Consider the following 57,671-nt stretch of genomic DNA (forward strand, 5'->3'; position numbering starts at 1 on the left):
ACATCATCAGGAAAAATTTACCATAAGTCTCGTCTTAAAACAACAGGTTAAAACCTGTTGAGTCCGTGTTACCCGTTAAACTAAACTTGCTTAAATCTGTTCAAAGACTTAAGACGTTAGCTTCCTGTTTCATTCTGGTAATGTCGGCATTATCCAGTCCACAGGCTTAAAATCGGGCGTAACTCACCCTATTTTGGAGTTTTTACATTGAGAGGCTTTGCTACTTTACTCCCTGATTTTCAGCCATTTAAAATTTCTGGATTTTCTCAATTACCTTGCTACAGGCTGGCTACTCTCAAAAGTTTTGTACAGGTTCTCAAGCCTAAAATTTTTTTAGCTTGGTTTTCGCTTATCCCTAATCATAGTGGATTTTGAGTAAGTTTGAGCAAGTTTTTCAGCACTGTTTAATTCCCTACGGGGAAACAAGCTACATCCCCTCTCTAAAGAGTAGGGGTTCTCACACTCCCACTATGTTTTGATAGTGCAACAACTCTGAACAAAAACTAATATTCAGGAATTTGTTTCTAACTGGGAGTTAGTAGAACATTCAAATTTATACCCAACTCCACGTACAGTCTGAATTAGTGCCGGTTGGGTGACATCAACTTCAATTTTCTTACGAATTTGACCAATATGCACGTCTACAACGCGCTGATCACCAACATATTCATAATCCCAGACTTCTTGAATCAGTTCTGCACGCCGCCACACTCTACCAGGATGGCTAGCTAAAAAATGCAGTAGGTCAAATTCTAAAGCTGTTAAGGGTACGGGTTCGTTGTTGAGTGTTACCTCGCGCCGCACCGGATCGATCATCAATTTTTCAAATACTAGGCGTTTTTGTTCGGCGGTGGTGACAACTCGCTGTCTTCTCAAAATCGCTGCTACTCTGACTTCTAGTTCTCCTAAGCCAAACGGTTTAGTGAGATAGTCATCAGCACCTTTAGAAAAGCCGCGAATCTTGTCAGCCTCATCTGCACGGCTAGTCAGCATGAGAACAAAAACACCATTACGACTTTGCATCTCTTGGCAGAGGTTAAACCCAATCACATCTGGTAAATTCACATCGAGAATTACCAAGTCGGGGTTAAATTGCTCAAATAAAGACAAGGCTGTCTTACCATCTTCAGCCGCCTCTACCTGATAGTTTTGCTTCAACAAAAAGCGTTGGATTAAATTCCGAACCGCCGAGTCGTCATCTACTACAAGAATCTTGGCAGGAGCCATGACCATCACTTTTCACAAAATTTATTAATATTAACAGTAGTTTTGCGTAAATACGCAGTTTCCACTTGGGATTATTTTAGAGACTACAAAGCTCAAAAATAAATTTTCTCAGTTATCCAGATCCTAGTGTAATCAAGATGCTGAACAACGACACTGGGAAAGCTATAGTAGCTATTTTGACGATTAAAATCAGGTATTATGTTCAACTTCATGTCCAGCTACCCAATGTCAGCTTAGGAGCCACAAATGCTGATTTAGCCGGGAGATTTTAGGAATCTCATGAGAATGGGCATGGAAAACTGTTTAATTTTATAACTTTATGTGGATTGATACCACTACTGAATTTGGGACTCAATCATGGTAATTTCCTCAAATTACGGTAAATTGCTCTCATCAGCAACAGAAAAGATTTTTGCGAAAATCAAGGATTTTTGCGGTATTTCCAGTTGCAATTCTAGGTTATAACCAGAACTGGTCAACGACATGAGGGTATGCACGGAGTTGTGACAATATGTTAAAGTGGCTGTAGTTAAAATTATCGGTCAATCTGGCTAACGCGTGCTACTATCCTGGTAGAGCATAAAATTCGGTCGATACTTTTGTTTTCGATCAAATTAAAATCTAAAATTGTTATTCTTCAACACAAAACTGCCGCAGACTAAGGCTGAAGTATAAACTCCCATGAGCGATCAAAATCCCTACGAAAAACTTGGGGTATCAGAAGATGCTAGCTTCGATGAGATTCAAGATGCTCGCAATCGTCTGATGGAGCAATATAGTGGCGATGCCAAGAGTTTAGAAATCGTTGAGGCGGCTTACGATGCGATTTTAATGGATCGCTTACGGATGCGCCAGGAAGGAAAAATCAAGGTACCTGAGCGTATCCGCTTCCCAGAACTGAGAGTACAATCGCCTCCTAAAGAAAGCCCAACCCCTCGTGAAAAGTCACCTGCGTGGCTGCAAAATCTCCTAGATCAGCCGACAACGGCAGATGTGCTGTTACCTGGTGCTTGGTATGTGGGTTTGAGTACGATTAGTATTTTTTACCCAGCTACAGGCGATCAGGTTTTACAGCTGGCGTTAGTGGTTGGGGTAGGAGTGAGTGTTTACTTTCTTAACCGCAAGGAAGGTAGATTTGGCCGAGCAGTTTTGTTTACTCTGATTGGGCTAATTATCGGCTTAATTGCAGGGGGACTAATTGCTGGCTGGCTCTTGCCACAAATAACGTTTCTCAATCTCACAGCTAATCAGTTTTCGACTGTGCTGACGTTTATATTGTTGTGGTTAGTTAGCAGTTTTTTGCGTTAAATCAATCGAACATTCTAACTCAGCCTTCAGAAAACCGATTCACCCAGCCATACCCCAACCAACCTAATTACTGTCAAGAAGAAATACAGCTACTACCCCCTCCCTATTCAGGAAGGGGTTATTAATTTAACTTTTTACGGCGACAGTGGCGACTGCGGATTTTAAAATCACGTCTACGGCAGTGCTTAAATTCGGCACAATCAAGTCAGGTTGATAAAGTTCTAATTGGGTGCGATCGCGAATCCCAGACTCGACGGCTATGACTTTGATATCATGCTTTTTGGCGGCGGCAATGTCGGCTTCTGTATCCCCCACCATCCACGTATCAGCTGCCGGTGGTAATTCTGCCAATGCCTTTGTCATTAATAAGGGTTTATCTTCAATATCACGGGTTTTTACATAGTCATTACTCAGGCAATAACAGCGATTTTCTGGAAAAAATTTGGTTAAATCGTGTTTTTGGCAGGCATAGTCTAATTCTCGGACTCGGCGCATTGTCATTACCGCTAAATCAATCCCCGCCTGTTGAATTTTTAATAATGCTTCGACAGCACCGGGGATGAGGCTGTCATACTCAAAATAAGGTTGTGTGTGTACTGTTTTGCGTCGTAATTGGGCGAATTCTTGGGCTTGCTGCTCATCTAAACCAGAGTTTAAGGCAATTTGCTTTTCAGGAACACGTTCACGCTTCATCTGCCAAAATTCCGCTTTCGACAGCTGTCGCACTGGTTGATCAGGAGAGCGAATTTCCTGTAAACAAAATTGATAAACACGGTAGTATCTCTGGGAAACATCCATAATCGGGCCGTCGAAGTCGGTAATTAGTCTCAGCATTGGCGCAAGTTAATGTTAATTTTTATGAAATTATCCCATTATTGGAGAGTGCCGCGTTTAATTTGTTCAGTTTCAATGGCTTCAAACAAGGCGCGGAAATTTCCTTCACCAAAGCCTTGCGCTTGACGACGACGTTCAATAAATTCAAAGAAAAAGGTTGGTTGTCCAAAGATGGGCTGAGTAAAAATTTGTAACAATACGCCGGGATGAACATCTGGTTGCCAATCGACTAAAATTTGCTGTTGGGCGATCGCTTCTAATTCCACAGGTGATAAAGGCAGTTTGGGGCGTTTTTGCAGTTGTGAGTAGTAGGTTTGGGGAACGGAAAGTAAGGATAAACCACGCTGACGAAATTGGGCGATCGCATCCACTAAATTCGGTGTTTGCAAAGCAATATGTTGAATTCCCGCACCACGATTTACATCTAAAAATTCCTGTATTTGGGAATTTCTGGAAGCTGGCTGATTAATCGGTAATTGTACGCTACCATTGCGGGAAACCATCACTTGACTATACAAGGCAGAGCGAGCAGTTTGAATTTTAAAACTTTGTCGCGGTTGAAAATCTAACACTTTGTGATACCAATTCACCGCCGCCTCTAAATCACCTGCTGCTACATTCAACACTACATGATCAATAGCGGTGACAAAGTGAGTTGATGCAGTTATTTGAGAATCTTCATCTGGTATCGGTAGTTTTTCGAGTAATGTATGCGTCAACCCACCCCAAGCGGTGATTTTGCTGCACTTGCGGGTAAGATTACCGATTTGGCGTTCCGCAATCGATTGTAAAACTGTAGCACCGTTAGCTTGAGCGTGGGCGATCGCCGCTTCCACATCTTCCACCACAAAAGCAATATCCGCCACACCAGGGGGATGTTGTCGCAAAAATTCCGCCACTGGGCTAGTTGGTAATAACGGCGCAGACAGCAAAAACTTAACAACACCACTTTTAACCGCCTCTGTGCGCGTGTGGAAGGAACGGATACCACTGGCTATGGGCGTAAAACCCAAATAATTGACAAACCAATCCCGCCAGACTTGAGCATCTTCTACATAAAAGTGAACATGATCAATTTTCATAAACTCTCAAAATCTAGCACTACAGCTTATATAACTCTAAATTCTCTCTTTATAGTTATATTTCCGAGTCTTTCCTAGGCAATAATTATTTAAACACACTTCGTTGAGGTAGTGCTTCCGTAGACAAAGCCTACACTATAGCACCGCCTACCACAAGATTTTTAAAATTACCAGTAATATTTACATTTATTTAATATATTTATATTATACCAAATGAAAGCATAAAATTTACTGACACCGAGTTATTTCGTATTCCTTGCCACTCAGTTTTAAACTAAATTTAGGGGATGACTGTAAAAACTTGGTAAAACTAGAACCTAGTTTTAATTCCTTGATAATTGCATTCGGAGATTTACCACAGGTTTTACGTAATTCTGAGCCTAGCTTGGACACAGTTAACTTAGTTGTAGGCGATGCAATATAGGTATTATTAATAATATCTATAAGCAGATTTTCTAATTCAGCTTGAGAATTAATTACTTTGACAGTAGAATTTAATTGTGTCAACTCATCCGGCAAAGAAGATGATAAATTTTTTTCTAATTTTACTGAATTTTTCTCATTAAATTCCAGATGACATCGCTCTTGAAAAAGAGTGGCTATCTCTACTAAATTATTCAGCTTTGCCTCAATAGATTCTTGTTCAGCTTTAATTAAACTCTCAATTTTCTGCACCACATCCTCTAAAGAAGGAACTGCCATTGCTAACGACAGATGATAAAAAATATCTTTTCCTGTCTGACGGTTTTCTATATGCAAAATTTGCCCTTGTCGCCGCACCCAATATACTGTCAACCCTTGATTTTGCAATTGATTACACAGGTGAGTTAAAATTCCATCGCCAGAACAGACTAAAACTTCTTTAACACTGGGATAAGAACGTAAAATACTAGCACCAATCGCAATCATTTTGGCATCAGCACCATCTTTACCATCAGGAACATGAATCAGTTGATAACCGCGTTCATATAATTCCACATCATGCTTACTCACACTAGGATTTTTCCAATTAGCAAACCCGATTTTAGTAGTCAGAGGATATTGACAGATACTAGCCAAAAATGCCTCTACTTCCAGAGAAATTTTTAAATTTTCTACATCTAAAAGCAATAGAGAACTGCCTAACTCTACCGAATTATTTTGAATCTCTAATTGTTGGTGAATTATCTTGATAACTTTACCCACAACAGGCGACTCTAACCAACCAGTAGCGAGGATGGTTTGCAGGATTTGTGTCAAGGATTCTAAACTATCAGTAGCGTTTGTCTGTACAGAGTTGCTTTCTAAAGTCAGTTTTGTAGCGGGAGTTACCGATATTTGCTTATGTCCGTTAATATCCGCAATCAATTCATCTTTTTGGGCATAGGGTAAAGCAGATTCTAGGAATTGTTTACCGCAATTTTTACAAAGGTAATTCTGCTTACCATTCCGATGACCATTTTTACGGTATGAAGTTGATGCACAGTGAGGACATTTCATTTTTGTGTTGAGCTTGTCTTGTGCTGATGATTACCTTTAAATATGCTATTTGAAAAGTATACTTTACATTTTTTAAGATAACTGTTAAATAATGTTTAATAAAAACCTCTAAAAACAAAATTTTATCCGTAAATATGACTACAACCAATCCGAAACAACCGCGCAAGTTACCGACTCAGGCGATAGGGGCGAAAATTTTTCATACTATCAACATCATTAGCTTATTCCTGATGATGACAAGTGGATTGCAAATTTACAACGCTAACCCAGTGTTTGGCGGGCGTTCAGGTTTACATATTCCGCCGATATTTACATTAGGAGGTTGGTTAGCAGGTGGTAGACATTGGCACTTTGCGGCGATGTGGTTATTTTCCTTAAATCTTTTCTGGTATGGAATTTATATTGTCATCACTCGACGTTGGCGGCATAGATTTGTCGGTGCGAATGACTTGAAAGCATTACAAAAAACTAAAAATTCCCAGCGTTTAGTATATGCTTGGCATCGCATTGTTTACACATCGATAATTCCAATTTTGCTGTTGGCATTACTCACAGGTATAGGTATGTATAAACCTGCTCAATTTCCTTGGATTGTCGATATGTTTGGTAGTTGGCAAGGATTGAGAATTGTGCATTTCGCTTCAGTGCCAATGGTGGTAATATTTACAATTATTCATGCAGCTTTAGGTCGTCAAGCTGGAGGTGAAAAACTTACAGAGTCAATGTTTTGGTGAAACTATAGGAATTCGATTTGATTATTGGAATTACTAGTGTAGTTAGGGAACAGGGAATAGGGAACAGGGAACAGGTAGGAACAGGGAATAGGGAATAGGGAATAGGGAATAGGGAATAGGGAATAGGGAATAGGTAGGAACAGGGAATAGGTAGGAACAGGGGTTTACTGAGTTTTTTTTCAGAAATCAAATATGGTTCCTATATCAAATACAAGCATACTGCATAATTAAATATGAATTTAATTCGCTTACGTCGTCCCCAATTAACACGCCGTGAATTCTTGAAAATTTCCGGTGTTTCTAGCATAGGTTTATTGCTTGGTGGTTGTGGTACTCCAATATTTGAAGATTTGGTTGGTACACTTTCTGCGCCACTGAATCAAAAAGTTGAGAAACTAATATTTAATCAACACAAGTTAGTACCAGAATTTTCGCCGAGTGAAATTCAACCAGAAGCTTTGATAGTGAATAGCTTTCGGTATACGCCAATTATTGACTTAGAAAAATATCGTTTAGTCATTGATGGCGAGGTAAATAATCCTTTGAGTCTCAGCATGGCAGAAATTCAGAGTTTACCGCTAACTTCCATGATTATACGCCATGTTTGTGTCGAAGGTTGGGCGGCGATTGTCCAATGGGGTGGTGTGCGTCTGCAAGAAATTATTGCGCTGGCGCAACCTAAAAACAATGTCCGCTATGCTTATTTTAAATCTGCTGATGGCTACTATGAAAGTTGGGATATTGCTTCAGCTTTACACCCACAAACCCTGTTAGCTTATCAAAAAAATGGCGCAGCTTTGCCAGTAGAAAATGGTGCGCCTTTACGTTTAGCTTCTCCGATTAAATTGGGTTATAAACAAAGTAAGTGGGTTACTCAAATTACCCTCACCAGTTATTTAACACCTTTTAAGGGTTATTGGGAAGATCAGGGTTATGAATGGTTTGCCGGCATCTAAATCAAGGAGGTTCAAGGGATACTTTTATCTTGCCCTTTAACTATTTGCTAGAGATAATTAAATGTGAAATCTATTTTTTTCGTAGTGATACCAATTCTCTATGAAGTTTCACAAAATAAATGATGTAGAGACGTTGCATACAACGTCTCTACAGTGCAGAATAAAGTCCATCTATGGCTACGCCACGCAAGCATATTAGTAGGGTGCGTCAGATGTTGAAAATCTGTGATTTTTACCCAACTATCGTTCCTGATGCACCCTAAACGAGATTTTAATGATGACACTTGCGTAAGTCCTATTTATTAAATTTTTGTACTTATTTCTGAAAAAAACATGAATTTTTTTGATAAATTACATGGCAGCATTTCCCAAAATAACAGTTTACTATTTGTGGGACTTGATCCAAATCCAGAGATGATGCCGTCTGAGTATGAATCTCAAAATATGATTTCTGGTTTGTGGGATTGGATGCAATTTATCATTGCGGAAACGGCTGATTTTGTCTGTGCTTATAAGCCCACATTAGGTTTTTATGAAGCTTTGGGTATTCCAGGTTTGGAACTATTACAAAAAACTTTAGCAGCTATCCCCAATCATATCCCGATTATTTTAGATGCTAAACATAGTGATTTAAATACTAGCACTATATTTGCTCGCACTGTGTTTACAGAATGGCTGGTGGATGCTATCACTCTCAGCCCCTACACAGGACAAGATCATGTAGTGCCGTTTTTGGTTTATCCTGATAAAACGGTGTTTATTTTATGTTGCACTTCTAACCCAGGTGCAGAAGCTTTACAACAATATCCCAGCAACGCATCACCGCTTTATTTACAGGTAGTAAAAGAGTCAAAAAATTGGGGTACTCCCGAACAATTAGCTTTAGAAGTCGGAACTAATAAGCCTGATGTTTTATCTCAAATTCGGACAATTGCACCGGAACGGATAATTATGGCGCGGAGTATTTGGGCTGAAGGCGGTAATTTGAAGCAAATTCTAGAAGCTGGTTTGGATGCTAATGGGGATGGTTTATTGATTCCTGTGCCTCAAGATATGTTGGCAAAACGAAATTTATCTGAAGAAATCCAGTTTTTAAATAGAGAAATTAATCAGGTAAGAAATCAGGTGATTGAGAATGGTGAAACCTGTGCGGTTTGGCTACCAGATGTAGTTTCTGCAAATCAGCATCCTTTACATGATTTGATTTTGCAGCTTTATGATATTGGTTGCATTATGTTTGGTAATTTTGTCCAAGCATCAGGGGCAATTTTTCCTTATTATATTGACTTACGCAAAATCATTTCTAATCCCCAAATTTTTAGTCAAGTTATCGCTGGCTATGAGGAGATTTTAAAAAATCTCTCTTTTGATAGGTTAGCAGGTATTCCTTATGGTTCTTTACCTACGGCTACAGGTTTGTCTTTACGGTTGCATTGCCCGATGGTTTTTCCGCGTAAGGAGGTAAAAGCACACGGAACTAGAAAATTAATTGAAGGTAATTTTCATCCTGGGGAAACGGTAGCGGTCGTTGATGATATTCTGATTAGTGGTAAAAGTGTAATGGAAGGTGCAGAAAAGTTAAAATCTGCGGGTTTAAATGTCCGTGATATTGTAGTGTTTATTGATCACGAACAAGGGGTAAAAGATAGACTACAACAAAATGGCTATCGCGCTCATGCAGTTTTAACTATTTCTGAAATTACAAAGGTGCTGCATCAATCAGGAAGAATTAACGATGAGCAATTTTTGGCGTTAAGTGAAAGTTAAAGCTTCAAATTTCTGTCATACTGAGAATTAAGAGCTATGCAAAGTAAATTGGCATAGCTCTTACTATTGGTAGATGTATGATGTAAGTTTTTCCAGACATATTCTTGACTCAATATTATGAATATATCTCTCGAAGAATTACTTAAATTGTTAATTGCTACTTTGTTATTTCCGCTAGTGTTTATCAATGGTTGGTTAGTTTTGCGTTTTTTTGAATATTTCCAGCCGCTAGTGGCAATTTTTATCTTAGCAACTTTGCTAGCTTTTATTTTAAATTATCCGGTTTCGCTGTTGCAAGAAAGAGGAATTAAGCGTAATTATGCGATAGCTTTAGTATTTTTCGTGGCTTTGTTAGTATTAATCATTGTGGCGATTATATTAGTGCCAGTAGCAATAGAACAATTTCATGAAATTGCCAAACTCCTACCCCAGTGGATTGATGCTAGTCAGGCGAGAATTCAAAATTATATTGATTTGGTATGGGGAGAAAGGTTTCAGGTGAATGTCAGTCAAATAATTACCAGGTTAATTGATAAGATACCAGATGAATTAGAGCAAATATCTGATAAATTGTTAAGTATAGCTATCGATACAATTGATAGTCTTTCGGAAGCATTGGTAACTATAGTTTTGACTTTTTATTTCTTATTAGATGGTCAGAGAATTTGGGAAGGTCTATTTAAGAAGTTACCTTGGTCTTTTGCTCAAAAGTTAAGCCAGTCTATTCAGGATAATTTTCAAAAATATTTGATTGGTCAAGTAAGTTTAGCTTTTTTGGTGGGAACTTCCCAAACTTTGATGTTTTTGGGGTTTCGAGTTGAGTTTGGGTTGCTGTTTGGTTTGGGAATTGGAATTTTTAGTTTAATTCCGTTTGGGGATGTGGTGAGTTTAATTGTGATCAGTTTAATCATCGCTTCCCATGATTTTTGGTTAGCGGTGAAAATTTTAGCTGTAGCTGTGATTATAGACCAGTTGATTGACCAAGCGATCGCACCCCGACTGTTTGGTACTCTCACAGGAGTTAGGCCCGTATGGGTGTTGATTTCTTTGCTACTAGGTACTTATATCGGTGGGTTGATAGGATTGATTATCGCCGTACCTGTGGCGGGTTTAATTAAAGATATAGTCGATGGCTGGGAGTCGGCAGCCACACCGGAACAGTTAACGCCAGAATCTACTTCCTCACCATGAGTTAATTTTTTGTCTGGGGAAAAAATTAGGCGATCGCTTCTTAACTGTTGTTTATCAGCATTTCTCTACTTACGCAATTCTACCATGTTGTAAAAATCGCATATCTTTTATGCAATTTTTGCATTTTCTCGGATGCGCTCAAGTCCAATAAATGGCATCCTCTATTGGTAGGAATAGAGTTGATGGCATACATAAATAAGTACCCCGGTGGTTATAGCTGGGGGCTTTTTATTAGGAGAAAAATCTGGATAATCTAGGGAAATTGTGCCATGAAGCGGCGATCAATCCAGTCTTTCCACTGCCAGAGGAGTGGGTGAGGTGGTAAAGTGAAACAGCCTTTATTAGCGATCGCCCGTTGTTCTCCTGTACCAATTAAACTTAAATACTGTGGCTGTGGTTTGTAGGGTAGGAGTGATTTACCCCATAACATTCGCCGCAGGTTAGTAAATAAAGGTTTTCCTTGACGCACAGCAAATACACCCGCTTTTGGTAGGGGATGGTTTTCCATTGTCGCAATGTCACCAGCCGCAAATACTTCTGGGTGGCTGAGAGATTGCAATGTATCTTTGACTAAAATAAAGCCTTGCTCATCTGTAGCTAATCCTGTAGTTTTTAACCATTGGGGTGCTGAGGCTTGCGTTACCCAAAAAACTCTATGGGAATCTATGGTTAACCCAGATTCACATTTTACCTGCAATAATTCTCTGCCGGCAGATGGTGCAATCTCAGTCACAGTTTCACCCAGATGTAACTTCACGCCACGCTGAATTAACACCTGTTGCACAAGATGCTGTACCGATGGATGATGATTAGCCATCAGTTGACTATGACGCTGAAATAAATGAATTTGCAAATTTTGTAATGGTTGTTGCGCTTGTTGTAAGATGCGGTGGAGATGAGATTGCATTGATAAAGCCAATTCCACACCACCAGCACCACCACCGACAATGCTGATTGTGATGGGATTTTGGGGATTTTGTGCTACAGTGGCTACGAGTTCATACCAATGCTCTAACAATTGGTCTACTGGTTTAGCTGCGATCGCATATTTTGCTGCACCTGATACAGATATTGTGGCGGGAGTGCTGCCAATATCAATAGATAGTAAGTCAAAATCCACAGCAGGACAGTTAGCACAAATCACTTGATGGTTTTTTAAATCCAGGCCAACTACCTTGTCAATATATAATTGCGCTTGAGCAAAATTAGCTAATTTTTGCAAATCGATATGGCATTCCTCACGACTGTAAACACCAGCAATATGTCCTGGTAGCATTCCCGAATAGGGTGTATCTATAGCCGGAGTAATTAAAGTTAAACGCACTCCAGGTAGAGGCTTCATGCCAAACATTCTCAGTACAATAGCATGACTGTGACCACCACCAACTAATACTAAATTTTGTCCGCTCAACTGTAAAGGCGGCTGCATCTGTAAACTTAGGCACATACTGAGGCTAGGTTTCCTCTTAATCAGTTGGAAGAAAGCAGAGTATACGTAAGTGTGACGCTAATATCAACTTATATGATTCCTCCGATCAAGTTGAAGTTAACATAAATTTTTCTTGAATCATCAGTAATTACTCATAGTAATCATGTAGTGTAGTAGTAATTGATTTAACGAGTATCAACTCTAAACATCCGCAAAAACGACGCAAAACCAATTTTAATAATCTATTTTTATATGTTGAGCCAAACTATTAATTATTCTAAATCATTGACAAAAAACCTTCAAAATAATCAAAAACCTTTTTTAGATATATTCCCGCAGAAATATTTTTCATATCTCCGGTTAAACAATTTTTCGCATCATCTAGTCAAGCAGCAAGTAACATTAGCCAAAAAATATTGGCACAATCAACAAATCGCACAATGGCGAGAAACAATTCATCAGTTAGGTAAATTAGCTGAAGATTATCCCCAATCTCAAGGAATCATCATTGAGTTTCTGAGTGAGTTTGTACGTCATAACGCACCCTACAATTCCTCAGCCAAAGCTGAAAATAGCTCAACCTTAGCACTTCGCCCAGAAATTCCAACTGTTTGCACGATAATTGCCAAAATATCCCGGCAAAAATCCTTAGAAAATCAACAACTAGATTTAAGTTACACAGACATCAGAGGCGCAAATCTCCCAGGCGCAAACCTAGAAAGAGCAAACCTCTATCATGTTAATCTGGCAGGAGCGAATCTGAGCCAAGCAAATTTATCAGGAGCCATCCTCACAGCCGCCAACCTTTCAGGTGCAAACCTTTCAGGTGCAAACCTTTCAGGTGCAATTCTCAGTGCAGCCAATTTGAGCCAAGCAAATCTGGCTGGTGCTGATTTAAGTAGAGCCAACCTTTATTTAGCTCATCTACATGGGGCAATTCTGGATAATACTAGACTTGATGGCGCAAATCTGCGAGATTCTGAGATAGCTGGGAAATAAAAGCTGCAAAATTCAGTAAATATCTTCTTTACCCTCAAAATCATTCAATATTTATAATTTCGCTGTGTTTTTTCTGGAAGCTGGAAAAGACACACCTAAATTTTTGTAGTAAGATATTCTATTTTACAAGTAAATGCTATATTATTGCTCACAAACCCCTAGGTAATAATGCGTTTATGTCTGCTAATAAAACAGACAGGTTGTGGTACTGGTTAATCGCCATAACAGTTATTTTCTCTTGTTTTATTACTCTGATTGTATTTACCTCACCACATCTTGATAAATTATCAATTCAGCAACAATTGCAGTACAAAAATCAAGCATTAACCACCACTGCCATTGTTTTTTTAGGTATGGGAGTGATAATTAACGCTTATTATGCAGCTAAAAGTGTAGATGCAACATATAAAAGTGCAGTGGTTGCGGAAAAAAACCTAGAAATTAATCTTCAAAATGCCAAACTCTCTCAAGATAGATTCGTATCAGAACGGTTGATGGCTGCAATTTCTCAACTGGGACATGATAAAATTGAAACTCGGACAAGTGCAATTTATATATTAGAAAGACTGGCACAGGATTGTCCTCAAGAACATTGGATAATTATGGAAATCCTCACAGCTTTTGTCCGAGAAAATGCGATTATCACTGAAGCAGCAGAAGCCAGAGAAGAAGACTTTTCACCTTACTTTAGTAAGTATAAAAATGGGGAGCGTCGAGGACAACATTTAGGCATAAATCTTCATGAAGAATCAATCAGAATTCGCCGGGATATTCAAGCGGCTTTAACTGTGATTGGTAGACGCAATTTTCAGCAAGATGAGGCAAGTAAAAAACTAGATTTAAGATATACCGATTTAAGACGAGTAGACTTGTTAGGAGCCAATTTACAACAAGCAGATTTGCGCGGTGCTGACTTGCGCTTGGCTAATTTACGTGACTGTAATCTGGGAGGTGCTAATCTTGAGAGTGCTAAACTGACAGGTTCGATTCTTTATGAAGCTAACTTGTTGAAAGCTAATCTACAAGGCGCAAATCTCAATGGTACAAACTTGAATCGTGCTGAGATGTCGGGTGCAAATCTCCGGGGTGCTACCTTGGTGGGTGCCAGCTTGCGCGCAGCTAATTTACAAGGAGCAAATTTATATAAAGCCAACTTACAACAAGCGAGTTTGAAATTAGCTAATCTTTCAGGTGCAAAGTTATTTTTGGCGAACTTGCAAGGGGCAAAGTTGGGCAAAGCTAACTTGTATCTTTGTGGTTTAATTGGAGCCGATTTACAACGAGCAAACCTGAATGGTGCTAATTTGTTTGGGGCTAACCTGAATGCAGCTAAACTGCAACAAACAGAAATATTATTTGCTGATTTGACTGGGGCAAGTTTAACAGAAGCAAACTTATATCAAGCCAACCTCATGGGTGCAAATTTACAACGAGTCACTCTCTATGAAGCTAATTTGACTCAGGCTAATTTAGTCGGGGCTAACTTGTCTGATACTAATTTCTGTGATGTGAAACTAGAAGGAGCAATTCTCACCGGAGCGAAAAATTTAGAAGCTCAACAAATTTGTCTGGCAGTAGGCGATCGCACCACTCGACTACCTGATAATATGGAAGTGCCAATACATTGGGAACAATCCAGTTGAGTTATTCTCAAAACCAAGGACTATGTTCCTCATCCCAACACTGGTTATTATTCCAATTTCTCCCAGTTTTTTCACATTCAAATTGATTCTGTATCCAGGGAATTGACGCAGGAAAGGGTGCTGTATCAAGAGAACTAAAGTAGACGAATAGAGCTTTCACTATCACCAAACTCACAGTAAATAAAACTGCGGTACTGCTACTATATATTACTAATTTGTTAACGACTTCTGGATTCATTTTAGCTTTGCGATTATGTAGGCGATCGCTCATAGATTTTTCAAATTTTTACAGTAGTAGTTCACAGTCATAAAACCAGTTAAAAAACAATTATATTTACTGAATCAAAACAATTAAACAGTATAAACTCTCAAACTTGCTTTCTCAATAGATAGAGTTTAGTATTTTCACTGTTGAGTATTTTTATTTTTTCTATCAAAAAAAAGCTAATTTTTCCGGAAAATTATGCTAAAACTTGATATTTTATCCGGTAAATTACCCACAATATAGGAATCCGGTGGAATTTTGGATTAAAGAAAGCAGCTATGCTGGAGGCAGGAGGCTTGTGATTTAATGCTTTGCTCAGAAAGAACTACCACCAATCACAAATTGTTATATGCCCTATCCGCTAGCACCTTGGACACTGACAGGCTATGCTATTCAAACTCTGCATATAATCAATATTGAGCGAGTACGTTCCTTGATTCCTCCAGAGTTAAACATTATCTCCCTATGGCCTAGCAAAACAATTGCTAGTGTATATTTCGCCTCCTACTGTTCTGGCTCAGTGCTGGAGTATAATGAGTTGATTGTGGTTCCGGCTGTAGTCGCTTATGGGGGTAAAATCGGTGCTTGGATTTCCCACATTTATGTAGATAATTCTGATTCTATGGCTGGTGGTCGAGAAATTTGGGGACTACCAAAGAAATTAGCCGAATTTCATCGGGAACAGGCTGGATATATCACCGTGCGTCAGGCAAACCAAACACTGTCTACTCTCCACTATAAACTACCCGGTTTTGCCTGGCGGCAGAAGTTAAGCATCTCTACTTTCAGCACCTTGGGGAAAGATTTAGTAATATTTCCGGCTGAATGTGAATCTTTGTTGGGTATGGTTGCTTCTCATCTAGAAGTCCCTGCTGACAGTGCATTTGCTCAGATAGGCTTAGGTCAACCTTTTTTAACTTTAAATTATCAGCAAATGAATTTACAAGTTGCAGCACCAAAGTTTGTCAGCAGTAATAAAACTACCTCTCCTTGAGGGATAGGAAGAAGCAGGGGGAGCAGGGGGAGCAGGGGGAGCAGGGGGAGCAGAGGAGAAAAATCTCATGCCCAATACCCATTGACTAATGACTAATGACTAATGACTAATAACTATTGACTTCTTGCTCAAACTCTGTTAGGAATCTAAACGCCTTGAGAATATAACTAGCGCATTCTCTAGGGGAAGTGTTGTAAAAATGTGGCCATGCTAAAGCTTTATCTTCATCATAGCGATCGCCTCGTTCTGGGTGTTGATCTAACCAAGTTAACCGCACCGCATGACCAATTAACACATCTAAAACAATATATTCTTCAATTTGTAGACTGGGGTTTTTAGATGCGATCGCCCCTAACTCCATCAGTGCTTCAATATTCACTTGGCGATACTCTGGAGCTTCAATTTTATTTAACAGATGCTCAACCAACAGAGCAAAATTCTTCTCCCCGGCTGTCATCTCCGATATCACACCACTATCTAAGCGATTGCGACGCTCTAACTTATCCCCAATCACTAACCCCTTGCAGTGTTGCATTAATAACCACACCTGCTGAAAGAAATTTTTCGGTACACGGTTTAAAGCTCCCTCCGCTTGGCGAAAACGTCGCCAACCACCAGGGGTAACTTCTGCCTCTACTTCTGCAATTGTCGGTGATACCACCCAATCAATGTCGCTTTCTTTTTGCTTAACGTGCAGAGATTCCTGTTGTCGCAGTAGTTGACTCATGCCTGTATAGGCAGTCAAGACTTTATTTAAACGGGTGTTAACTTCAAAAGGTGCAAGCTCCATTAAACGCTCGTAGGCTTCATCCTGAGTTACCTGTAACTCTCGTGCCAGTTCGCTAGTAATTAATAAGATGAGATAGCCGACTCTGAGAGTCAGTAACCCTTTAAATAAGTCCGGTTCTGATTTAATTAAGGTAGCCAGATAAATCAGAATTTCTTGGGTTAACACGCGATCGCGGATATCCTCACGACAGAAATTATTAATCTTCTCGTAAATTTCATTATGCGGCATCGGCACAGTAATCAAAGACGCTTCACTGTAAGCCCTACCTACAGCAATTTGTTTACCCCGTACCAAAATACTCGTCACCGCATCCGACAAACCAATATCCACCATCTGAAGCAAACCAGCCGCCCGTCGCACTACCGCCCAGTGACCAGAATCCCCCGCTTTCGTGTAGACTTCATGCAGTAAATCAGCTACCATCACCGGATGATCCGGCCCCCCAAACCCAGTATCAAATTCCCATCCTTGCAAACGAGTCAAAGTCTGCAATAACTCAATTTGCTCGTAGAGATTTTCAGAAGAACGCAGAGATGACAATAAAAAACTCAAGTTAGTTTCACATTCCATCTGGAATTCTTGAGTATTTCCTAAACGCCGACTTTTACCAGGATGATAAGCCAAATAATAACAATGCGGCGCAGCATTTTGCATTGCTGACTGAGCCAACTCCCCAGCCGGTATAAAATCAATTCTTTGAATTCCCGCCGTCAGCATCAATTGATTTAGCCGCCCTAATTTAACTTGCACCCCATTACATACACCCGCTTTTAACTCCTGCATCAGTTCTAGTAACGCCTGAGAACCAGTTTCCAGAATCGTGTGCGTCAACATTAAAGTTAGAGTAGGACGACCTAAATCACTCCAATATTTTTGAATATAAGCCAATTCACTTCTGAGTTGATCTACCAAAAAATGGTAATCCAGAGTTAAATAAAACTGTTGCGAATCTAAAAATGATGGTAAAAATACCACCGTCTCCCCCTGAATGCGGAAAATTCTTGATGTAGTCAAACTCCGCAAACGGCGCACAGGCCGCCCAGTCAAACCCAGTTTATCATTACGACCAATTTGGGTGTAAATATGAGAAAGTTCCTTCGCTTTTCTCACTTGAATTGGTTCTACTTGCTTGGGTGTTTGCGTTTCAATCCCATATACTTCTAGTTCCGCTTGTAAATCCTCATCTTCTGCTAACAACGCAATTTGGACTACAGCTTCCCGCTTTTTCCCCACACACAAATGTCTACCCAAAGGGTCAACATCACCCAACGCCAACAACCCCTCACTCAACATATTACCGAGAAAATATAAACTTTGCGCCCACACCAACGGGATATTTTCATTCGGTAAACGTGGCTGACTTTGAGGAGCTAACTTTTCCGCTTCCACATTTTCGGCGGCAACATAATATAACTCTGGCAATAAACGCAAACCATCACGTTCAACCAGTAAATCTTCTAAACGTTCTTGGTAATATTTAACTTGCTTGTTGTCTCCACGAAATAACCCATCTAAAGCTAAATAAGTAAAAAATAACGGCCATTCACACTCAATATGCTCAAATTGTTTAAGTTCCCAAGGTTCATAATGTAAACGGTTAGTGTCTTCTAAAACCGTTTGATGTCCATCACGCAAAAAGCGTTTACAGCCGTATTTACCTTGGAGTTTATTAATAATATCATTCAGAGTGCGTTCTCTGAGTTGCACATCTTCCACAGCAAAAGCCGGATAGCCGATAATACTCAACAAAGCTGCATCAATTTCTTTAGAAGCAGATTCCCTCGGTAATAAAGATTCTAAAGTAGTGCGAGCGCGAGCAATTTCATCTGGTAACACATGAATGACTGAAGCTTGGCTTCCCTTTACCCCAAACAAATCCAGTCCATTCATCGCTTCTAAAGCCGCTTTCGCCATTCCTACAGAACTGGCGTTTAACTCCGCATTCCCATGATTGATTTTATTTCCCCGTTCCCAAATGCCATAATCAGGAGTGCGGTAAGCTCGTCCAATGTAATAAACCAAGTTTTGGACAAAATTTACCTCATCAATTGTATAAATGATTTGCAACCCTGAAGTTGTCATTTCTGCCAACATCAATAAAAATATCGATGTCGCATCTAATTGTAAATGTCCCCATTCATCATCACCTACAACAATGTCCCCCGTAGCCGTGTTGTATTTAGCGTGTAACCCATCTAAAAGTGACTGAGTATGCTTAAATAGCTCTACTTTGGGAGATTGTCGCATCATCGCAAACAACAACCCACGCATCAGCTTAATCACACTATGTTCTAACTCATAGGTGTGTCCCTTGTCGTCATCCACCTTGCGATATGCCAGTGCTAAACCCCAAACTGCCAAAATGCTGTAAACATTGTCTCTCACCCAAGCATCGGTATAATCACCGTGAGCAGTTATCGCCGTACTTGCAGGTAGCAAGCCAGTAATAGGATTCTGACGCGTCAGAATCACAGTTTTGATTTGCTGATAGTAAAACTCTAGTCTAGCTTGTAGTTCGGTGGCTGTTTTCATCATCTCATTGAGTGCAGCTTGCTGAATTCGACCCGTCAGCCAAGCCAAAACAAGTTCTGTAATGGACGATGGGATTAAAGCTGAGGTCGATGGGGATTTTCTATTATCTCTTGTTCGTGAGCATTTGGTCACAAAATTGTGAAGGAATCCCAAAAAATTCAAAATTACGTAATGTTCAGGGATTGCCAAATTAAACAGTCTCCAATATGTAGGGTGCGTCAGTCAGAGAAAACGCAGGCAATCCCAAGAAAATATTCGTACTGACGCATCCTACCCAAGCTCACGCTTACCCAGTCCCCAAAATCACCGTTAGCTGTGTTAAGACAGGTGGAATACAAATATTTAACTGCCATGAAACAGCAAAAAAATCAATTCAGCCATCTTACGGCTATTGAAAGAAATTACCTGTCATTTCCTGCACAGTTTTTACTCAGTCAAAACCTGCTGCAAGGTAAAATACTAGATTTTGGTTGTGGCTTTGGTAATGATGTGAAATTATTACAGCAAAAAGGCTGGGATATTACAGGCTATGATCCTTATTATTTTCCCCAATATCCTGCTGAGAAATATGACACCATCATTTGCTTTTATGTTTTAAATGTTTTGTTCCCTGAAGAACAATCTCAGGTGTTGATGGCAATATCTCATCTATTAAAACCCGGTGGAAAAGCTTATTATGCGGTAAGAAGGGATATCAAAAGAGAAGGCTTTCGAGAACATTACGTCCACAAAAAGCCGACTTATCAATGTATTGTCAAACTGCCTTGTCAGTCAATTTATGTAGATGAAAGTCGAGAATTATATGAGTATATTCCTTATAATTCTCAGCGTCACTCATCTAATAATTGTATATTTTGCAATCCTCGGAGAAATCTGAGATTATTAACCGAATCGGCAACGGCTTATGCTATGTTTGACGGTTATCCTCTCAGCAAAGGACACGTTTTAGTAATTCCTAAACGTCATCTGAGTAATTATTTTGAGCTACCTTTCAAAGAGCAATCTGCTTGTTGGTTGATGGTAAATAAAGTCCAAGAAATGCTCACCGCCGAATTTGCTCCTGATGGCTTTAATGTGGGAATGAACGTTAATCGTGCCGCCGGGCAGAATGTGATGCACGCCAGTATTCACATCATCCCGCGTTATCAAGGTGACTCTATCGGGACTAAAAGTGGTATCAGAAACGTCATCCCTAAAAAGACATAGGTTTATTTATGAATGTTGTAATGCCAATAAGTAAGCACAAGCAAGAACTTATATCATGTCCGTTAGAATAGTTATCATATTTGTGAGGGCTAGGGAACAGGCAACAGGCAACAGGCAACAGGCAACAGAGTCAGAGAAATGTCTGCATCTTCAGTTAATTATCAGTAATTAAGTGGGCTTGATATTATACCAAGTTGCAATCACAGATAGTAGGGTTTGAGCATTGCAAAACCCTACAGCCACTAGAGTTGAGGAATATTTTTGATGAAAATCTTCTTTTTTTTAATCTAATTGAGTATCAGACTTGACAAAAACTTTATAAATACCCTTAACCTTTTATAACCAATTTTCATAGAATGGTGTTAAAACTAAAGAATGATTTAACAATCATCCCCAAGACTAAACAAGCACTACCAACTAATTAGGTAAATTTAGAGATGGCGGCCTTTTAGTCTACACAACAGATAAAAGGAGAGACATTATGTCTTTGCGTTACAACCAAAATCATGCTCCTTTAGTAAAAGTAGTTTATTCTCAAGTGAAAGTAAACGGCAAAATTGAGTTAGTACCTCTAGAACTATACGCCGATGGTTCACTCAAGCGGGCTGTGTGAACTTGAACGCATCGCAAGAGTCTGTTGATTAACCCCCTTCCCTAGTAGGGAAGGGGGAAAAATCAAGTTAAATCAAGACAAACTGGTTGGAGTTAGTCACATTCAAACCACTGGCTTGAATACCAGTCAGAACAGCGAGAGTTTGATTGTTGAAGCTAATTTGGGTATCAGCACCAACTTGATTTAACTGGAGTGTTGAGGTTGTAATTCCTAAGCTAGCAGCACCAAGAATACCAATCACATCAGTACCAATTTGGAAGTCAAGAATAGTATTGGCTGCTGTGGGTAGTTCTGTATTAACAATCCAGAATTGATCAGCACCAGCACCACCAGATAGCAAGTTATCACCACCAGATTGTACCCAGAATTGGTCATTACCATCACCACCTAAAGCGCGGTCATTGCTACCCAGGTAGAAGATATCATTACCAGCACCACCAGACATCCGGTTGCTACCTTTACCGTCGGTAGCTTCAAAGATGTCATCACCATCGCTACCAAAAACGCGATCGCCTTTGTTGACAGTGATAATATCATCACCGCTACCAGCATTCACCCGGTTGTTACCGCCAAAAGGTGAAATTACACCAAATACAGTATCAATTTCATCTTGACCTGCACCGGTGAAAATTGTATCGTTGATGCCATCAACCTTGACATTGCTAGTGGGGTCGTTAGCGATCGCTGTATCATTACCCGCAGTTCCCGATTTGACACTCGGTGCTTCAGCAATAGCAGCAGTCACACCCAAGCGGGAATCAAGGGCTAGGGGTTGTTCCAGTTCCAACACCACCATCTCATTGTTGTCTATCGCTGGGGGACGACCGATAGAGAAGGGATAGTTGTTATCGTTGGCGACTAGAATGGTTTTTTCATCGATTACCAATACATCTTCAATGGTCACGAAAGGCATATCATAAGTATTGTTGCCATCACCATTGAGATCATTGGGGTCTTGGATGTTGAGCAGGTTTGCTACTTCCTGTTTCGAGACAAACCCGTTAGCATCAATCTGACTGAAGTCTACCTTGAATATCTTCTTGAAGGCGGCAGCACTACCTTGTCCACCATCCCGTTCAATAACTAAGAACTCGTTGTTATTGATAGGAGTAAAATCACCGATCGCATGACTGGGATTTGCTAATTGATAGTATCCTAATAGACCTTGGTAGGTTTTGCTGGCGACATCGAATTTGTAAATTCTGACAGAACCAGCAGGATCACCGACAACAGTCCCTTCTAACATGGGATAGAGGGTTTGGCGATCAGGGCTAAATGCCATACCTTCAAAGCCCCGTGAACTGCTCAAGTTTGCTGTTACAAGTTCGCCATAGTAGGGGGTGTTGGGGTCATTGCTAGGGTTAGTGTAACCAGTACCAGCGAGGTAATCATTTACTAATACCTGCCGTCCTGTTTTGGGGAAGTCGGTAAAGAAACCATCTACACCCAAATCAATGAACTTACGGAACTCTGCACCAGGGTCGTTGTTGTAAGTATCAGGAAGGAAGAACTCGTCATTTCTTAAGGTGTAGAGATGGACGAGCAAACCTGCTGCATGGGCATCTTGGATTAAAGTTGTAGGTGTGCCTAAAACGCGATCGCCATCACTAATTACACCATCCCCATTCAAATCATCAGGCTGACCATCGTTGTTGTTATCCACCGTCAACTGGGGAACGATGCGCTGTTTGTTAGGCCCAATACCTTCAGCGTAGGTAGCAATTTCCGCCAACCCTGCGGGTGTGGTGAGGTCAGTATAGGTACGAGTGTCACCACTGACTACAAAATCATAAGGTCTACCTGAACCACCGAACAATTGCACCAGAGGAATATCAACCCCGGCGGCGGGCATGATGGTGTTATTGAGTTCTTTGAGGTTGCTGACTTCAAAGGACTGAATGAAGATGCGAGTAGGATCGGTAAAGTTCTCAGCTTTGAGAGTATCTATTAAGATTTGGCTGGTGTTGAAACCTTGCTGTTGGAAGTAGGTGGGGTGTTTGGTTTCGGGATAGATACCGATTTGACGACCGGTTTCTAATTCGACTTCTTTCACCAAATCAATGACTTCTTTCAGGGTAGGAACTTTTAACCCGTCATCATCAAAAGCAGTGCTACGTAAAGCCGGGAGACGTTCAATCGCATTCAGTTGTTTAACTTCTGCCAGGGTGAAGTCTTCCGCAAACCAACCAGCCACATTGCGACCATCTAAATTTTTGATTGTCAGGCGATCGGCAAATTCTGCACGGAGATAAACATCGGTGCTGGTGTTGGTGGTATTAATAACAGGGTTGCCGTTAGCATCACGTTGAATTGTGCCATCGGAATTGAGAACCGCGACTGCTAACATCGGCTCATGACGAGCAATTAATACACCATCTTGAGTGACGGCTAAATCAGGTTCAATGAAATCTGCACCTTGAATGATGGCTAACTTGTATGCTTCTAGGGTATGTTCTGGACGTTCACCACTTGAGCCACGATGTCCGATCACTATCGGAGCTTGACCATTGAGGGTATCAAATTCGGGTTGAGATAAAACAGTGGGATTTTGGGGTGAACGCACTTCATCAGCCGTAATTTGATCACGCACCAAATCACCTGTACCGGGGAAATCGGTAAAGTAACCATCTACACCCAAGCTAATGAATTGACGATACTCTAATTCAGGATTGTTATTGTAGTTTGAAGCTAAGAAGCGTCCTTCATTGCGGAAGGTGTAAGGATGAACCAGCAACCCTTCCTCATGAGCATCACTAACTAAGCTGCTAGGTGGTAGGGTAACTTTATCCGCATCGTTAATTACACCATCATTATTTAGGTCGTCAGGCTGACCATCATTATTATTGTCTACAGTCCTAACTGAGACAATCATCCGTTTCCAAGGGCCAATCCCGTCAGCATAGGTAGCAATTTCCTGTAAACCTTCAGGAGTTTGCAAATCTGCATAAGTGCGGGTATCACCTGCCACTGTGAAATCATAGGGTCGAGCATTCACACTTTCGTATAAAAGTGTGCCATCATTTGCCACATCGTAAGCATCCAACAACTGCACCAAGGGAATATCTACACCTTCGGCTGGCATGATGTTGTTATTCAAATCCTTGAGGTTGCTGACTTCAAAGGATTGAATAAATACACGGGTGGGGTCAGTAAATTCTTTGTCTTTGAGGGTGTCAATCAGTTTTTCTTCCAGAGACAAGCCCAAATTGTCGTGATAGGTGGGGTGTTTAGTTTCGGGATAAATACCGATTTTCTTACCCGTTTGTGCTTCCACCTCTTTGAGTAAATCAATGATTTCGCCCAGGGTGGGAATTTCCAGCACACCATTAAACACCTGATCGCGATAACCTTGGGGCATGACAGCACGCAGGGTTTTAATTTCTGCCAAGGTAAAATCAGAAGCAAAGAAACCTTCTTCTTCTACCCCATCTACCATCATCGTCTTTCTACGGTCGGCAAATTCGGGACGACTGGCGACATCAGTAGTATTAATCAGGTTGGGTTCGTGACGGGCAATTAATACCCCATCTTGAGTAGATACTAAATCGGGTTCGATGAAATCTGCACCGCGCAAAATTGCCAGTCGGTAGGCTTCTATGGTATGTTCTGGCAGTTCTCCACTAGCACCCCGATGTCCGATAACAATCGGTGCTTCACCGTTGAGAGTGTTGAGTTGAACCGGGTTAGGTGTGGGGATGGGTGCTTCTAATAAAACACCTTCACTATTGAAATGTAGTAAGTATGGCCCAAACTCATCACCTATCCAGATATCCCCATTGGCATCAATGACAAAGGACTCTATATCAAAGTCAGCCCCAGTCAGTTGCCGTGTTGCCGTGTCATGATTGACAATATCAAAGGGGATTAACTTGTTAGGGTCAGACAGTTGAATAAAGCTTTCAACCGCAACAGTACCATTACCATTTTCTGAACCCGCAAAATTCGGGTTAACTTGGTAAATCCGCAACAGAAAATCAGCACTATTGTTTTTAGCTCCAAAACCGTTATCTGCTAAAAACCAAAATACATCACCACCACCATTAGGCGCAAACTGTACACCGCTAAAACCTTGCACTGGTTGACCAGGGAAAGGCGTAGGACGGCCATTTGTTGGGTTATTTACAGCTGCACCGGATACAGGGCCAGCAGCGAAAGTGTCAGCAGGAAGAGATGCAAAACCTTTGAGTGTCACCATAGGAGAAGCTATATTTACAGTCGTTGAAGTTTGGTCGTCTTCTAGTGGATTGTTATTACCTGCCTGAGAATCCAAGTCAGGTTGATTTTGAGCAGTAATTTCTGCTCGATTAGTCAATGCGCCACTTTGGTTAACCTTGGCGGTTATTGTGAGGGTGCGGGTGTTATTACCTGCAATTTCTCCCACATCCCACACACCAGTTTGATTGTTGTAAGTTCCCTGTTCTGGTGTTGCAGAGATGAAAGTAAATTGCTGTGGTAATAAGTCTGTAACTTTAATACCGTTAGCAACAAGTGGGCTGTTATTAAAGAGGCTCAAAGTGAAGGTTACTTCTCCCCCGATCACTGGGTTAGTAACATCTACATTTTGACTCAACTCTAAATCAACACTTGCTATGCTGTTCGGTAGTTCTAAAATTCCCAATTTTTCAACAGGCGTATTACCAGTAACGTTAAAATCGTTATCATTAATTAACGCCAGAGTGTTGTCTGAAACTAATGCTAAACCTTCTAATTTTTCAACTCCTGTGTAACCTAATTGGGCAGCATTAGCAATCAAACTTTTGCTAACTGTTTGAATATTAACAGCCGCTAATTCTGCTGTGGTTAATTGTTCAATAGTTTTACCATTTGGCAAGGTAAAGTTAGCAGGATTATTAATATTAGTTGCCCCTGCTAAATTAATTTGGTAGATGAGTTTATTGGAAGTGTTATCACTTCTATCATCTCTTTCGACAACGGCAAATTTACCATTACCTAATGCAACAGCATCACCAATTTTGTCGGTTCTAGCATTACCACTACCAGAAATATCATCAAGTAGGTAGAGATATTCCCCAGTAACTTGTTTGGAAATAATGTCAAATTCCAAAATTCTCAAATTACGGGAATTTCGAGAAGTTGCATCATTAGCAACATCTGGGTTATCAATGGCACTCTGAATAAAAGCATAAAGCTTGTTACCTTCCAGTGCTACTGCTTCAAAACCTCTGTTATTGCGTCTTTGGGCGTAAACTGCTGGTAATACTTCTGTGCCGAAAGTACCTGCTGCTGCGTCTGGGTTGAGTGCTGTGGCTGTTCCTTGGGGAATATAACGATTAATTAATTTACCGTTACTGTCAAAGTGATAAATTGCTGGTCGATATTCGTCAACCATCCAATAATCACCGTTTGGTGCAATGACAATTCCCTCTAAATCAGCCCCTAATGTGTCATTAGTTAAAACATTACCATTCAAATCAACACCAACTTCATCAGTATAAGCTAAACCACCTGCTACAGCTTGCAAATTTGGTAGTCCTGTTAATGGTGTTGTGCCATCTTCACGGAATAATTTTGTGTGCTTGGTGATAGTAATCTCACCTGTTTGGCGGTTGAGTTCAAAACTGACTATTTCTGGTTGAAAGTTGGGTAATAAAAATGGTCGATTTTGACCTGTGGGTTCTCCATTTGGCCCCCGGTCTGTGTGGGTGACAAATTGTAAATTACCATTAGGTGCAGTACCTTGAAAATACAAGCCAGAGAAGCCACCTAAAAAGATATCTTGACCTGTGCTGGTTGTGCCTAATTTGGGTAAGTTGGTAAATTCGTAATTAGTTAATCTGGGTTGCATTACAGGGTTGCGGGGGTCGTAACTGCTAGTGTCAATGTTTAATGTTTTGGGAAAAGCATTAGCGATATTTTCCCAAGGTACAAACTTAAAGTTGCTATTGATGTTTTCTAGTTCGCCATCATCTTCGACTAATGTAGCTGGGTCGTTATTACCATCTTGGGTGACAAATAAACCGAATGGGAAATTAGCACCAAGGGGAACGTTAATGACATCTGCACCATCTGATTCTTGTACGCTGTCAATTGACCCATTGTTACCAACAGCAAAACGTCCTAAAAATTCGTTGTTACCTTCACGGGTGTAAACTGCAAAGGTGTTGTCTCCTTGACTAGATGCGAGTAGATAACCTGTACCGTTTGCACCGTAGTAAATGGTTAAACCTTCTACGTCATCGACAAGATTTTGACCACCCAAATCTTTGACTGAATCAATTAGTTTACCGATATTACTACCGTTGGGTTCTGCATCAAATTTCCAAATACCGACATTTTCTTGACCGATGTAGAGAAAACCGGTTTCTTGGTCTGCAACCATGCCCTCGGTTTGAGGGTCGATATCATTAATTGTAGGTACGGTAAATTGTCTGACTCGTTCTGCACCAATTCTACCGTTGCCCATGTCGATTAATTTAAACTGGGCGATGTCTCCTGTTTCTCTGCGTCCAGTGAAGACATAGTAATCGTTGGTGAAGGGACTGCGATATATTGTGAGTCCGTAAGCACTGCGGCTAGATGGAGAATAAGGTGGTAGGAAAGGGGTATTTTGGAAAATTGTGCCGATGTTGTTGTCGGTGATATTTTCTAAATAATTGCCGTTAGTGGCATTGGGGTTTATTTGGAAGATTGCTAGTTGATCATTATTGCGATCGCTCGCTACTGCAATGTCAATTTCTGCACCACCTAATGTAAACCCATATTGCAAATCAATGTTGTTGTAGCGAGTGTTATCAGGATTAATGGTTTGTAACAAATTACCAGACAAATCATAAACCCGTAAACCGCCATTTTTGACCGCAGTTAATACTAAACTTTGGTTAGTGTCGGTGGGATGAACATAAATGGCCGGGTCATCAGCATCCGCCCTCTGACTAAAAGGTAAATTAGGATCATCCAACAAGTCAGGACGAGTTTCTACTATGGGTGTCACTGTTGGTACTACATCTGCACTCAAAGCCAAAATTTGGGTAAATTGAGTTGCATTAAAGTTATTGTCACTCACTAAGACAATAGACTGTCTACCATCTGCCAATTTCGGCCCAAAAGCCAAACCTTCAATATTATCTACACCTGTAGGATGATTGCCGTCACTATTCGGCAAGTTGAGGGAGTCTAGATTTAATACGAGGCGTTTTTGAGCAGGTTGAATAGCTGCTAATTCTTCCGTGCTTAAACTATTGAGAGAGTCAATGGTGCTGATATCAGTAGCACCTTGTAAGCTGATTTCGTAGATTTTGATGGTGTTACCTTGTCCAACAGCAAAAGAGCGTTCTAAAGCTAATAAACTACCCCGGTTATCTATGGCTAATAAATCTACTAAACCATTATCAGAAAAACCATTACTAGGGTTAGGTGCTTTGGGAATAGGATCAACTATGTAAAGATATTCTTTTTCTGGTTGTCCTGTGACTAAGTTGTATTGGATAATCCGAGAATTACTCCCAGCATTTAAGGTAGTGCGATCGCCATCTTGAATTAAGGCGTTTTCTGTGGCTGTATATAAGGTGTTTTGATCAGGTGAAATTGTTAAACTTTCAAAAGCTAAATTGTTCCTTACTCCTGAAGTTTGGGTTTCACCACCACCTAAAACACCATCTTGGTTCAGGTCATTAGATAGTAGTTGAAATTTAGCAGGAACAGCAAATGATCTAATTTCTTCCCCTGTTGTCAGGTTAAATTCTTTAATGAAGGGTTCAACAATCCGATTAGCACTGATTTCTCCTTCTGAAGAAATCAATACTGTACCATTATTTGTGAAGGCAATCCCTTCTGGATCAAGGCTATTAGTTGCAAAAGGATTACCATTGCTATCCTTGAGTTGTATAACCTTGGTAAAGGTGACTGCATTGGTAACAGGGTCGAGAGTGAAAGTATAAAACCGGGCATTAGATGAGCGATCGTCAGCAATGGCATAATATTGATTATTAGCCGCATCATAAGTAACACCAGACAACCCACCTACAGCTAAATCAACACCATTGATTGATTGAGCATCCCCAGTAGGAATAAATCCTGTGTTAAATATAGTTTGCTCGTTAAATTCTGCACTAACAACTGTTTTTCCGGCTTCAGTTGCACCCACTTGCACATCTGCATACACCAAGCGATGATCTGAACTGGGAAAACCACCGGGGAGACTAGAGGTAAAAGTACCCACTAAGGGAAATGTGGGAACAGTATTGCTAGGCCAAAAGACTCCAGAATTACTAATTTGTAAGTCCGATGAAGGTAACACATAATCAGCCCGCAAATTTCCTGGGCTTGTATCAGCAAAGTCTGCGGTGTCAAAAGCTGGATTACTCTGATGGTTATTATTTACACCACCTTGCAAATTTGTCTGTTCAACAGCACCGGGACTGCTAGGAATTACGTTAGTATTAATGTTGGGATTTTGCAAAAGTTGCAGAATAGCTTGATTGTAACTATCACCATCATTGGGGTCTGCATTTTGATCCCCCATAATTACAAAGCTAGAGCCAGCCGCTAACCCGCCAGTTTGACCCCCATCATCATATATATAATCACCTTGACCGGGAGTCACATAATCAGCCCAAAAACGAATTTCGTCATGGTTGCGCTTACCATTGCGGTCTTCTGCACCATCAAATACAGGTGGTGTGGGATGACTAACTAAAACATGAACTGTCTCACCGTTGACGAGAATGGGGACATCCCAATGACTCTTAGAAGAAAGACGCAGAATATTAATTTCTTCAGGTGAATAAAAGCCATTGAGATTTTCATTCACCGCAGTATTAGGATCATCTACTGTTGGGTCATTAGTCAACAGGTTTCCTGGCATATCCTGCCACAAAAAGTTTTGGAAGGTGCGAACCTTAGCAGTATCAATGGGATATTTTGACAGTAGCAACATCCCAAATTGTCCGGGGAAATTACCGAAGCCAAAAGCATCATCACCGTATCCGGTTGTACCGGGTGTTGTCACCGTTGCACCGTTATTGTTTAAGTCAAACCCAGAAGCTATACCTGTGTTAGAGGGAGCTATATAAAAGTAGGGGTAAGTGACAGGTGTTGCACCATTCTGACTAACTTGTAGGAAATTTTCTCTCCAAAGATTGACAGCTTCGGGAGAATAGTCAAACTCATTAATCAGCAATACATCTGGATTATTGCGCTGTATAATTTCTGCAACTGTTTTAGCTTGGTTGACTCTAGCCTGTGTTGCTGCATCATTATTAGGATTATCAAAGTTAGTTAAATCAGATACTAATTGCCCGGCTGCGTTCCGGTTAAGGGAAGCATTGAATTGGGCAAAACGAATTGTGTTTGTTGCCATTTTTTCTTACCAGGGTAAATGCAGATTTTGCTTGGCTAAAGATAACCCGGTGATGGGAATTGGTAGATAATGGCCTCAAAATATCAGTCAAAAGTTAAGATTTTATTGTCTAATGTTGAACATTGATTAATCATTTTTTAACGGTTACTTTAAGAGGATGTCTAAAAAGTCAAAGAGTCTACGTAAGGTTATTTTGTTAGTATAAGAATACTTAAGTATGCCAGATGCGAGAGCATACCTGTTCGCGCAACGTCGCGTCAGACAAGTCAACGCTTCTCTTATCCTGACCTACGGGACGCTGACTTTCCTGCTAACGCGAATGAAAGGCTGTACATTTCATTGGCGTAGCGTCCCGCTTATGGATATTAATCAAGCCTTTAGAGATATTGCGCCTGCAACATCTCTAAAGAGCTATGAAATTAATCAAACTTACTACTTTTTACCCAGTCTAAAAATTAAGTTTTGCGGAACATAATTGCCATCTCTGTGTGCAAACTTAACCAATAGCCAAAAATAGCGTAGTAAATAAATTTACGGGAGGACAAAGCTTTTTTTAATTGGATTGGTTGAAACACTACATTGATAGTACCATCCAAGAGGCGTTGATACTCATTCCAAGCACGAGTATTTAACCCAAACCAAGGTGTATCATGAAAAGCTCGGTCAAAAAAATCTACAGGTTTCCATCCCTGATTCATTCCCAGAGATTCTAGTACACTGCGAGTATAAATATGCAGGTGATAAGGAACATGAACTGAGTTATAAAAATCAGATATGTGAGGCTGAGAAAGGTCTATATTAGCTGCATTTGGTGTGCCAATCAAAATATAACCACCAGGCGCGAGTAAGGAATCTAATTCAGATAATAAAGCACTTGGTTCTTCAACGTGTTCAATAACGTCTTGAAGCAATATGTAATCAAATGGGCCTTTTTCCAGAATTTTAGCATCGCCAAAATTTTCCTTTGGCGCATAAGGATCGTAACCATAACAATTGGTAAAATTCTGTTGTTGTAGATACCTGACAAACAAACCAGTACCACAGCCATAATCAAGAAATGAATGGTGTTGAGAAAACCCATGCTGAGATAGCTGTTGGCGTAGGTTTTTATATAAAATTTTTAAAGTCCATGTCATTACAGCTTGAGTAAAAGGATATTTTGCATAGTAATGACTAAGCTCGACTACATCTAAACAATGAATAGACTGACACTGCGGACACCGCCAAACTGGGAATTTTTCATGGTGAAAAGCTCTAACATTGCAGAAAAAAGTTGTAAATGCTGACTCATCTGTTTCATCTACACAATAATCACAAATTGAGCATTTAATTCGTTTCTGCTGATTGTTGTTTGTATCTAATGAAGAGTCATTACGTGGATTTAGCAGAGAAAGATTGGAATAATCACCAATCAGATTTTTAATCATTTAATTTGCAGAACTAAAATTTTCTCTAGTATAGGTTAAATGAAAAAATGCTAAATTAAGAAATATAAATTAAAATTCATATACAAATTATGATTTTTTGCCAATTGTAAGAACACATACATTTTTTTGGCTAATTTAATTTAAAATCTTCTCAGATATGAAAAATTAATTTTTTATTATTAAACGCAGAAAATATAATAAAAGTCAGGAAAAATTTTTGTTAGCTGGCATGTGTGCATAAGTAGAGACTAAGAGAATTACAGATAAAAAAACATCCAAAATGTAGGGTGTGTCAGTACGAGTAACCCTAGCTATACCAAGAAACTATTCATTCTGACGCACCTTACTAACAGTCAATTTGGATAGTTTATTGTTTGGTGTTGACAAATATTCTCTAAAACCTGTAGTTAGAGGGTTAACATCTAGTCAGTGTTTGACTAACAAAAGCTAACAGATGCTCACCAGCAACTCAGAGATTAGCCTGACATCGGTGCGCGAAAACCAACAAACGTGAGACAGCACCAAGTCACGTCGCTGCGCTCCGAATTCAAAATACCCTGCGGGTAGGCTTACGCCAGCGTAGCAAAGGCTGCGCCTACAAAATTCAAAATTCTTGCATTAAATACCTTTGTTCATTGAGGAGTCGGATGAATCGAAAGACTCACGTCTGATTGTGAAACAGAGGCTGGGGAAGGGATTCCCGACTCGACTCCTACCAAAAACTGAATCGTGAGTCAGACGGGCAGTGAGACAACCCGTCCAGCTATATGCTGAGGTAGTGGATCTGATTATATTTGCTGACTGTGGTAAACTATAGATAAATATCTATTTAATGTTTTTGCCATTGATCCAAAATAAATTTATAACCATAATCATTTACTATTTGTTAATTAATATACCAATTTACATCTCAGGGCAATGAGACCGCTTTTACTGTGACACCAGTTTACTGTTTATATATTTACCCATTGGGTTAGGCGATGTGAGACTGGCTCTGGCCTGCAATTGCTGTTTGACCCCAGAATCTCTGCTCTTCTAGGGGGGGGAGTATGTCAACTCAATTTCCCAGATTGTCAGATATGGGTTAACAAACTCTTTGGCAAAATTTTCTTAGTGTGTATAGGGGACTGAAATTATGATTGAGGTTGGTTCATTTGTGCAGTCCCAGAATAACAATTTGGGCATCGGAAAGGTCATTGAAATATCGGGTTTTGATGTGATTGTCGAGTATTTCTGCTCAGTAGGACAATCTTCTCAAAAAACAGTACCTTTAAATTCGCTATCTCCAGTCAGGCTTGAGCATCAGACTCGATGTTATATCAAATGGACAAGTCTGGATGAATGGATAATTGGCAGAATTGCGGCTTGGGACGAAGAAATAGAGCAGTATCAAATTGATCTACCCAATAAGAGAACGATGCTAGCTAGTGAGGAGGAAATTTACGTTAGATGTAATTTACCGATCACTGATCCAACGGAAACTCTAGCAATTAAGGGACACGAAACGCCCTACTTCCATGACAGAAGATTGGCTTTAGCTAAATGCTTGATTCAGCAACGGGCTGTGAGTCAAGGGATGACAGGGCTGATGTCGGCGAATATTGAACTTTATCCGCACCAAGTTGAAGTTGTTCGGCGTGTACTGGGAGATCCAATTCAACGCTACTTGCTAGCAGACGACGTAGGATTGGGGAAAACTGTAGAAGCTGGTGTAATTCTGCGTCAATTCCTGATTGATGAACCGCAAAAAACTGCGGTGGTGGTAGTTCCACGATATTTGGTTCAACAATGGCGGACTGAGTTAGAAAACAAGTTTTACATCTCCCATTTTCCTAACCGCGTAGCTGTGGTAACGCTGGAAGATATCCATCAAATTAGGCTGAAAGTGGATATCGGCTGTGTAATTTTAGATGAAGCCCAGCAGATTGCAGCAATGGCAGTCTCTAGGGATGCAACAGTGCGCCAGCGTTTTGATGCTTGCAAAAATCTGGCTTATAAGAGCGATCGCTTACTGTTATTATCCTCTACTCCAGTTCTCCACCACGAGCGAGATTTTTTGGTAATGCTGCACTTGCTCGATCCCACAAGCTATAAACTGGATGATGTACAAGGTTTTCGCGCTAGAGTGGCAACTCGTCAGGAAATTGGTAGAGTTCTCCTGGCTTTAAAAGCAGCGACAAAGCCTACTGTTCTGAAAACCAACCTCCAACAATTACGGCATTTGTTGGCTGAGGATGAGTATTTACTGAAGCTAGTAGACGATTGGGAAAATTGTTTACAAACAAATTCCCCTGAACAAGAACAGATTGTCCGCGCCATTTGTACTCACATTCAGGATACCTATCGCCTGTCGCGGCGAATGCTTCGTAACAGTCGTGCGGCGGTGGAAGATGTGATATTTGACCGCAATATCATACCTAAAGAAGAGTATGATTTAGATGAGCGATCGCTTGATATTCACGAACTCATCGATCAATGGCGTACTGTCGCCCCCCATCAGGAGCAGTATAAACGGATTTTTCTGCTGTTATTCCGGGCTTCCGGGACTTGGTTAGGTATTTTAGAACAGGTAATTACTGCCCGTTTGAGTGGTAAAGCCGATTCTCGACTCATCCAAGAGTTTGGGACAAATGATGTGCAAATCTTAACCTCAACCGCCCAATTCCCAGAAGAAGCAGAAATTCTACAATCCATACTCAAAATTCTGCGTCAACCTCTAGAAGACGGAGAACGTAGGGAAAATTTGAAAACAGTGCTGTTAAATCAGCTAGCTGAATTCTTCAAAATCCCGCCAACTGTGCGGAAAAACCAAAATCAATTATTACTCAGGATACAGCAGAGAATCCGTAGACCTACTGCCGACGATACTCTGCCTAAAATTGTCGTATTTACCAGTTTTGTGCAAAGTTGTACAGCAATTGTGCGGTATTTGTCTGATATCTTCGGTGAAGCAACAGTAGCAAGCTATCAATTCGGAGAATCACCAGAAAAAATTCAGCAAAGCATCAGTCGGTTTCAGGATAACCCAAACTGTTGGATTTTGGTCTGCGATCGCACTGGGGAAGCAGGACTAAACCTTCAGTTTGCTGACTGTTTAATTCACTTTGACCTGCCTTGGTCGCCTAATCAATTAGAGCAAAGAATCAGCAGAATTGACCGCATTGGCAGCAAAATAGCGGCAAAATCTTCAGTTTTGATAGGCCCTTATTTGGAAGATAGCCCCCATAATGCTTGGTATCAACTCTTAAAAGATGGGTTTGGTATCTTTCAACAATCAATTGCCAGTTTACAGTTTTACGTAGACGAGAAACTTGCCGCATTAGAAACAACTTTGTTTCAATCAAGTGCGGCTGGACTTTTGGCGATGGTTGAGCCGATTCAGGCAGAAATTACCGCAGAAATCGGCAAAATTAGCGAACAGAATGTTTTAGATGAGATTGACGCTAATGATGAAGTCTCCATCCAAACTTTTGCCGACCTAGACAATTATGATGCTTGCCATCTAGAAATTAAACAAGCAATTGAAGGCTGGCTTTGTGACGTACTGGCATTTAAGCCAATCAACAACCCCAATTCCTTGGAGATGCGGCGTTATCAACCCACAACTCGGACTCTTGTGCCTATAAATGAATTAAAATCTCGTTTTGCCAATAGTTATCTAGAGCAATTTGCTACTTATAAGCGCAGGGTTGCCAACCAAAATCCTGGCATTAAACTGTTGCGAATTGGGGAACCATTGGTGGAATCAGTCTCAAACTATATGGCTTGGGATGACCGAGGTCAAGCCTTTGCCATCTGGCGCACAGATCCATCTTGGGATGCTGGGGAAGGCATGGAGTGGTTTGGTTTCCGATGCAATTATCTCATTGAGGCTAATTTAACATTTGTTCAACAGGTGTTAATAGATTACAAATTGGATAGTTCCCTAGACACAATCTTGAAGCGGCGTGTAGATGCTTTATTGCCGCCAACTGTCAAAACAATTTTTATTGATGCACGCTATGAACCAATGAGTATTGTTGAGGATGAAATCCTGTTAAATATTTTAGAACGTCCCTATCAAAATAAAACCAGTAATCACCGCCGAGATTACAATTTAGCTAAGGAACGTTTAGCAATTCTGGATAATTTTGTAGATGCGAGTAAATGGCGGAATTTATGCGAGCAAACCCGTCAAACCTCTGGGGAATTACTCACTAATCACCCTGATTTTATCGACTGGTGTCAAAAATCTACTCAGGCTGCCGAGCAGGAATTAGGTAATAGATTAGAAAAATTACACCTGCGTCTCAATCGACAACCTTGGGAGCATAAATTAGCTGAAGAATTGAACATAGAAAGTGCTTTGAAGGCAGCAATTTTAGAAGGGATTCGCCAGCCACAAATGACGCTTGATTCTGTGGGTTTTATGATTGTTTCTGGGCGAAATCCTCTACAATTGGCAGAGGAAGGAGTGGATTGATGACTGTCAAAAGTTGATTTGTGGCTGAGTAAATTGTTTGGTTGGATGCGACTGGTTTGACAGTGAGATTACCATCGAGGTTGTCTGTCAACAATTGCGCCAAAATTAACCAGTTATTTGGGGAGATTCGCCTGTGTCTCCCCTTTGCAGCGACTTCAGGCGTAGGCTGGTGGGAATTCCTGTTGGTAGACAGGGGGGTGTCCCCTTGTCTCGGTAGCTGCGATGACGGCAACGCAACAATCATAGCTAATTATTGGAAATTCACACTATAATAGGTTGTTCCATGGGTTGACATTGTGCAACTAACAAACAAAATTAGGAAAATTTTGGGAACTATTTGATTTATACTTTTAATTCCGTCTAATTATGGAGAAGTGATACAGTTGTATGTCTAGCCTGAGTTCTGACATGGTTCGCGTTTATTTGCAAGAAATTGGTCAGTTTCCATTATTAACATCAGACCAAGAAATAACTTATGGCAGGCAAGTACAACAAATGATTGCCATTGAGCAAGAGAAAGACAAGCTCAGTCAAGAATTGCAACGGGAACCAACATTAGCAGAATTAGCTAATTTCGTCAATAAAAGTGAAACAGAAGTAACTCAAATACTTCGGTTTGGGCAACGAGCAAAGCAAAAGATGGTGACAGCAAACCTACGATTAGTGGTTTCGATCGCTAAAAAATATCAGCGTCATAATCTGGAGTTTTTGGATTTGGTTCAAGAGGGGGCAATCGGTTTACAACGAGGTATAGAAAAGTTTGACCCCAATCGGGGCTATAAGTTATCAACATACATATATTGGTGGATTAGTCAAGCAATCACCAGGGCGATCGCAGAAAAATCCCGCACGGTGAGGCTACCAATACATGTCAATGAGAAACTCAATCAAATTAAGAAGGTACAGCGAGAATTGTTTCAAACCCTCGGTCGCCGTGCTACTCTCACTGAGATTGCTCAAAAATTAGACTTAGAACCTAGCCAAATTCGAGAATATCTGAGTGCTGCTAGTGGGACAGTTTCTTTAGATTTAAAGGTGGGGGATAACCAAGATACAGAATTGAGTGAACTCCTCAGTGATGAAAGCACCTCACCTAATGACCAAATCACTCAAGAACTGCTGCGCCAAGACTTAGATAATTTGTTAGCATCACTCAAACCCATGCAGCGTGAAGTCTTAATTTTGCGCTTTGGATTGTTAGATGATCAAGAACGCAGTTTAGCCGAGATTGGGCAGAAGCTCAATGTCAGTCGGGAGCGAGTCCGCCAAATCCAGCAGCAAGCCTTGAATGTTCTGCGTCGTCAGCAGCCAGAAATTGGACAGTATCTATCTTCTTGAGAGCGTCCATTCAATGCTCTGCATCGTCACGCGATGCAGGGTTAACTCATTTTCAATATTGACACTCCTCAGCCGTCATGCTGAGGAAAAAAGATTTAAAAGCATCTGATAGGTGTTTCAATGCGTATTGGGGGGCGCATTTGGAAACTTCATAATACCAAGGATGGGTAGATTTAATTGATGCTACTAACCATTTATGTAAATCTATGGCTGTGGGGAATTTGATTTTGTCTTGGTAGGGGCGAACGGCCGTTCGCCCGTACTTGTTATGTTGGAGTAGTTGCTGACACAATGCTAAACCTTGATTCCAAGCGTGTCTGGCTACTCCGGCGTGTTGTGCTAGTAGTAGTCTTTGTTTTCGCTTGAGTTTTAGTTGTGTCTTAAATCCTAGTAGCATGATGCTATTTTACCAGCCAAAGCTCGATATCATCACCACAAACATCAGTTGTTTCACCCGGATTAAATGTGAGTATTTGTGAGGAATAGTTAGCAAATCACTAACTAGCTACTATCCCTACCGTAGTTGCACTGCTGAGGCAGTGCTTTCGGTCGCCAGACTTATAGCAACTGCCGTGCAATACTTGCGCTAAACGCTAAATTAGTTAGTCTGCTGTGTCTTCTTCCTCATCTAAATATTCTTCATCGCCTTCTTGGAATGCAGCCACTACTTCTTGGATGATTTCTTGGGCTTCGTCATCCGTGAGTTTTAAGGCTTCTTGGAGTTGTTTGAGGTAAGGTTGCTTGTCTGGGGGAATTGCTAGTTCTTCTGGATCTAAGAGTACCACTACACCAGCCGCGAAACCATCCCAAGTCATGTCTTCGGAGAGGGCTTGAGTGGCTGTATTTAACAAAGCCCCTACACCTTCATTTTGTGCAACGGCGATCAGATCATCAACCATGTCGATGATGTCATCTTCTGTATATTCGGCAAAAACTTCAAATTCCCAGAGAATACCGGCTAAACCTTCTGCATCGACTTCATCAATTCCAGAATCACTAATTGCACTCACAACCCCAATAGCCGCTACTGCTTCCTCGGAACTCAAGGGTTCTTCTAGGGTTTGTGTTGATGTAAAAACCTGCTCATAATTAGACATAATTGCTTCCTTTTGCGACAACATACACAAAGGCTCAATCAGCGATCGCACAAAAAACCTTTGGGTTATTTCACTATGGTATTTGTACGCTCTTAGCAAATCATTACTACCATACCCTTGAGGTTTTATTCTCTAGCAGGTGAATTATTTTCTGAAATATTTATTTATCTGCTAAAAGTCTGAAACTTGTGAGTTAAGTAAAAATTAAGTTAACCTTAAATTTTTTCGTACCTTCTCACCTGTTCATCTTACCTAAATCAGATGCGATCGCTTCCGCATTTGTCTATGGTAAGTCAAGTCCTGACTACCAGCTACAAATAATATACCCCTTGCCTCAGTTCTGTGGTTCTGCGATTTCATCTCAAAAACCTTAATCCCCAAATTATTTATCAGGAACGTATTATTTATTTACATTTATATCTATTTGTATACCTTTTGTTAATTGTCACTCAGTCATTATGAGCGGAAAAATACGGTTATATGTGAAAATCAACCACAAATATCACCGTATTTATATTGAAACAATTGACGGATTAGGGCTTGATTATCTGAAAAACAGCCTCAATCTGATACTGATTCAAGTGATTATGCTAGAGATAAAATATAGTAATGTAGCAAGCATAACATTTTTGATAAAATTATTAGTTTAGGATGATTGATTTTATTTAATTAGGTAAGATTGCTGACTAAAATTTCCCCAATATTTTTTAGCCAGTTTTGTTTATTTGGTTTAATATAGAATCACAGTAGTTCACAAAAACGACATCATAATAATTGGCTAAGAAATGCTAGCTACCTGGTTGATGCTGCTGACATCTACAGCAGTTGAGGGTTAGTAGCATAGATAAAGCTTTGGTGAAAAGCTAGTCAAAAACAAGACGTGTAATTCATCACTGCCATTTAGCCACTTACCTCAACAGAGTTGGGGGACGTTTACCAATAAAGAAGAATGGGCTACGCCCAGAGTTTGCTAACAGCAGCCAGAAGTCATATTGACATCTGTGTTACTGAGAGTTCGTTATAGGTATATGTTCCCATCAAATCTAAGATTTGATGATCTATCTAACGAGAATTACTGCCCAAATAGGGTTGTATAGGTTCTCTTTGCGACAAAACTTTTGAATTTTGTTCAAAAGTAGCATTTATATTTCAGGTCAATCGGTGATTTAGATTGTCTGAGGTGAGTTGTATCTAGACTAATCTCACACTAGCAGCTTTATCAGTGTAATGACCTAATTATCTTTAATTCATCCAATATTTTGGGTGACAAGTTGTTTTTGCGGCATTTCTTAACGGAAATGCACAGTTTCACCTTTCCCAATTTAACTGGTTCACTGCTCACACACTATCATTTGGCTCAAGATTATGAATGATTTTGAATTTATATCTACTATCTGTATCCTGGCTGTAGTCTACCTTTCCAGCGTTTATTTGTGGCTGTCGCTTTCTCAGCACTTAAATGAATGAACTGACTGGTGTACAATGCACTATGAATCATGATTAGGTCTCTAATTATTAGAGATCCTTTTTCATGTTATGGCAAATCATATAATATTTGCCAAATAGTAAGTTGTGCAATGAAACAAGATAAATGCTGACTTCTTTATCAGAGATTCTGACAAGTGGAGAAATACAAATTGGTTTACTCGGTCTAGTAGTAGGATTTTGTATATTCTTAGTTGGTCGTTCATTTATTGACCAAATCACAACAGTTTGGCAGAATTTATCTAATTTACAGCTTAGTGATCCATATCAAAAATTAATCAAACCAAATGAAGGCTTAATAACTGTTGTTAGTATAATTGGGATTATCGAGACTATTACAGTGGTATTTCCCAAAAATCAGTGGACAAATTCCTGTGAAATTATCACTAGCTTAATATTAGCGATCGCCAGCAGTTGGTTAGCATCACAAATATTTAAAAACTTCTTTGACTTCTACTTATTAAACGCCGCCTTCAAGAGTGGACAAAAAATCAGCAGCGAGTTACTAATTCTCTTCAAATGGTTAGCTAACCTGATTATTGTCTTTTTAGCCATTCTCATCTACGCCCAAACCCATCAAATTAATGTTTTAGGCTTACTAGCTAGTTTAGGAATAGGTGGTTTAGCAGTCGCATTCGCCGCCCAAAAAACATTAGAACAAGTCTTAGGGGGAATAGTTCTCTATCTTGATAGACCATTTGTGATTGATGACTATATCGGTTTACCTGATGGAACATTTGGCAGAGTAGAATCTATTGGCTTAAGGTCTACCCGCATTAGAACCTCTGGTAAAGGAACATTAGTCATAGTTCCCAACAGTTCCCTGACACAAGTGAATATTGAAAACTTCACAGGCGCGAAGAAAGTCATGTCTATTCTATACTTAAAATTCTTTCGCGTGATTAGCAGTGAAGAAAGAGCCTTAATTCGTCAGGTAATTCTCGACAGTACCAATGATATATTTGGCATAGACTCCCGCAATACAGAAGTTAGTTTTAAAAATATTAATCACTTAGTAGATGCAGAAATAACCCAAGCACAAGTAGCTTTCTTTATTTTAGGTTCGGGAGATGTCTCAATGGAATTGCGTCGTCAACTGCTAGACTTAGCGACTCAAAGCATTACACAATATTTAAAAGAATATGGTATTGCCTTTGAGATAGAAGAACCAACGATTTATGTTGACTCACCAATTACAATTTAGAAATGATGACAGCACTTTCCAACCTGATTCTGAAATTTCTGCAACGTGACACTACAATATATGCTCTAACTAAATTTGGCATATTTTTCTTTTTTATTTTCTTATCCTGGTTAGTAGGACGCTATACTCCCAGCTTCGTGCGAATTGTCATTCAGCGTTTTGCACCGCAGCAAGTTGCGAGTATTTACAACAACTTAATTGAACCAATTAGAAGCTTATTTAAAATAGCTGGGACATTAATCCTGATTTCCTTATCATTATCATGGATTGAAGAATATACATCATTTTACAAATTTTTTGCCCCCCTAGTAGATTTAGCTGTTATTATTAGTCTAGCGTGGCTAGCATCACGCTTATTCCGTCAATTTATTCGTGTGTATGGCATCGAATTAGTCAGGAAGTTTGGCAGAGAAGTAGATGAATTACTGTTAGTATTTGAGACATTAGCTAACGTCATCATTGGATTTATTGCGGTTTTAGCATTTGCTCAAAGCCAACAGTTTAATTTAATTGGGTTATTAACTGGTTTAGGAATTGGGGGTTTAGCTGTGGCTTTTGCAGCGCAGAAAACCCTTGAGCAATTACTAGGGACAATTGTATTATATTTAGATAGACCGTTTATTCCTGGTGAGTATATTCGGTTGCAGAAATCTGGACAAATTCCCGAAGGTTTGTTTGGCAGAGTCGAATCAATTGGTATTCGTTCTACTAAAATTCGTACAGCCGCCAAAAGTACCTTGTTTATTATTCCAAATTCTATCTTGGCGAATTTAGAGATAGAAAATATTACTCGCGGTAAGAAAGTCATGGTTTTACTTTACCTTGATTTCTTACATTTTTTAGCAGAGAAAGAACAAGCTTTAGTACAGCAAGTAATTGTTGAAAGTACCAATTCTTTGTTTGGTATTGATCCTGGAAGCACGAGTATTACTTTTTTAAATCACCGTTCACCCAAAGAGACAACCCGTACCAGAGTCACATTTTTTATTTTAGGTTCGAGTGATAACTCATTACAATTGCGTAAGCGTCTGTTAGAGTTAGCGAATGAAAAAATTTCTAAAAAGTTAAACAATCATGGTATTGAGTTTACCATGCAAGAACCAACTATTTATGTAGAGTCACCTGTGACTATTTGAGGGATGGGAATGGGGACTGGGGACTGGGGACTGGGGACTGGGTATTGGGGACTGGGGACTGGGGACTGGGGACTGGGGACTGGGGACTGGGTATTGGGGACTGGGTATTGGGGACTGGGTATTGGGGACTGGGTAAAAGTTTTTCTTCCTCCGCTTCCCTGCTTCCCTACTCCCCGAAACTTACTGCAAACGCACAGCCACACTACCAGCGTGGGCGGGTAAACCTTCGGCTTGGGCGAGGGTGACTGCTGCTTGACCTATTTCTTGTAATGCGGCTTGATTACATTCTAAATAGGTGATACGCTTGAGAAAATCGTAAACGCTTAAACCAGAGGCAAAGCGGGCAGAACGGGCTGTAGGTAGGACATGATTAGGGCCGCCTAAATAATCGCCGATGGCTTCTGGGGTGTAGCGTCCTAAAAACATACTGCCAGCGCATTTAATTTGACTAGCTAGTAATTGGGGATTGTCTACACACAATTCTACGTGTTCGGGAGCTAGTCGATTGAGCAGAGGTATGCTGTCTGCTAAGTCATCGACAATAATAATTGCCCCATGCTTTTCCCAACTGGTGCTGGCTGCTTCTTTTGTTGATAGCTGGGGTAGCACTTGTGCAATGGCTGTGATGACTTGTTGAGCAAAAGTTTCCGAGTCGGTGATTAAAATAGACTGTGCGCTAGGATCATGTTCGGCTTGGGAAAGTAAATCCCAGGCTATCCATTCAGGGTTATTTTGAGCATCAGCTACTACTAAAATTTCCGACGGCCCGGCGATGCTGTCAATACCCACAGTGCCGAATACTTGACGCTTGGCTTCAGCAACGTAAGCATTACCGGGGCCGACAATTTTATCTACTGGGGTGATGGTTTGTGTACCGTAGGCGAGGGCGGCTATTGCTTGCGCTCCGCCAATGCTATATATTTCTGTTACCCCTGCAACTTGTGCAGCTGCTAAGACGACGGGATTGATTTCACCGCGAGGCATGGGTACAGCCATGACAATGCGTTCCACTCCGGCGATTTTAGCAGGTAGGGCATTCATCAGTACAGAACTGGGATAACTGGCGCGTCCACCGGGGACGTAAATCCCGACTTGAGTTAGGGAAACCCAATTTAAACCGAGTTTAACGCCTACGGTGTCGGTGTAACCTATGTCTTGGGGTAGTTGCTTTTGGTGGAAAGAACTGATACGTGCAGCAGCTATTTCTAGGGCTGCTTTGACATCAGCCGGACATTTGGCTGCTTGTTCGGCAATAAAGCTAGCATCTAAACGTAAAGTTTCCGGGTGGAAATGGTCAAAGCGACTGGTGTATTCCTTGACTGCGACATCACCACGGGCTTTGACATCGGCGAGGATATCTCTTACTGTACCACTAACATCAACCGTTGCTTCTCGGCGATCGCTCACCAAGGTTTGGAATTTCACGGCAAAATCTTTGTCGGTTGTTTTCAGGAGTTGCATGGACAGTATCTCTAAGCGAATGCAGGTTTACAGTCAGGATATTATTTAGTGTAGAACGCTAGGCACTCAATTGTATCAGGACTTAAGCAACTAGCAGATTAATCTGATGAATCTCACAGTCTGATAGTATTTCATCTGCGTTCATCTGCGTTTATCTGCGTTTAATTAATTATTTTAAATTCTTTTTAGGGTGTAAGTTAAAATCATGATGACTTAGCTTTTCTTGAAAAAGCTGTTTCTCTTCAGGAGTTAACTTTACAACAATTTCCACAAGGGATTCAACAAGTTGGACATTCATAATTTCACGCCAATCACAGATATAATCGAGTTTTACAAAAAAATCTATGGTTGCTGCTAAACGAGTTTACTTATTGTTACTTTTGGGTTTAGCGATCGCTCCCCTATTATCCTTCATTATCTCTATCCCCGCTAGCATCGTTATCACTCTCATCTTTGATATCGCTGTCTTAGCTTTGATGGTTGTCGATGGTTGGCGTGTCAAGTCTCTACGGGTAGAAATCACCCGCCAATTACCAGCACGTTTTTCTATTGGGCGGGATAATCCAGTAATATTGACAATCACATCACCGAAATCTAACGCTGTAATTCAAATCCGCGATTATTACCCGGCTGATTTTACAGCATCAACATCTATATTAAATACCACAGTCGCCGCCAACACCAGCCAAGAATTAACTTACACCGTTCACCCCACCCAGCGCGGTGAATTTGCTTGGGGTAATATTCAAGTGCGACAATTAAGCCCCTGGGGTTTGGCTTGGGATGATTGGCAAATTCGCCACGGTACTACAGTGAAAGTTTATCCTGATTTAATCGGCTTGCGATCGCTCTCCATTCGCTTGACATTACAATCATCTGGTGCTATGCGCCAAACTAAACGATTAGGGATGGGTACGGAATTCGCCGAACTGCGGAACTATCGCACAGGTGATGATTTGCGCTTGATTGATTGGAAAGCTACAGCCCGGCGGGTGGGAACGCATGGAAATACACCGCCTTTGGTGCGGGTGCTAGAACCAGAACAAGAACAAACGCTGTTAATTTTACTCGACCGGGGGCGGTTGATGACAGCGAGAGTTGAGAATTTACAACGCTTTGATTGGGGTTTGAATGCAACCTTATCTCTCGCCTTAGCGGGATTACACCGAGGCGATCGCGTGGGTGTAGGTGTATTTGATAACCAAATGCACATTTGGCTACCACCAGAACGGGGACAAAATCATTTAAATCAAATCATCGACCGTTTAACCCCCATTCAACCAGTATTATTAGAATCAGATTACCTGGGGGCTGTGACTCATGTAGTACAGAAACAAACTCGGCGTTCTTTGGTGGTAATTATTACAGACTTAGTAGATGTCACCGCTTCTACTGAACTGCTGGCGGCGTTGACTCGGTTAGCACCACGTTATCTACCGTTTTGCGTCACCTTGAGAGACCCAAAAGTGGATGATTTAGCTCATACTTTTACTGATGATATCACTCAAGCTTACAGTCGCGCAGTAGCTTTAGATTTATTAGCACAGCGTCAGGTGGCGTTTGCTCAGTTAAAACAAAAGGGTGTTTTGGTGTTGGATGCGCCAGCTAATCAAATTAGTGATCAATTGGTGGAACGATATCTGCAACTTAAAGCCCGGAATCAACTATAAAACCCTACAAGTCTAAAATGTTGTTGGGAAAGCAAATGTAGAGACGTTGCATGCAACGTCTCTACAACTTCCAGCCACAAAATTTTTTCCTTTTCCCTCTCCTTGTAGGAGAGGGTGAGGGAGAGGTAGGAGGATAACAACATTTTTGTTCAAACAACCTCTAAAGCAGCAATGACGTTGTGATATCTTTGTTGTAAGTCTTGGCGGTCTTGTGGTTCTGGTAATCCTTCCTGTGCGCCCCGTGCTATCATGTCGGCGTGACGGCGGAGGACGGTTAAGTATTCGGGGTTGATGGTATAGTCGGCAATATGAGCGATCGCTTCTAATAAACGAATCGAGACTGAGGCATCAGAACGGGAGTATTGACGAATCGGATTGAAGGCTGCATCAACTATACTCTCAAAAGTGACAGGTTCGGCGATGATTCTTAATTGGCGATCGCGATCGTAACGGTAAGGTGAAGGAAATTTCCTCTGGACTAAATAACAAAATCCCGCGCCTAGTCTGTCAATGCACCTGATAGCAGTGAAGGGATCATTAATCCCAGGAGACAACGCACGTACAGCAATTTCCACTAATTGATTCACAGGAAACTCTACATCTTGGTGTTCAGTACGTTCCCGATTGAGAATAAAAGCCTTGTTAATTTCTTTGCTCAGTTTGTGATTGACTCGTTTACTAGGATAAGCCATCAGTAAAATACTATCTTCAATGACAAACTTTCCGGGTCGGGTTTTAATATATAGCAATAAATTGTGTTTACAGGCAATTTTCATTAATTTTTCGGCATCAATGGCTTGTAGATAACCGTTGCGGCTAGCAGCAATCGGAGAAGATTGGTTAGCAAAATTCTCTGGTAGTGATTCTCTGTGTTCTTCCTCTGGCGGTGGACTTATACCGATTCTTTCAGGAAACAAACGATCAATAGCTTGATGAAAATCCTGACTGACACTTTTAATCACATAAGACGCTTGAATAATTGTTGAGGCGTGATGGATAAAATAAATTAACACCCCAATACTCAGAACCGCCAGCACGATGCTAAACGTCACTGACAAATGCGGTACAAAGGGGTTGTAATCTTCTCCGTAAATAGTTCTCAGTACAAGTAAGCAGTAAATAAAAGTTGCAATAAATGTACCCAGAACTATTTGATTACCAGTGTCCTGCATAAAATTACGCAGTAATCGCGGGCCAAAATTAGCGGCTGCTAGTTGCAGTGCGACAATGGTAATGGAGAAAGCGGTAGCCGCCACACTCACCATTGAACCAGCAATGGCTGATAACACTTCACGCGCACCATCGGGGCCACCTGTATAAATTAAACTCCAATCTTCAAAGCCGACGGTGCGATCAAGGGTGAGCATAGTAAAAGCTAGGGCGATCGCCGCTACCACCATCAATCCCGGCAAAAACCAGTAACTAGAGTGGAGTGCATCCCAAAATTGGCGCAAACGAATGTTGTTCATGACTCTTAAGAGGTTGTTTGAGAGTCTGTCTTACCATTACCTGCCTCAGCCAGTCGTCGCAGAGAACCGCTAATACTGCGAGGTTTGGGGACTTCTTTATTACCAGCAGGCCAACCTTCACGTTGACGGGAGCGATCGCCATCTGTTTCTTCGGTTTGGTCGTGGAATAAAATTTGTCTGGTAGGATAAGGTAAATCAATCCCATGTTCTACATATAGTTTTTGCTTGATTGCAGAGATGACGCGATCGCGTGAATCTAGTGCATCGGCTCTAAAAGGTGGTTTAATCCACCATCTCACCCGAATATTTACCGTACTTTCCGCCAGTTCCATCACCAACACATCCGGCGCAGGCTCTTTGAGTACCACATCTAAACTATGTATAGCTTCTAGCATTAATTGTTTTGTCTGGTCTAAATCATCACCATAACCCACACCGACATCATATTCTAATCGCCGATTTTCAAAAGCAGTATTCACAGTCACCGAATTAGTAAATAACTCAGAATTAGGAATCACAATCCGGCGACCATCATAGGTTCTAATAGTAGTAGCCCTAGTTTCAATATTTTCTACAGTCCCCTCAAAACCTTTAAAAACAATTTGGTCATCAATTTGAAAAGGTTCTGTTAATAAAATTAAAATACCTGCTAAAAAGTTTTGCAAAATATCCCGAAAAGCAAAACCAATTGCTACCCCACTAATTCCTAACAACTGCACTAAATCCCCGGCTCTCAGCGTAGGAATCACAATTGATAGCGAGACAAATAACCCAACTAAAACTGTAGTACCTTGTGCCAATCTCCCCAGCACCATCCCCAGATTCCGCGCGTAACGGCGGTGACGAGTTAAGCGTTTAACGATGCGTTTGAGTTGTCTGCCGACAAAGACAAATACTGCAAACACAATCAACGCCAAAAAGATATTTGGTAACAAAGCAATAAAGCCATTAATCATATTCTGCACCTGATCTAACAGTGCAGAGATTTCTGTATTCATCTTGAGAAATTGCCCTCACTCATCAGACGTTGCTGATGATACTGAAAATTTCCCCAGCTAAAATCTGTCTATGGTTTGTATGCTGGTTTTCTACAAGACAGATTTTCGACTCGTAAAAGTTCTACTCCCCTGTTCCCTCATCTCCCTGTAGGGGTTTAGCAATGCTAAACCCCTACTCCCTGAAAAATCTATCTTTGCAGTTGACACAATAATAAACCAAACCACTGATTGGAATCAGTCCAGGTTTGGATAGTGACTAAACCCTGGGTGGCGAGTTGCTGTTGGATGATGTCAAGATCAAATTTGCGCGAGATTTCGGTGTGAATGGTTTCACCTGCGGCAAAGTTGACGCTGAGATTGAGAGATTTTAATTGTACAGTTTGCGATCGCTTACTTTTTAAGTGCATCTCAATCTGACGCTCACTCTCGTTATAAAACGCCCAATGTTCAAACTCTGTCTTGTCAAAATCCCCGTCAAAACGCCGATTCAAATGCTCTAACATATTCAGGTTAAAGGCTGCCGTCACTCCTTGACTATCATCATAAGCTGGCTCTAAAATCTGTTTAGGCTTGTGTAAATCTATGCCTAACAAGAAATACTCACCCACCTGCAAAGCATTGGTAATCTGAGAAAAGAAAATTTCACACTCTTGGCGGTTGAGATTTCCTAAAGAACTACCAATAAAACCAATCATCCGAGTCGGTGAGTGAGTGGGTGGCAGTTGTGCTAAGGCTAATTCATAAGTGCCGGCAAGGGCGTAAACTTGCAGTTGAGGATAATCTTGTAGTAACTGTCTCGCGCTACTTTCCAACATTCCGGCACTCACATCTATCGGGAGATAACGCAGAGGATAGCCTAACTCTTGATAAGCATCCAATAAAATGCGGGTTTTGGTAGAACTCCCACTACCCAGTTCGACTAATTCACAAGCCCCGGTAATTTTGGCAATTTCTCCAGCGCACTCTTGCAAAATTGCCGTTTCTGTGCGTGTGAGGTAATATTCTGGTAACTCACAAATTTGCTCAAATAGCTCAGAACCACGGTCATCATAAAAATAATAAGCTGGTAAAGATTTAGGGCTTTGAGTTAATCCCTTCACCACATCACTGCCAGGGGCAGATGCAACCATGCGTGTGGCTGCAAACAAACGCTGTATCTGCAAACGTTCATCAATACTTTTGAGAAACGTATCCTTGCTATTGACAGCTTCAGATATTGACATTTAACCTCCGCATCGGTTCGATCATCAATGTTGTTTGCGCGTAAAACCTTACTCTAGCCAGTGGAACACAAAGCCAAGTTTGATAAAAACAACCCTGAGCTAGATGAATCTCATCTCAAAGCTGTATTTAGCGATTTTCCCATGAAAACAGCACTCTTCTGATTACTCAGCACTAGCCGCACAACGGAAACCAGCGAAAATCTGCCGCACTCCCGGATGATACCAGTTGCGGAAACTAGCACGCAGTACCCACGGGCGACTAGCCCAACTACCACCTTTTAAAACTCGGTGTTGATTGTCAAAATAAGTTTGTGAGTAACCTGTGTATGGGAAACTTTCAAAACCTGCATAGCCAGCAAACCAAGAACCTGTCCATTCCCAAACATTGCCCAATGTATCATACAAACCATAGGCACTTTGTCCCATCGGGTATGCGTTGACTGGGGTTGTCTGGGCAATGTTGTCAGAGTAGAGGCGATCGCCTCCTAGCCCATCGCAATTACAATATTTAGATGATGGCATTTCTTCACCCCAAGGATAGGTACGGCGACAATTAGCTTGTGCATCCCAACTAGCGGCTTTTTCCCACTCCGCTTCTGTAGGTAGACGTTTTCCCACAAACCGTGAGTATGCTTCTGCCTCGTACCAACTCACACCATACACGGGATGATGATCTAAACTGGCTGCTGTCTGCCAATAAAGTGGTTGTTTCCCCTGCTCATTTTGTAGCCATTGCCACCCTGCCACTGACCACCACTGAGGATTTTCATAGCCTCCAGCCTCCATAAATAGGCGATACTGCCCACAAGTTACCGGATAACGGTCAATCCAGTAAGTATCTAAATAAACTTGGTGTGCAGGGCGTTCATTATCCAGTGCATCTATTGAGTTACTTCCTAACTCAAATTCCCCGGCGGCAATTTCAATCATCTCAGTCACACCCAACTGCTGACTAGAGACTGTAAACTGTTGGTTAAATAATTGAGACTGTTGAATCTTACCTAATTGCAACACCATGCGGATAATTTCACAGTGTTGACTTTCATGTTGAATCAAAAACCGCCACAGACGTTGTTGTGGTTCAATATCTGCATCTGCCAAAAATTGCCAAACTTGATTTCTGATTTTTTCTAGATAATCGAGAGTTTCCTCTAACTGAGGGAGGTAGACACGCTGCGATTTTGGTAAACCATCGGCTGCATATAGCTTATGGTATTGGGGAAATAAACATGGTAAACCGGCAATGTGTTCTAGCACCCATAAAGATTCTATATAGGCAATATGTCCCAAATGCCAACCTACAGGACTAAAATCAGGATGCGGTTGATTGCAGAATGTCGCTGCATCCATCCCCGCAAATATTGTTAAAGTTTGGCGGCGGCACTCCTCTAAAGCATCAGCAATCGATGCTTTCACACTAGATTTTGTCAATTTGGATATCACAGTTTTCTCCCACACTGATAATGCTATTTTCTGGGCAAGCAGTCCAATTACCTTTAAATAATGGTTCAGAAGCAATCATCACAGAGTTAGGATAATTTAAGTCATCTCTGAGCCAGTACAATGACGGTGCTGGTGTCGAAGTGGCAAACCGAGAAGCTATCAGGCGATTGCCGTCACTCCAGACTATATTGACTAAAGCTTTGACTTGATAGCGTTTTGCCATCTCCTCAAGTGTTAAAATAGTTCTACGTAAGGCATACTCTGGTGGTCGATGTTGGTTGAGTTGGATGTGTGAAAGCAACAATGCAAAGATGTGTTCTGAATCTGTGCTACCGTTGATGTGTTCGTAAACATCCGACGTGAGAGTGCTGCGAATTTTGCGGTATAAAGTTTTGCGAAAATTTTCTATGTAGCCATTGTGAATAAATAGGTGCTGTTGATGGCTAAATGGTTGACAATTGGCGAAATCTAAAGCTTGTCCTGGTGTTGCGCTGCGAACATAAGCTAGCACACACTTAGATTCAATATAACGGCTGAGATTTGGTAAATTGACATCATTCCAAATAGGTAACGTATTTCTGTAGGTAAAGGGTGCAGTATCTTTGTGAGTGTGATACCAACCCACACCAAAGCCATCTGCATTCACTACCCCAGAAATCATTTCCCGTGGTTGGTAACTTTGTATGATTAAAGAATGTTCGGGTTTATACAAAAGTTGTTCTAGAGCAATCGGTGAACCGAGGTAAGCAAGTAGACGGCACATAATGAAAAATTCTGCTCACAATTGCTCTATAGAATAAGCTTTATTACGGTTAATTGCCAAAAATTTCGAGTAATTTGTCTAAATTTCTCTGGATTGAGTCGAGATAAAGTTTGGTAAAAGGGAACAGGGAACAGGGAATAGGGAATGGGGAATGGGGAATAGGGAACTAACGGACGAACTGTTAAGAGTTGCCCGTTAAGAGTTCCCTCTCCCGTTGGCGCAGCCTCTCGTAGAGAAGGGAGTTAAATACTGTTAGCCACCGCTTCAGAGCTATGAGAAATTTTTAAATGTTTAATGGCTGCAACTAACTCTTGCGGATCTACGGGTTTAGCAATATGCTGATTAAAGCCAGCTTGCAGTGCTTGGTTATGGTCACTCATGCGACTGTAAGCGGTTAAGGCGATCGCCGGAATGTGACTTTCCTCGCTACTATCTAAGGTTCTAATCTTGCGGATGAGGGTGTAACCGTCCATTTGTGGCATGCCAATATCACTGACTAAAATATTGGGTTTAAAGCTGGGTATTTGTTCTACCGCTTCTTTGCCACTAGCAACGGCCAGAACTTCGGCTTGATACTGCGCTAAAATCACTTCTAATAATTCTCTTGTATCTGGGTCATCATCTACCACGAGAATCCGCGTATTTTCCAAAGATAAGTCATCCGTTGTGGATGATTGATTGCCATTAGGTGTTTCGTTGCTGGTGTTGAATTTCTCATCTGCCAGCATTGGTAGTTGGATAGTAAAGGTTGCTCCTTGCCCTTCACCCAAGCTGTGTGCGAAGATTTTACCATTGTGCATGTCTATGAGTTGGCGAGCGATCGCTAATCCTAATCCTAACCCGCCACTCTCCCGCGTAATCGAGCTATCCGCCTGACGAAAAATATCAAATATATGAGGTAAAAAGTCGGGCTTAATACCCTTACCTGTATCACTTACTTTAATTTGAGCATATTTATTTTCCCTCTCTAAAGTTACCGTGATTTGTCCACCCTCTGGGGTGAACTTGATAGCATTCGAGAGTAAATTGTTAATAACTTGTTCTAATCGTTCTGAGTCACCGATAACTAAGCCTAAATCACAGGCAATATTCCTATGGATTTGAATTTGTTTATCTGCGGCTGTTGGCTGAATTGCTGTGACTGCCTTTGTTACTATATATGCCAAATCCAGAGAACGCTTATTTAAGCGGATTTTACCACGCATCAGGCGCGAAACATTCAGCAGATCATCAATCAATTGAATCTGCACTTTCGCATTACGTTCAATTGTTTCTAACCCCATTGCTGTTTTGTTTGAGTCAAATCTGCGGCTTTTTAGCAGGTTTGCCCAACCGAGAATAGAAGTTAGTGGTGTACGTAGTTCATGGGAAATAATCGCCAAAAATTCATCTTTGAATTTGTTGGCTTGAAATAAATTTTGTTTTTGCTGTTTTAGCTCTTGTTCTGCTGCTTTGAGATCATTAATATCAGTAATCGTAGCAATCCATTCCACAACTTGCCCTTGCGAGTTCTTCACAGGTACTACATGGCTCAAATGCCAACGGTATAAATCATCAGCATGGCGTAAGCGAAACTCCCAAGTATAAGCTTGCTCAGATTGCAGCAGTTTTGCCCACTGAGCTTGATAATTTGCCAGATTATCAGGATGTACCACAGCACCCCATCCCATTGCTCTGAATGCTTCCAGAGTCATACCAGTGTAGTCTAACCAACGCTGATTAGTAAATTTTATCTCACCATTGGGACTGACAACTAAAATAATTTGGTGTATGGAATTGGCGAGTAGCCTATACTGTTGTTCTCTTTCGCGTAGGTTGATTTCTAACTGCTGACGATAGGTAACATCCTGATTCAATTGATAAATTACTGCCGCAAATAAAAGAGCTAGTAGCAGGTTGGAGGCGACTAACAAATTAGCTTGGTTAGCATTATCCCGTTCTACCTGTGAGCGTTGGTTAAGAAGGTATAATTGTTCCTGTTCCAATTCGGCAATAATATTCCGAATCTTCTGCATTAGTTGCTTACCCTCGTGAGTTTTCACCAGTTGCAACGCCGCAGCCGATTGATTCCTTTGGGATAAATCAATGGTTTGTTTGATTTGTGCTAGTTTGGCAGCAATTACAGGTTCTAATGCTAATAAATATTCTTCTTGTTTAGATTTACCTTTTGTAGCAAGTTTGAGTCTTTGTAAATTTGAGTCGATTTGAGCGATCGCACTGTGATAAGGTTGCAGATAAATGGCATCTCCAGTTAATAGATAACCCCTTTGTCCAGTTTCTGCATCTTTAAGTTGGGATGTTAATTTTTCAATATCCCGGATTACCTCGTAGGTATCTTGTACGTTATTAGTTGCAGAACGTAGGGTAATTAATTTTCCGTAGGAAAACAAACTTAAGCTAATTAAAGCCGATAATACAGCCCCTAATCCTACAGTTGTTTTTTTATCTATTGACCATTTCATAGAAAATACGTCAACTCAAATATTCCAACAGATGAAATCGGCATAGGATGTCTAAAAAATATTTTTCTTCCCTACATTCTATGCTAAACTATTAATTAAAATGCTAATATAAGAGGCTGTTTGTCAACTCTGCTCAAGTGAAAATTTGAGACGTTGCAATTCGGTTCAACATTCAGCAAAGCATCCCTAGATCAATAATCTATTCGCTGATTTCAGTTAAAACTTGATCATCCTGGCTTAAGCGAAGGTATGGGTTCCACTTAGCAAAAATGCCTCCAAAAATTCCCAGGATTGATAATACCTGAAAATCCGCTTGCTTGTGTGCGAGGAATAAAATCATCAGCAATTAAAGACTTATCATGAAAGCAGCAGGGGTTCCGATGGTCAGAGGATTAGGATATTTACAGTTTATTGGGATAAATTGGGGAATTATCACTAATTAGCTGCATTTTATATAACATCAACTTTGGCTGGCTAACTCTTAAATTACTCATACAAATTTATCCCCACTCTCACCTTGCTCAAGTCAGCTTACAACTAAAATTTAGCTGAGTCAACCACCAGATGATGTTCACGCCAATGGTAGTATAACAGTAAAGGTTGTGCCTACGCCTAACTCACTATTAACCCAAATATCACCACCGTGAGCATCAACACACCTTTTCACAATTGCTAATCCTAAGCCAGTACCAGAAATTCCCGCAACGTTTTCACCTCGATGGAAGGGTTGAAACAGTTGTTTCTGATCCTCTGGGGAAATACCAATTCCCCAATCTTGAATCTTAAAAATTACGCCGTTTTGTTGACCAATAACATCAAAATGAATTTTACCACCGGGTAAGGAATACTTAATAGCATTGCCGAGTAAATTGCCCAAAATGTGATACAGTAGAGTTTCATCTAGTAACGCGTCATGCAATCTTCCCGCACGGGTGAATTCTACTGTCAGTTGCTTTTCTCCGATGCTTAATTGGGCTTCTTGGACTAATTGGCTACAGAATAATTCTAAATCGATGGCGATGCGATCGCACTTCAGTTTACCAGATTCAGCTTTACCGATTAAGGAAACTTCATCTAATAGCTGTGCCATATTTTTCACGGCGGAACGAATCATTTCAAAATGATAGCGTTTTCTTTCCTGACTTAATTTTTCGCCACTATCTTGCAGTAACCCAGCAACTAACATGATAGTATTTAAAGGATTGCGAATATCATGGGAAAGCATAGAAACAAACTCAGATTTAAACTGATTAATTTCTTGAGCTTTTACCAGTTCCGCCGTACTTTCTTCGACGCGATTTTCTAGAGATTTATTCAGTGTACGTAATGTTTCTAAAGCTTGTTTGCGCTCAATCGCGTAAAATAGAGCGCGAACCAATACCTGAACATTTACCTGTCGTTTAACTAGATAATCTTGCGCCCCCTGACGCACTGCTTCAATAGCTAAATCTTCGTCATTAGTATTAGTAAGGACAACAATGGGTATACTAGGGTCTTGCGCGATTAATAAAGACAGAGAAGACAATCCCTGACTGTCAGGTAAAGTCAAGTCTAACAAAATCACATCATATCTGGCATGACTGAGTTCCTGAAGTGCTTCCCCTAATCGCTTTACATGAACTAGACTAAATTGTTTGGACTCAGCTTGGTGCAAATACTCTTGTAACAACCTAGCTTCTGCTAAGTTGTCTTCAATTAACAAAATTTTGACTGAGTGTCCAATCATGTTAGTCATTAGTTATTAGTCATTAGTCATTAGTTATTAGTTATTAGTCATTAGTCATTAGTCATTAGTTTTTCGCCGCCGCTTACCCCAATCCCCAGTCCCTACTCTGGTGGTAAAGTAACGGTAGATAGCCAAAACTCTTCTATTCCTTTGACGATGTGGAATAGTTGGCTGAGGTTGCGAGATTTGGTGATGTAGCAATTAACGTGTAATTCGTAGCTGTGAAAAATGTCATCCTCATTTCTAGAGGTTGTCAGCACGACTACGGGAATGCGTTTGAGTGCGGGATCGGTTTTGATTTCCGCTAAGACTTCTCTGCCATCTTTCCTAGGCAAATTCAAGTCTAACAGAATCAGGTCTGGTCGTGGCGCATCGGTATATTCGCCTTCTTGGCGCAGATAAGCCATTGCATCCATACCATCCCTGACTGAGACTACTTGGTGTGGTATTGAGCTATTTTTAAAAGCTTCTTGAATCAGGCGGATATCAGCTTTGTTATCCTCTACCAAAAAGATGATTTTGTGTTTTTCTTCCGTTTCTACGCTCACGCTCTCGACCTCCGACGGGAATGGTAAAATAGAAGGTTGCGCCCTCACCAAGTTGTGATTCTACCCAAATCCTCCCCCGATGACATTCGATAATTTTCTTACAGATGGCTAAACCCATACCCGTACCTTGATATTCGTCGCGTGTATGTAGGCGTTGGAAAATTACAAAAATGCGATCGCTAAATCTGGGATCAATGCCGATACCATTATCTTTAACTGAGAATAACCACTCGTCTTCTAACCTTTCTGCACCAACATGAATGCGTGGTGGTTCTTCGCTACGGAACTTAATCGCGTTAGCTATCAAATTCTGGAATAGCTGCATGAGTTGGGTACTACCAGCCATGACGCTTGGTAAAGGATCATGGGTAATTGTTGCCCCTGTTTCTATGATACGCTGTCTTAAATTACTCAGCGCACGTTCTAAAGCTTTCTCAACATCGGTAAGTTGAAAGGCGATCGCTTGCGTATCGACTTTGGAGTATGCTAATACATCATCGATCAAAGTCTGCATTAAGCTGACTCCTTCCACGGCAAAGTTAATAAATTCTTTCGCGTCTTCGTCTAACTCATCTTCATAGCGCATTTCCAACAACTGCACATAATTAGCCACTTGGTTAAGTGGTTCTTGCAAGTCATGGGAAGCGACATAAGCAAACTTTTTCAGTTCGGCGTTAGAACGTTCTAAATCTTGAGCAAGTTGAGCCAATTCATCAGCTTGACGCAGAACAATATTCACAATCGCCTTTCTTAATTCTAACGCCGCTTTGACTTCCACGGCTCGCCAAGGTAAGGAAGTCAGGCGTACTGTTTCTTTCCACAATTCAAAGGATTTTCTCGGACATAGGCGCACATTCCCCTCTGACTGACTAACTTCAAAAGCTTTATGTGGATCACCACCCCAATTTACAGTTTGAATTACTTCTGGTCTAAACCACAATACATAATTGCGGTGAGAAATGGGAATTGCTAACAACCCACTGGCGACATTTTTAAATCTCTCTCCATCGGGATAAACTTGTGCTAAAGAATCAGTGTAAAATACTTCTTCCTCAACATTATTTTTTAACCACTGCACCAAATAAACTAAATCTTCTTCTTTGGGAGTTTCGCCAATTAAAGTAAAATTGTCGCCAATACATACAGCCGCACCCTGCGCGCTGGTTAAATCTAAAAGATTTGGCTGATGTTTGATTAAACCATCTACAAAGTTGTCCTCTTGAGACATATATTCAACCAAAAGTGATTGAATATGAGTTAAATTGATGCGATAATCGTAATCTTCTGTTTCTTCTCTGGCGGAAATCTCCCCGAAGATAACTCTGCCTAAAAATTCGCAAGCTTTACGTAATTCGTAAGAAACATATTTTGGGGTTTGATGGTGACAAGCA

At 40.8% G+C, this 57,671-nt stretch carries 38 protein-coding genes and 1 pseudogene (1 of these 39 only partly in view); 17 read left to right on the top strand and 22 right to left on the bottom strand.

The window, feature by feature from the left end; all coding sequences use genetic code 11:
- Window positions 1–510: 510 nt before the first annotated feature.
- Window positions 511–1,227 (bottom strand): response regulator transcription factor, encoded by a 717-nt coding sequence (locus tag A3775_RS15430; protein ID WP_066374877.1) that lies wholly within the window; start codon window positions 1,225–1,227, stop codon window positions 511–513.
- A gap of 137 nt (window positions 1,228–1,364) precedes the next feature.
- On the opposite strand from A3775_RS15430, the gene A3775_RS25265 reads away from it, so the two are divergent.
- Entirely contained in the window at window positions 1,365–1,499 is a 135-nt protein-coding gene (locus A3775_RS25265; RefSeq protein WP_255362679.1) for a hypothetical protein, read from the top strand.
- A gap of 409 nt (window positions 1,500–1,908) precedes the next feature.
- The gene (locus A3775_RS15435) at window positions 1,909–2,535 is read left to right on the top strand and encodes a CPP1-like family protein (RefSeq protein ID WP_066374778.1); all 627 of its coding nucleotides are present in this window, start codon (window positions 1,909–1,911) and stop codon (window positions 2,533–2,535) included.
- Window positions 2,536–2,661: 126 nt separating this feature from the next.
- On the opposite strand, the gene A3775_RS15440 is transcribed toward A3775_RS15435, so the two are convergent.
- The 4 genes and pseudogenes from A3775_RS15440 to A3775_RS25080 form a co-directional block, all read right to left on the bottom strand.
- Window positions 2,662–3,369: an HAD family hydrolase gene (locus A3775_RS15440; RefSeq protein WP_066374781.1), complete on the bottom strand. Its 708-nt coding sequence runs from the start codon at window positions 3,367–3,369 to the stop codon at window positions 2,662–2,664.
- Window positions 3,370–3,407: 38 nt separating this feature from the next.
- Window positions 3,408–4,451 carry a 4-hydroxyphenylpyruvate dioxygenase gene (gene hppD / locus A3775_RS15445; RefSeq protein ID WP_066425734.1) on the bottom strand — a complete coding sequence of 348 codons (1,044 nt, stop codon included), beginning with the start codon at window positions 4,449–4,451 and terminating at the stop codon, window positions 3,408–3,410.
- 228 nt (window positions 4,452–4,679) lie between these two features.
- Entirely contained in the window at window positions 4,680–5,636 is a 957-nt protein-coding gene (locus A3775_RS15450; protein ID WP_231867024.1) for an NYN domain-containing protein, read from the bottom strand.
- 192 nt (window positions 5,637–5,828) lie between these two features.
- Window positions 5,829–5,930 (bottom strand): annotated as a pseudogene (locus A3775_RS25080) (IS1 family transposase); the annotation flags it as partial.
- Window positions 5,931–6,064: 134 nt separating this feature from the next.
- On the opposite strand from A3775_RS25080, the gene A3775_RS15455 reads away from it, so the two are divergent.
- From A3775_RS15455 to A3775_RS15470, 4 genes are all read left to right on the top strand, one after another.
- Window positions 6,065–6,664, top strand: a complete 600-nt coding sequence (locus tag A3775_RS15455) for a cytochrome b/b6 domain-containing protein (RefSeq protein ID WP_066374788.1) — start codon at window positions 6,065–6,067, stop codon at window positions 6,662–6,664.
- A gap of 233 nt (window positions 6,665–6,897) precedes the next feature.
- A complete protein-coding gene (locus A3775_RS15460; protein WP_066374799.1) occupies window positions 6,898–7,620 on the top strand; it encodes a molybdopterin-dependent oxidoreductase in 723 nt (240 codons plus the stop codon).
- Between the two features lie 333 nt (window positions 7,621–7,953).
- On the top strand, window positions 7,954–9,387 hold the full coding sequence (locus A3775_RS15465) for a bifunctional orotidine-5'-phosphate decarboxylase/orotate phosphoribosyltransferase (RefSeq protein ID WP_066374801.1): 1,434 nt from the start codon (window positions 7,954–7,956) through the stop codon (window positions 9,385–9,387).
- 117 nt (window positions 9,388–9,504) lie between these two features.
- On the top strand, window positions 9,505–10,578 hold the full coding sequence (locus A3775_RS15470) for an AI-2E family transporter (protein WP_066425738.1): 1,074 nt from the start codon (window positions 9,505–9,507) through the stop codon (window positions 10,576–10,578).
- Window positions 10,579–10,831: 253 nt separating this feature from the next.
- Here the strand turns inward: A3775_RS15470 and A3775_RS15475 are convergent, their stop codons facing one another.
- On the bottom strand, window positions 10,832–12,007 hold the full coding sequence (locus A3775_RS15475) for an FAD-dependent oxidoreductase (RefSeq protein WP_066425740.1): 1,176 nt from the start codon (window positions 12,005–12,007) through the stop codon (window positions 10,832–10,834).
- 285 nt (window positions 12,008–12,292) lie between these two features.
- Between A3775_RS15475 and A3775_RS15480 the strand changes: the two genes are divergently transcribed.
- Together A3775_RS15480 and A3775_RS15485 are read left to right on the top strand one after the other, a co-directional pair.
- Window positions 12,293–13,006, top strand: a complete 714-nt coding sequence (locus tag A3775_RS15480; RefSeq protein WP_231867021.1) for a pentapeptide repeat-containing protein — start codon at window positions 12,293–12,295, stop codon at window positions 13,004–13,006.
- Between the two features lie 176 nt (window positions 13,007–13,182).
- Window positions 13,183–14,649: a pentapeptide repeat-containing protein gene (locus A3775_RS15485; RefSeq protein ID WP_066425744.1), complete on the top strand. Its 1,467-nt coding sequence runs from the start codon at window positions 13,183–13,185 to the stop codon at window positions 14,647–14,649.
- A 7-nt stretch (window positions 14,650–14,656) separates the two neighbouring features.
- Here A3775_RS15485 and A3775_RS15490 read toward each other — a convergent pair whose 3' ends face one another.
- On the bottom strand, window positions 14,657–14,920 hold the full coding sequence (locus A3775_RS15490) for a hypothetical protein (protein ID WP_066425747.1): 264 nt from the start codon (window positions 14,918–14,920) through the stop codon (window positions 14,657–14,659).
- Between the two features lie 343 nt (window positions 14,921–15,263).
- Here A3775_RS15490 and A3775_RS15495 point away from each other — a divergent pair, with 343 nt between their 5' ends.
- Window positions 15,264–15,908, top strand: a complete 645-nt coding sequence (locus tag A3775_RS15495; protein WP_066374817.1) for an acetoacetate decarboxylase family protein — start codon at window positions 15,264–15,266, stop codon at window positions 15,906–15,908.
- A gap of 106 nt (window positions 15,909–16,014) precedes the next feature.
- On the opposite strand, the gene A3775_RS15500 is transcribed toward A3775_RS15495, so the two are convergent.
- Entirely contained in the window at window positions 16,015–19,230 is a 3,216-nt protein-coding gene (locus tag A3775_RS15500; RefSeq protein WP_066425914.1) for a glycoside hydrolase family 15 protein, read from the bottom strand.
- A 351-nt stretch (window positions 19,231–19,581) separates the two neighbouring features.
- Here A3775_RS15500 and A3775_RS15505 point away from each other — a divergent pair, with 351 nt between their 5' ends.
- Window positions 19,582–20,436: an HIT family protein gene (locus A3775_RS15505; RefSeq protein WP_066425748.1), complete on the top strand. Its 855-nt coding sequence runs from the start codon at window positions 19,582–19,584 to the stop codon at window positions 20,434–20,436.
- Between the two features lie 481 nt (window positions 20,437–20,917).
- On the top strand, window positions 20,918–21,049 hold the full coding sequence (locus A3775_RS25270) for a hypothetical protein (protein ID WP_255362680.1): 132 nt from the start codon (window positions 20,918–20,920) through the stop codon (window positions 21,047–21,049).
- 67 nt (window positions 21,050–21,116) lie between these two features.
- Here A3775_RS25270 and A3775_RS23690 read toward each other — a convergent pair whose 3' ends face one another.
- Window positions 21,117–30,368, bottom strand: coding sequence for a phytase (locus A3775_RS23690; RefSeq protein WP_082803768.1), 9,252 nt, complete (start codon window positions 30,366–30,368; stop codon window positions 21,117–21,119).
- Window positions 30,369–30,585: 217 nt separating this feature from the next.
- On the opposite strand from A3775_RS23690, the gene A3775_RS24330 reads away from it, so the two are divergent.
- Complete coding sequence (locus A3775_RS24330; RefSeq protein ID WP_156481653.1) at window positions 30,586–30,843, top strand: hypothetical protein; 258 nt, start codon at window positions 30,586–30,588, stop codon at window positions 30,841–30,843.
- On the opposite strand, the gene A3775_RS15520 is transcribed toward A3775_RS24330, so the two are convergent.
- Entirely contained in the window at window positions 30,824–31,795 is a 972-nt protein-coding gene (locus A3775_RS15520; protein WP_066374820.1) for a bifunctional 2-polyprenyl-6-hydroxyphenol methylase/3-demethylubiquinol 3-O-methyltransferase UbiG, read from the bottom strand. The two genes, A3775_RS24330 and A3775_RS15520, sit on opposite strands and share 20 nt — an antisense overlap.
- 1,135 nt (window positions 31,796–32,930) lie before the next feature.
- Here A3775_RS15520 and dpdE point away from each other — a divergent pair.
- Window positions 32,931–36,257: a protein DpdE gene (dpdE, locus tag A3775_RS15525; protein WP_066425750.1), complete on the top strand. Its 3,327-nt coding sequence runs from the start codon at window positions 32,931–32,933 to the stop codon at window positions 36,255–36,257.
- A 387-nt stretch (window positions 36,258–36,644) separates the two neighbouring features.
- On the top strand, window positions 36,645–37,595 hold the full coding sequence (locus A3775_RS15530; protein WP_066425751.1) for an RpoD/SigA family RNA polymerase sigma factor: 951 nt from the start codon (window positions 36,645–36,647) through the stop codon (window positions 37,593–37,595).
- Between the two features lie 52 nt (window positions 37,596–37,647).
- On the opposite strand, the gene A3775_RS15535 is transcribed toward A3775_RS15530, so the two are convergent.
- Window positions 37,648–37,992, bottom strand: coding sequence for a helix-turn-helix domain-containing protein (locus A3775_RS15535; RefSeq protein ID WP_066374827.1), 345 nt, complete (start codon window positions 37,990–37,992; stop codon window positions 37,648–37,650).
- Window positions 37,993–38,197: 205 nt separating this feature from the next.
- On the bottom strand, window positions 38,198–38,692 hold the full coding sequence (locus A3775_RS15540; RefSeq protein WP_066374833.1) for a tellurite resistance TerB family protein: 495 nt from the start codon (window positions 38,690–38,692) through the stop codon (window positions 38,198–38,200).
- Between the two features lie 1,591 nt (window positions 38,693–40,283).
- Between A3775_RS15540 and A3775_RS15545 the strand changes: the two genes are divergently transcribed.
- Together A3775_RS15545 and A3775_RS15550 are read left to right on the top strand one after the other, a co-directional pair.
- Window positions 40,284–41,381 (top strand): mechanosensitive ion channel family protein, encoded by a 1,098-nt coding sequence (locus tag A3775_RS15545; RefSeq protein WP_066374837.1) that lies wholly within the window; start codon window positions 40,284–40,286, stop codon window positions 41,379–41,381.
- 5 nt (window positions 41,382–41,386) lie between these two features.
- Window positions 41,387–42,517 (top strand): mechanosensitive ion channel family protein, encoded by a 1,131-nt coding sequence (locus A3775_RS15550; RefSeq protein ID WP_066425919.1) that lies wholly within the window; start codon window positions 41,387–41,389, stop codon window positions 42,515–42,517.
- 180 nt (window positions 42,518–42,697) lie between these two features.
- Here A3775_RS15550 and hisD read toward each other — a convergent pair whose 3' ends face one another.
- Window positions 42,698–43,978, bottom strand: coding sequence for a histidinol dehydrogenase (gene hisD / locus A3775_RS15555; protein WP_066425753.1), 1,281 nt, complete (start codon window positions 43,976–43,978; stop codon window positions 42,698–42,700).
- Between the two features lie 344 nt (window positions 43,979–44,322).
- On the opposite strand from hisD, the gene A3775_RS15560 reads away from it, so the two are divergent.
- Window positions 44,323–45,648, top strand: coding sequence for a DUF58 domain-containing protein (locus tag A3775_RS15560; protein WP_066425755.1), 1,326 nt, complete (start codon window positions 44,323–44,325; stop codon window positions 45,646–45,648).
- Window positions 45,649–45,797: 149 nt separating this feature from the next.
- On the opposite strand, the gene A3775_RS15565 is transcribed toward A3775_RS15560, so the two are convergent.
- The 9 genes from A3775_RS15565 to A3775_RS15605 form a co-directional block, all read right to left on the bottom strand.
- Complete coding sequence (locus A3775_RS15565) at window positions 45,798–47,117, bottom strand: DUF2254 domain-containing protein (protein ID WP_066425756.1); 1,320 nt, start codon at window positions 47,115–47,117, stop codon at window positions 45,798–45,800.
- A gap of 5 nt (window positions 47,118–47,122) precedes the next feature.
- Window positions 47,123–48,115 (bottom strand): mechanosensitive ion channel family protein, encoded by a 993-nt coding sequence (locus tag A3775_RS15570; protein WP_066374848.1) that lies wholly within the window; start codon window positions 48,113–48,115, stop codon window positions 47,123–47,125.
- A gap of 188 nt (window positions 48,116–48,303) precedes the next feature.
- Window positions 48,304–49,338, bottom strand: coding sequence for an L-histidine N(alpha)-methyltransferase (gene egtD / locus A3775_RS15575; protein ID WP_066374850.1), 1,035 nt, complete (start codon window positions 49,336–49,338; stop codon window positions 48,304–48,306).
- A gap of 162 nt (window positions 49,339–49,500) precedes the next feature.
- The gene (gene egtB / locus A3775_RS15580) at window positions 49,501–50,781 is read right to left on the bottom strand and encodes an ergothioneine biosynthesis protein EgtB (RefSeq protein ID WP_066425757.1); all 1,281 of its coding nucleotides are present in this window, start codon (window positions 50,779–50,781) and stop codon (window positions 49,501–49,503) included.
- A complete protein-coding gene (egtC, locus tag A3775_RS15585; protein WP_066374852.1) occupies window positions 50,756–51,544 on the bottom strand; it encodes an ergothioneine biosynthesis protein EgtC in 789 nt (262 codons plus the stop codon). Before egtC ends, egtB begins: the two co-directional genes overlap by 26 nt.
- A 242-nt stretch (window positions 51,545–51,786) precedes the next feature.
- On the bottom strand, window positions 51,787–54,006 hold the full coding sequence (locus A3775_RS15590; protein ID WP_066374854.1) for a CHASE3 domain-containing protein: 2,220 nt from the start codon (window positions 54,004–54,006) through the stop codon (window positions 51,787–51,789).
- Window positions 54,007–54,577: 571 nt separating this feature from the next.
- A complete protein-coding gene (locus A3775_RS15595; RefSeq protein WP_066374861.1) occupies window positions 54,578–55,732 on the bottom strand; it encodes a hybrid sensor histidine kinase/response regulator in 1,155 nt (384 codons plus the stop codon).
- A 101-nt stretch (window positions 55,733–55,833) separates the two neighbouring features.
- Window positions 55,834–56,280, bottom strand: coding sequence for a response regulator (locus tag A3775_RS15600; RefSeq protein ID WP_066374862.1), 447 nt, complete (start codon window positions 56,278–56,280; stop codon window positions 55,834–55,836).
- Window positions 56,228–57,671: the 3' portion of an ATP-binding protein gene (locus tag A3775_RS15605; RefSeq protein ID WP_066425758.1), read on the bottom strand. 860 nt of this gene lie beyond the right edge of the window; only the last 1,444 of its 2,304 coding nucleotides appear in the window; its start codon lies off the right edge, out of view — the gene reads right to left on this strand; its stop codon occupies window positions 56,228–56,230. Before A3775_RS15605 ends, A3775_RS15600 begins: the two co-directional genes overlap by 53 nt.

Origin of the sequence: Anabaena sp. 4-3 (assembly GCF_001597745.1) — a bacterium.
Classification (GTDB): Bacteria; Cyanobacteriota; Cyanobacteriia; order Cyanobacteriales; family Nostocaceae; genus Trichormus.

Coding starts and splice junctions, on each gene's coding strand:
- A3775_RS15440 (WP_066374781.1), bottom strand. CDS start 3,369: ATGCTGAGACTAATTACCGACTTCGACGGCCCGATTATGGATGTTTCC.
- A3775_RS15590 (WP_066374854.1), bottom strand. CDS start 54,006: ATGAAATGGTCAATAGATAAAAAAACAACTGTAGGATTAGGGGCTGTA.
- A3775_RS24330 (WP_156481653.1), top strand. CDS start 30,586: ATGCCAGATGCGAGAGCATACCTGTTCGCGCAACGTCGCGTCAGACAA.
- A3775_RS15500 (WP_066425914.1), bottom strand. CDS start 19,230: ATGAAAACAGCCACCGAACTACAAGCTAGACTAGAGTTTTACTATCAG.
- A3775_RS15455 (WP_066374788.1), top strand. CDS start 6,065: ATGACTACAACCAATCCGAAACAACCGCGCAAGTTACCGACTCAGGCG.
- A3775_RS15520 (WP_066374820.1), bottom strand. CDS start 31,795: ATGATTAAAAATCTGATTGGTGATTATTCCAATCTTTCTCTGCTAAAT.
- A3775_RS15595 (WP_066374861.1), bottom strand. CDS start 55,732: ATGATTGGACACTCAGTCAAAATTTTGTTAATTGAAGACAACTTAGCA.
- hisD (WP_066425753.1), bottom strand. CDS start 43,978: ATGCAACTCCTGAAAACAACCGACAAAGATTTTGCCGTGAAATTCCAA.
- A3775_RS15560 (WP_066425755.1), top strand. CDS start 44,323: ATGGTTGCTGCTAAACGAGTTTACTTATTGTTACTTTTGGGTTTAGCG.
- A3775_RS15540 (WP_066374833.1), bottom strand. CDS start 38,692: ATGTCTAATTATGAGCAGGTTTTTACATCAACACAAACCCTAGAAGAA.
- A3775_RS15490 (WP_066425747.1), bottom strand. CDS start 14,920: ATGAGCGATCGCCTACATAATCGCAAAGCTAAAATGAATCCAGAAGTC.
- A3775_RS15565 (WP_066425756.1), bottom strand. CDS start 47,117: ATGAACAACATTCGTTTGCGCCAATTTTGGGATGCACTCCACTCTAGT.
- A3775_RS15435 (WP_066374778.1), top strand. CDS start 1,909: ATGAGCGATCAAAATCCCTACGAAAAACTTGGGGTATCAGAAGATGCT.
- A3775_RS15495 (WP_066374817.1), top strand. CDS start 15,264: ATGCCCTATCCGCTAGCACCTTGGACACTGACAGGCTATGCTATTCAA.
- A3775_RS15430 (WP_066374877.1), bottom strand. CDS start 1,227: ATGGCTCCTGCCAAGATTCTTGTAGTAGATGACGACTCGGCGGTTCGG.
- dpdE (WP_066425750.1), top strand. CDS start 32,931: ATGATTGAGGTTGGTTCATTTGTGCAGTCCCAGAATAACAATTTGGGC.
- A3775_RS15465 (WP_066374801.1), top strand. CDS start 7,954: ATGAATTTTTTTGATAAATTACATGGCAGCATTTCCCAAAATAACAGT.
- egtD (WP_066374850.1), bottom strand. CDS start 49,338: ATGTCAATATCTGAAGCTGTCAATAGCAAGGATACGTTTCTCAAAAGT.
- A3775_RS15485 (WP_066425744.1), top strand. CDS start 13,183: ATGTCTGCTAATAAAACAGACAGGTTGTGGTACTGGTTAATCGCCATA.
- A3775_RS15460 (WP_066374799.1), top strand. CDS start 6,898: ATGAATTTAATTCGCTTACGTCGTCCCCAATTAACACGCCGTGAATTC.
- A3775_RS25265 (WP_255362679.1), top strand. CDS start 1,365: ATGCTGAACAACGACACTGGGAAAGCTATAGTAGCTATTTTGACGATT.
- egtC (WP_066374852.1), bottom strand. CDS start 51,544: ATGTGCCGTCTACTTGCTTACCTCGGTTCACCGATTGCTCTAGAACAA.
- A3775_RS15535 (WP_066374827.1), bottom strand. CDS start 37,992: ATGCTACTAGGATTTAAGACACAACTAAAACTCAAGCGAAAACAAAGA.
- A3775_RS15505 (WP_066425748.1), top strand. CDS start 19,582: ATGAAACAGCAAAAAAATCAATTCAGCCATCTTACGGCTATTGAAAGA.
- A3775_RS23690 (WP_082803768.1), bottom strand. CDS start 30,368: ATGGCAACAAACACAATTCGTTTTGCCCAATTCAATGCTTCCCTTAAC.
- A3775_RS25270 (WP_255362680.1), top strand. CDS start 20,918: ATGTCTTTGCGTTACAACCAAAATCATGCTCCTTTAGTAAAAGTAGTT.
- A3775_RS15475 (WP_066425740.1), bottom strand. CDS start 12,007: ATGCAGCCGCCTTTACAGTTGAGCGGACAAAATTTAGTATTAGTTGGT.
- hppD (WP_066425734.1), bottom strand. CDS start 4,451: ATGAAAATTGATCATGTTCACTTTTATGTAGAAGATGCTCAAGTCTGG.
- A3775_RS15570 (WP_066374848.1), bottom strand. CDS start 48,115: ATGAATACAGAAATCTCTGCACTGTTAGATCAGGTGCAGAATATGATT.
- A3775_RS15545 (WP_066374837.1), top strand. CDS start 40,284: ATGCTGACTTCTTTATCAGAGATTCTGACAAGTGGAGAAATACAAATT.
- A3775_RS15470 (WP_066425738.1), top strand. CDS start 9,505: ATGAATATATCTCTCGAAGAATTACTTAAATTGTTAATTGCTACTTTG.
- A3775_RS15550 (WP_066425919.1), top strand. CDS start 41,387: ATGACAGCACTTTCCAACCTGATTCTGAAATTTCTGCAACGTGACACT.
- A3775_RS15530 (WP_066425751.1), top strand. CDS start 36,645: ATGTCTAGCCTGAGTTCTGACATGGTTCGCGTTTATTTGCAAGAAATT.